This is a genomic window from Rudaea sp. (assembly GCF_057139185.1).
Map to the genome: position 1 here is coordinate 114232 of NZ_DBNHDN010000030.1, position 56451 is coordinate 170682.

The following is a 56451-nucleotide window of genomic DNA, read 5'->3' on the forward strand; positions in this document are numbered from 1 at the left end:
TCGGCGGTACCGTGCCGATGATATTGAAGAAGGACATCTATGCCACGGCGGCAATCGCGGGGATCGTGCTCTACCTCGTCGTGCAGCGGCTCGGGCTGGATCGGCGCTGGGCGATGGGGTTGGGCCTGATCGTCGTGGTTGCGCTGCGCCTGCTCTCGGTGGTGTGGAACTGGCAGTTGCCGACCTACAAGCTTTGATCGCGATCATGCCGCGGCCGAGCGCGGCACGCGCCAGAACACCGCCGACGACAACATCGTGATGATGCCGAGGATGAGCATGGTCGCCTGGAATGCGCCGACGTAAGCTGCACCCTGCGTGGCGCCCGCAGGCAGGAACAGCGCCATCAGCAGCGAGCCGAAGGCGATGCCGAAGCTGATCGACAGGTTCTGCGCCGTACTCGACATGGAAGAGCCCATGCTCGCCTGCGCCGGCGCGAGATCGACGAAGCCGAGCGTATTGACCGCGGTGTACTGGATCGACATGACCATGCCGAATACGAACACCTGGGTGCACAGGCGCCAGACCGGCGTGGCCGCATCGAAGGTCGCGAACGACAGGATCATCAAGCCGGCGAGCGTGGTATTGACGATCAGTACGCGCCGGTAGCCGAAGTGGCGGATGATCGCGGCGACGAAGAACCGCGTCGACAGCATCGCGATCGCCTGCGGCGTCTGCAGCAGACCGGCCACTACCGGCGAATGGCCGAAGCCGACCTGGAACAGCAGGGTGAGCAGGAAGTAGACGCCGCCGACGCCGAGGCGAGTGGTGAAACTGCCGTTGATGCCGATGCGGAAGCTGCGCACGCGCAGCAGGTGCAGGTCGACGATAGGCTGTGCAATGCGCAGGCTGCGCCAGACGTATACGGCCAGCAGAATGGCCGCGGGCAAGCCGATCAGCACGGTCTGCGCGTAGCGCGCTTCGATCACCTGTTCCAGTGCCCACGACAGGCCGCCGACGCCTAGGCCGAACAGGACGAAGCCGGCGAAGTCGAGCGGCACGCTTGCGGACGCGCGGTAGTCGGGCATGTGTCGCCGCGTCATCCACAGGCCGATGAGGCCGAACGGCAGGTTGACGAAGAAGATCATGCGCCACGACAGCCAGGTCGAGAACAGGCCGCCGAGGAACGGCCCTATCGCCGGCCCGATCAGGCCCGGGATGGTCGCGTACGCCATCGCGCCGACGAACTCGGCTTTGGAAAAGCTGCGCAGGATCGCGAGCCGCCCGACCGGCATCATCATCGCGCCGCCGAAGCCCTGCAGCACGCGTGCGGCAACGAGCATCGGCAAGCTTGCCGCCATGCCGCAGGCGAGCGAGCCGGTGGTGAAGATCGCGATCGCCGCCCAGAACACGCGGCGCGTGCCGAAACGGTCGGCCAGCCATGAGCTCAGCGGGATGAACACCGCGAGGCTCAGGGTGTAGCTGATCAGCGCGGTCTTGATTGACAGCGGGGTGACGGCCAGTGCGGTGGAGATGCTCGGCGCCGCCGTATTGACGATCGTCGAGTCCAGCATCTGCATGAAGAACGAGAACGCGATCAGCCAGAGCAGGGTGCGCTTGGCACGGGCGTCCAGGGTCGGGGCGGAGTCCGCCGGGGCGACATCGGGCGCGAGCGGGTTGGGTCGATCCATGGCCGCGCATTGTCGCATGGTGCGATGCGGGACGAATCGTTTCCACCGAATCGGCATGGGCGCGTTCGACCGGCACGGATGCTTCCCGCTGCGGTCTGTCGGCATGAATTTTTCTGCTTGACGAAGCCCGAATAGTTTGTTGCACTGCAAGAGCCGACGTGTACCGCACGTTATGCGCGGGAACGGTACGGCGTTCCCGCGAACGACAAAGGAAACGCATGCCGGTCAGCTACGACGAGATGTTCGATGGGAGTGGTGCGGCACGGCCGCACTACGGCGGTTTCGACGGTTGGCTGCGCATCACGCCGCAGGAGCGGCTCGAGCAGAAGCGGCGCGAGGCGGAGCTGCTGTTCCACCGCGTCGGCATCACGTTCGCCGTCTACGGCGAGAAGGAGGGCGCCGAGCGCCTGATCCCGTTCGACATCGTGCCGCGCATCATCCCGCGCGACGAATGGCGCATGCTCGACGCCGGCTTGCGCCAACGGGTCAAGGCGCTGAACCTGTTCCTGCACGACGTCTACCACAGCCAGGAGATCCTCGCCGCGGGCAAAGTGCCGAGCGACTTGATCCTCAACAACGCCGAGTACAAGCCGGTGATGCGCGGCATGGACGTGCCCGGAGGCATCTACTCGCACATCTCCGGCGTCGACATCGTGCGCGCGGGTGCCGGCGAGTACTACGTGCTCGAGGACAATCTGCGCGTGCCCTCGGGCGTGTCCTACATGATCGAGAACCGGCGCATGATGATGCGCCTGTTCCCCGAACTGTTCGCAGCGCATGCGGTCGCGCCCGTGGAACACTATCCCGACCGCCTGCACGACGTGCTGCGCTCGGTCGCGCCCGAGGGCGTCGACGAGCCGGTCGTGGCCGTGCTGACGCCGGGGTTCCACAACTCGGCGTACTTCGAGCATGCTTTTCTCGCCCAGCAGATGGGTGTCGAACTGGTCGAAGGCCAGGATCTGTTCGTGCGCGACGACACCGTCTACATGCGCACCACGCGGGGCGCGCAGCGCGTGCATGTGATCTACAGACGCATCAACGACGATTTTCTCGATCCGACCGTGTTCAACCCCGACTCGATGCTCGGCGTGCCGGGCATTTTCGCCGCCTACAAGGCCGGCCGGGTGACGCTCGCGAACGCGATCGGCGCCGGCATCGCCGATGACAAGTCGGTATACCCCTACGTGCCCGAGATGATCCGCTTCTATCTCGGCGAGGAACCAATTTTATACAATGTTCAAACGTATAAATTGCGCGATGCGGACGATCTTGCCTATGCGCTCGATCATCTGTCCGAGCTGGTCGTCAAGGAGGTTCACGGTGCCGGCGGCTACGGCATGCTGGTCGGTCCGGCGTCGACGAAGGAGCAGATCGCCGAATTCCGCCAGCGCATCCTCGCCGAGCCGGCCAAGTACATCGCGCAGCCGACGCTGGCGCTGTCCTCGTGCCCGACCTACGTGACCAGCGGGCTGGCGCCGCGGCACGTCGACTTCCGCCCGTATGTGCTCAGCGGCAGGGAGATCCACATCGTGCCCGGCGGGCTGACTCGCGTGGCGCTGGCCGAAGGCTCGCTCGTGGTCAACTCCTCGCAGGGCGGGGGCACCAAGGACACCTGGGTTCTGGAGGGCTGATCGATCATGCTGTGCAGAACCGCAAACGACCTGTACTGGACCTCGCGCCATATCGAGCGCGCCGAGAACACCGCACGCCTGATCGACGTTACCCATCGCATCGCGCTGCTGCCCGAGCGCCTCGACCCGCGGCGCCACGACGCCGGCACCTGGCGGCGCGCGCTCGATGCTCTCGACCTCGTGCAGGAGTACTCGCGCCTCAACGGGCCGATCGTGGCGCAGAAAGTGTTGCGTTACCTGTGCCTGGACGCGACCAATCCGTCGTCGATCTATTCGTGCATCCGCGCCGCGCGCGAGTCTGCGCGCGCGCAGCGTGGCGCGATCACGCTGGAAATGTACGAAGATCTCAACACCTCGTGGCTGGAGATGCGCAAGCTTAGCACCGAACGGTTCGAGGACGAGGGCGTGCCGCGTTTCGTCGAGTGGGTGAAGACGCGTTCGGCCTCGTTTCGCGGCATGACGGTCGGCACGATGGGGCGCGACGCGGCTTACCACTACCTGCAGCTCGGCACCTTCCTCGAGCGCGCCGACTGGGGCGTGCGCCTGATGGACGTGAAGTATTCGGGGCCGTCGACCGAGGAGGCAGGCGATGCGCGTTCGGCGGTCGGTTACTACCAATGGAGCGCACTGCTGCACGCGCTGTCGGCGATGGAAACCTATCGCCGCCACTATCGCGAGACGATAACGCCCGAACGCGTGGCCGAACTTATGATCCTCAATCACGATTCGCCGCGTTCGCTCGCCACCTGTACCGGCGTCGTACACAAGACGCTGATCGCGCTTGCCGGGCCGGGCAACCACGAGGTCGTGCGCCAGGCCGGCGCGCTGATGGCAGAGACGCGCTATGGCTGCATCGACGACCTGCTCGCGCAGGGCATGGAAGTCTGGCTGCAACGCGTGATGACGCGCCTGTTCGCCTTGGCGCAACAGGTCGATCGACATTTCCTGCTCACTCCCGAAGCGGTGATGTAAACTTCGCGCCCGACACAATCTCGCTTGCGGATCGCCGATGACGTACTGCGTTGCGATGAAGCTCGACGCCGGCATGGTGTTCGCGTCCGACACGCGCACCAATGCGGGCGTCGACAACATTTCCCGCGTCGACAAGATGCATGTGTTTTCGAAACCGGGCGAGCGCGTCATCGTCGCGCTCTCGGCGGGCAACCTGTCGATCACGCAGAACGCGATCAACCAGATCGAGCGCACCGCGAAAGAAAACCCCGATGCGCCGAACATCTACACGGTGACTTCGCTCTACGATGCCGCCGAACTCGTCGGCAACACGCTGCGCGAGGTGCGCCAGCGCGAGGGCGAGTACCTGCGCCTACAGAACATCGACTCGTCGGCGAGCTTCATTGTCGGCGGTCAGGTCGTCGGCGAAGCGCCGCGCCTGTTCCTGATCTATGCCGAAGGCAATTTCATCGAATCCTCGAGCGAAGCGCCATTTTTTCAGAACGGCGAGATCAAATACGGCAAGCCGGTGATAGACCGCGTGATCTCGCCCGGCCTCGCGCTTGCCGACGCGATCAAGCTGACCCTGGTTTCGTTCGATTCGACGATGCGCTCGAACATCTCGGTCGGCCTGCCGATCGACCTGCTCGTCTATCCGGTCGACAGCCTCGACGCGCGTGGCCAGCACCGCATCGAGGAAGCCGATCCGTATTTCCGCAAACTCGGCATGCTGTGGAACGAAGGCCTCAAACGCGCGTTCGCGAGTATTCCGGTGCCGGATGGATTCGTGCCTAAGCCCTGAGCGGATCGCGCGCGGTCAGCGCGCCTGCGCTTCCGTTTTTTCCTTGGCGATGCGCTCGTCCAGCATCTTTTCGTAGTCTGCGGCGAAACGACGGCAGGCTTGTGTATCGATCATCGGATTCGGTTCGCGCCGCAGCGCGAGTTTCGCCAGGCGCGCGTCGGAGCCCGAGGCTTCGAGATGCGTGGAGACGAGGATGTCGCAGGGAAGATTCGCAACCGTGTGGATACTCTTGCGGAACGACGCGGTGAGATCGCCGTGGGTCGCGTCGGCGAGAAAGTGGAATCCGTCGGAGGCATAGGCCGAGATGCTGTCGGAATAAACCACATCGAGGCACGTGCCGTTTTCGCAGGATTTCCAGGTCCAGGTCGTGCTGCCCGGCGTGTGCCCCGGCGTGAAATGCGCGGTGATCGCCGTGTCGCCGAGGCGCATGGCTTCGCCGTCGGCGATCTCGCGCACGCGCGCGGCAGCGGGGAAGGTGGCGTCTGCAGTGTCGGAAGCCTGCGGATCGTCGGCGGCGACATGGCCTTCGCGCAGCGCCTTCGCGCCCGACGGGCTAGCGATCGCGGTCGCGCCGCTGTCGCGCACCAACGCGGCGATGCCGCCGGCATGATCGAAATGCGCGTGCGAATTGAGCACGTACTTGATGTCCTTGAGCTTGAAACCGAGCTTGGCGATGTTCGCCTCGACCAGCGGCGCCGACTGCGGCAGCCCGACATCGAGCAGGATCAGCCCGGCGCCCGTGTCGACGAGCAGGGCGCTGATACCCTCGCTGCCGACGTAGTAAGTGTTGCCGTAAATGCGGATCGGCGCGTGGGCGCGGGTCCACTCCGGCTTGCCGGGCATCGGCCGGGTCAGCGGATCGGGCGAATCGGCGGGGGCGGTCGAGAGCGCGAGGGTGCCGAGAAACACGATGGAAAACGCGTTGGGCATGGTCTGGTCCGTTCGGGGCAGGGTCGAAAGCGCGATGGTGAGCGAGGATTGTGGCGACCTGCGGGCGAATTCCGGGCCGCCGCGCATTTTCGCACGGCGTGGCGAAGTGCCGCCGGTTTCATCGGCCATTGCGCCGCGTGATAATGCCGCGGTGCCTACCCGCATTTTCACCAGATTCCGCGCCGGCCCCATGCGCCGCCGCCTGCCCGTGCCGGCGCAAATCCTGGCCGGATGCCAGCTGGTGTTGCTGTGCGCGGCGGCTAGTATTGCGGCTCCTCCGGCCGGGCTGCAGAAGGGGGTCGTGTTCGATCACTATTCGGCATTGGCGGATAACACGGAGTTGATCGATCGCCTCTTCCGCCCGCTGCTCGCGCGGCGGATGCGCGAAAAACTTGCTGCCGCGGGGCTGGGCGCGGACGGGCAGAGCATCGACCTTGCGCGCGAACATTTCGCCTTGTACGTGCCAACCAATGCGCCGGCGTCGGGCAAGTTCGGCCTGCTCGTGTGGATTTCGCCGTTCGATGCCGCGGCAATTCCTTCGGCGTGGCTGCCGGTACTGGACAAACACTCGACGATCGTCGTGACCGCGGCCGGCTCGGGCAATGCCGCGAACGTCTATTCGCGCCGCATTCCGCTGGCCATGCTCGGCTACGCCAACGTGGCGAAGGCCTATTCGATCGATCCCGCGCGCACCTATGTCGGCGGATTGTCCGGCGGTTCGCGCGTGGCCCTGCGTGTCGCGCTGGCCTTTCCCGATGTGTTCCACGGCGCACTGCTCAACGCCGGCAGCGATTCGTTCGGCACCGCGGTATTGTCGCCGCCAGAGGCTGAGCTGTTCCGCCAGTTCGAGGAAGGCACGCGTCTCGTCTACGCCACCGGCAGCCGCGACGAGGAAAATCTGGCCATCGATGCGCACAGCCGCGAATCAGCGCGCGACCTGTGCATCACCGACCTGCACACCGAGGAGATGCGCGGCCGCGGTCACGACTGGATCGATGCTTCCACGCTCGATCGCGCGCTGACGAATTTGTCGGCACCGCGCACGATCGACGCCGGGTTGGCCGCATGTCGCGAACGGCGCGCGCGCGAGATCGATGCGCAATTGCACGACATCGAAATGCTGATCGCCGCAGGCAACAAACGCGAGGCACGAGATCGCCTGCAGCGTCTCGACGAACGCTGCGGTGGCCTCGCCGCACCGCGCAGCGTGGAACTGGAAAACAGGAGCAATCCGTGATGGCAGATATTTCCGTTGTCACTGCGGCGAATGTGCCCGGCGTGCGTCTCGACCTGTGGCTGTGGGCCGCGCGTTTCTTCAAGACGCGCGCTCTGGCGAAGAAGTCGATCGAAGGCGGCAAGGTGGAAGTGAATCAGGCCGCGGGCAAACCATCGAAGCCGGTGCATGTCGGTGACCGACTCCATATCGCGCGTGGTGAAGAACGCTTCGAGATCGAGGTTGTCGCGCTTGCCCACCAACGCGGTTCAGCAGCGCAGGCACAGTTGCTCTACCGTGAAACCGAAGCCAGCCGCAGCGCGCGTTTGGATGCAGCGGAACGCCGCCGTCTCGAACGCAGCGGCTACGCCAGGCCGCCGACCAAGCCGGACAAGCGCGCGCGCCGCCTCATCATCGCGCTGGGGGATATCGATGCGATGTAGGAGCGGTGCCGATGAATATGCAGGTGGGTCGACTGGCCAGACCTGCAGGCTTTGGAAGACTCGAAATTCAAGACTTGACGCTCGGCGCGCGCAGAAGACTTCACTTCGCCACCGGCACCACGGTCACGCGCACGTCCAGCTCATGCGCACCGCCGCCGAGGATGATGCCGCGCAGCGGCGAGACGTCGCCGAAGTCGCGGCCCCAGGCGAGCGTGATGTGGCCGTCGCCGGGGCGCATGTCGTTGGTCGGGTCGAAGTCGATCCAGCCGTGCTTGGGGCAGTGCACGGACGCCCAGGCGTGCGAGGCGTCGGCACCGACGAGGCGCGGCTGCCCCGGCGGCGGCGTGGTCAAGAGGTATCCCGAGACGTAGCGCGCGGCGAGGCCGAGCGAGCGCAGGCAGGCGATCATCAGGTGCGCGAAGTCCTGGCAGACGCCGTGGCGGTTCTCGAGCACTTCGGCAACGGGCGTGGCGATCTGGGTCGCGTTCGCATCGAAGCGGAATTCGCGATGGATGCGTTGCATCAGCCGCGCGCAGGCGCGCAGCAGCGGCGTGCCGGCCGCGAACTGCGCGCGCGCGAAGTGCGCGATGTCGCTGTTCCAGCGCACGTAGGGAGATTCGAATCGGTAGCGGTTCGCGTCGAGCGCGGCCGCGGTCGGCAGGTGGCCGCCGCGGTAGGCGAGAGCGGCGACGGCATCTTCCCAGGATGGCGAGTCGTCGAGATCGAATGCCGCGGTGCGCGCATCGATCTCGATATCCATTTCCGCGGCGACGAGCAGTTCGCGATGCGGCGTGTCGATTTCGAGGCGCGTGAGCGGATTGCCGAAGCCGTCGATTTCCTCGACCCGGTGCGTCGGTGCTGGTTCGATGCGCAGGCGATGGCCGTGGCAGCGCTGGTACGGCAGCGTTGGTGGCATCAGGTGCAGCGCCTGGTGCGAAACCGAAACGACGCTGTCGTAGCGGTATTCGGTTTCGTGGTGGATGACGTAGCGCGCGCTCATGCGGACAAGGTCGCGCGGCTCGCTGCCGCGACGTGGCTGAAATGGTGAAATGCGATCGAGTCCGAGGCGTGGCGCGCGTGCGCGGCGATGTCGGCCAGCATCGTCGCGGTGCCCGCGATCGCATCGCGTTGGCCGGGTTCGCCGAACAGCGCGGGCTCGAGCGTGGACAGGTCGAGGGCGTCGAGCTGTGCACGCATTTGCTCGAATTCAGCGGCGCTAGCGCTGCCGAACGCGGCATCGACGCGGCGCAGATGCTTGCCCAGTTCGTAGATCTGGAAATGCAGCGAATGCGGGTTGGCCGGGTCGCGGACAATCAGGTCGAGCACGGGAATCAACTGTGGAGCCGATAGATACCGCATGCGGTAGGTGATCGTCGAATCGGCGAGTTCGAGCAGCCATTCCAGCGTTGCGCTGTCCGCCGGTGCCTGTTGCAGGGCGCAGGCGAGCACGTCGGCGAGGAACTGCAGGCGTTCGATGCGCCTGCCAATCATGAGGAAGCGCCAGCCGTCGTCGCGGGTCATGTCGTCGAGGGCGAAGCCGGACAGCGCGGAAACTTCCATCAGCAGGCGGTTGAGCAGTTCGAGCGCGTTGCCGAAATCGAGCCGTTCGCGATCGAGCGCCTGCGCCTCGCGCTGCACTTCGAGCAGGCCGCGCCAGTTCTCGCTCGACAGGCGGCCGCGTACTTGACCCGCGGACCAGAGCAGGCGGCTGAGGACGCCGGCAAGGCTGTATGGCGCGGACGTGTCGGTCAGCGCATCGATCAGCGCGGCACGCAGCGGCCTCGTGTCGCCCTCGATCAGGCGCACGCGGCGGCAGGCGGCGAGCGCGGCCTCGAAGGCGGCGGTGTTCGCGGCGCTCGTGTCTATGCAACGCGAGAGGACGACGCGCAGCAGGCGCGTGTAGTTGTCGCCGCGTTCGGAGTAGCGGCCGAGCCAGAACAGGTTTTCGATCAGGCGCGAGGGCAGAAAGTCGTCGCGGCGCACGATGTCGGCGGCGCGCAGCTCGCGCCGGCGCGGCGCGTCGATCATGGCTTCGCCATCGGCGAGTACCCAGGTGTCCTTGCTGCCGCCACCGCGCTGCATCGAAACGATGCGCGCCGCCGCTTTCGCCGCGATGCGCGACAGCGCCCCGGGCATCACCGTGTACTCGCCCTTGCCTGTCGCGATCGCGAATACCCGCATGCTGACCGCGCGTGGCGCGATCTGCGCCTGCGTCGGACCGCGTTGCCAGACCGGCGCCTGCGACAGGTCGACGAGTTCCTGTGCCACCCATGTCGCAGGTTCGGCCTCGATGCGGGCGCGCAGTTCGGCCAGCCGGCTGCGCGGCAGGCTCGGCCCGAACACGGCTTCGACGCGGCGTGACGGCGACGCGGGCTTGAGGACGAGGCGATCGAGTCCGGCCAGCGCTTCCTTGCGCACCGGCGCCTCGCCGCACCACCAGGTGGCGACCGAAGGCAGCGCGAGCGGTTCGCCGCGCAGACGCTCGCAGATCTTCGGGAAGAAACCGAGCAGCCCGGGCGATTCGAGCACGCCGGTGCCGAGCGCGTTGGCGATCAGCACGCGCCCCGCGCGCGCGGCGGCGGCGAGGCCGGGCACGCCGAGCGTGGAATCGCCGCGCAGCTCGAGCGGATCGCACCAGTCGTCGTCGACGCGGCGCAGGATCGCATGCACGCGCTTCAAGCCGCCGAGCGTCTTCATGTACGCCGTGTCGGCGCGCACGGTAAGGTCGTAGCCTTCGACCAGCGGCACGCCGAGTGCGCGCGCGAGGTAGACGTGTTCGAAATAGGTTTCGTTGAAACGTCCGGGTGTCAGCAGCACGACGAGCGGCGTTTCCCCGGCGGCGACGGGTGCGGCCGATTGCAGCGTCGTCTGCAGCGCACGCAACGTAGCGGAAAGCTCGCGCACGCGCATGTCGTGGAACAGGTCGGAGTACGCGCGCGAGATGATCTGCCGGTTTTCGAGCGCGTAGCCCAGGCCCGACGGTGCCTGCGTGCGATCGGCGATGACCCACCAGGTGCCGTCCGGCGCGCGTGCGAGGTCGGCGGCGTAGACGTGCAGATAGGTGCCTCCCGGCGGTGCGCCGCGCTGGCAGGGCCAGAGAAAATTCTCATGGCCGAAGATCAGTTCCGGCGGTAGCAGTCCCTCGGCGAGCAAGGCTTGTGGCCCGTACAGGTCGGCGAGCACCGCGTCGAGCAGCGCGGCGCGCTGGGCGATACCCGCGGCGAGGTGCTGCCATTCGGTGGCACCGATGATCTGCGGCAGCAGGTCCAGTACCCACGGGCGATCGGTGCCCTTGGCGTCGGCGTAGACGTTGTAGGTGACCCCGTTTTCGCGGATTTGGCGTTCGACCAGGTCGGCGCGCGCGCGCATCTGCGCCGGATCGGCGCGCTCGATCGCTGCGAGCATGCGCCGCCACGGCGCGCGCACGCCGCCGTCGGCGTCGAACAACTCGTGATAGTGCTGCGGATCGCGATGGTAGGCGTTGAGCAGGGGCGGCACGGCGTCGTCGATCAGCTCGGTCATGGGGTTCGCTGGGCTCACGAGGCGTGTGCTCGCCAACCCGGGCGTTCGGCGTTCGACGGTTTCAGGCAGAAAGGGGCCTGGGCAGCAATTGCGAGGTTTGTCGAACATGCCCGAACTCGATGTACCGGTACGAGAGCCACGTCAGCGGAATCATGATCGAAAGAAATTCCAGGAAACTCGGCCACGGGTGCTTGGTAAACGCCGCGCTTGGCGCGACATGGATGATCACGACGAAGTTCCATATGTAGATGGAATAGCACATCATGCCGATCAATTCTATCGGTCTGCAGCGGACGTGGTTCAATGCCAGCAGCGCGAGCATCAGCAGAACCGCGGATAGTTGAAACAGCGTATTCACCAGCGCGATCGAGAGCGGCGGCAGCGCACCGCTGAAACAATAGTCGGCGTAGGTAAACGTCGCGGTAAGCGCCGCCAATCCGAGGATCAGCACGCGCCCCGGATGTGCAACGCGATAGCCCCGCGCATGGAGCGCGGCGATGCCCATGCCGATGACGAAATCGTCCATGCGCCCTATTACGGAATCCTTGACCGGATTGAGGATGTCGTAATCGCCGAGCGAGAACGAGCGAGACGCTTCGCCGAGGAGCCGCACGAACAGCGCGGCCAGAAGGATGCCCGGCAAGGCGCGGCGCCAGGAAATGCGCGAAATGCAAATCACGAAGAACGGAAACAACAGGCTGAACCAGATTTCGATGCCGAGGGACCAGAGAGCGGCGTTCAACTCCGGCATGAAGGTCACGTTGGTGAAGTTGAACAGGCAGGTCAGCAGCGCCAAGTACTCCTTGGCGCTGAACCGGCCCGCCACCCCCATCAGCAGGATCACACTGAAGTAGTAGAGCGGCAAAAGCCTGCGCGCACGCTTGCGGTAGAACTCCAGAACGTCGTCTTTTCCGGCGAAAGTCCGTTGTTCGATGGCGAACGGCAGATACAGCACGAATCCGGACAGGATGAAAAACAGGTTGACACCGAGCCAGCCGTTGCACGTCCAGCTTGCCATGAACGCGAAAGGCGAGTTGCTGGTCATCCACCAACCGGTATGGAAGACAGCCTTGAAGAACAGATGGTGCCAAAGCACGCCCAGGATCGCGAATCCGCGCAAAAGGTCGAGCGCCGGCAGGTGGGGCGCGCGGAATCCGCGATCGGCCTTGACCGGCTCGCATGGTGCTGTCGCCACGATCGCCCCCGTCAAACGCTTACGTCTCTCAGGTCCAGTGTAAATGGAAACTCCGCCGTTGGGCCAGCGCGAGCCGGAGCATCGATGGTGCCGGGCGTATGGCCGTAGCGGTCGAAACGCGCGAGGCGGCGGCTTTCGACCTCGAAGGCGTTGACCGGGAAAGCATCGTAGCTGCGTCCGCCCGGATGTGCCACGTGGTAGCGGCAGCCACCGAGAGAGCGCCGCGACCAGGCATCGACCAGGTCGAACACGAGCGGCGCCTGGGCCGGAATCGTCGGATGCAACGACGAGGGCGGTTGCCAGGCCTTGGAGCGCACGCCGGCGACGAACTCGCCAACCGTGCCGGTCGGGCGCAGCGGGATGCCCCGGCCGTTGCAGGTGGCGACGTAGCGGTCCGGAGCGAGGCCGCTGAGCTTCACCTGCAGGCGCTCGACCGAGGAATCGACGTAGCGCACCGTGCCGCCGACCGTGCCTTCCTCGCCCACGACGTGCCGGGGCTCGAGCGCGTGGCGCAGTTCCAGTGCGATACCCCGCGTGGCGTAGTCGCCGACGATGGGGAAGCGGAATTCGAAGTGTGGCGCGAACCAGTCGCGCTCGATCGCGTAGCCAGCGGCGCGCGTCTCGCGGATCACGCCGGCGAAATCCGGTTCGACGAAGTAAGGCAGCATGAAGCGGTCGTGCAGCTCGGTGCCCCAGCGCGCGAGACGCGGCGGCGCATACGGCTCGCGCCAGAAGCGCGCGATCAGGGCGCGCAGCAGCAACTGCTGGGCCAGGCCTATCTGCGCATGCGGCGGCATCTCGAACGCACGCATTTCGCGCAGGCCAAGGCGGCCCGCGGCGCCCTCTGGCGCATAGAGTTTGTCGATGCAGAACTCGGCGCGATGCGTGTTGCCGGTGACGTCGATCAGGAGGTTGCGCAGCAAGTGGTCTAGCAGCCTCGGCGGCGCGAAGCCGCCGATGTCGGGAAACTGCTTGAACGCGACCTCGAGTTCGTACAGCGAGTCGTTGCGTGCTTCGTCCACGCGTGGCGACTGCGACGTCGGGCCGATGAACAGGCCGCTGAACAGGTACGACAGCGAAGGATGGTTGTGCCAGTACGAGAGCAAGCTGCGCAGCAGGTCGGGGCGGTGCAGGAACGGCGAATCGCCCGTGGTCGTGCCGCCGAGAACGAAGTGGTTGCCGCCGCGGGTACCGGTGTGGCGGCCATCGAGCATGAATTTCCCGGCGACGAGTTTTTCCTGGCGCGCAGCTTCGTACAGGTGCGTGGTGCGCTCGACGAGTTGTTCCCAGTTGTCCGACGGATGGATATTGACCTCGATGACGCCGGGGTCGGGCTGACGCGGAACCAGTTCAGGCGCGGGTCGCGCGGCGGCTCGTAGTCTTCGAGCAGCACCGGCGTGCAGAGCGCGGCGGCGGTGTCCTCTATCGCCGCAGTCAGTTCGAGGTAGTCCTCCAGGTGCGCGAGCGGCGGCATGAAAAGGTACAGATTTCCATTTCTTGCCTCGGCGCAGAGCGCGGTGCGCGTGATCCCGCCGGCGGATTCGAAAGGTGCGGGCCGGCGATCGCGTTGCTCGCCATTCCCTTGAAAGCGGGAGTCCGGTTCTTGATCTCGACGAACAGCGAAGGCCGGATCCCGGTCCGCGCCGGAATGACGCGTGGCGATGCCTTCACCGCAATGGCGGACAAGAGCAGTCCCGGCTGTTTCGCCGCCATGCATTGCCGCTGCGCCGCGCAGGCCCGGCATTTGCCTGTGTAGCTGCAGCGCGCGCGGCAGTGGCCTCGGTGCCTGCGAGGGATCGGCCGCGTGCACCCACGGATGGTCGCTTTCGCTCACCCAGGGTTGCGAGTCCAGCGGGAGGCGCCAGCCGAGCGCGGAATCGCCGGGGATCAGGTAGCAGTGCTCGCCGCGCAGGAACCATGGACCGGTCTGCCACCGGCCCGGCGGCTTGGCCAGCGGTAACACACGACCGACGACGTGCGAGAGGCCGGCGCGGAACACGCGCATCAGGCGCTCGCGTTCGAGCGGATCTGCCACGCGTGGATCGAACGGATCGACGTTGCCTGGCAGACGGCGCTCGCGCCACAAGTAGTAGAACAGATCGTCGTAAGCCGGAAAGACACCTCAGTCGACGATAGCAAGAATCTGCTGCGGCGCAACGAAAAAATCCGACCGCCATCGTGTCGCCAATGCGGAAGGCCACGGGATGCAAGCTATTTCTTGCCGAACTCGCCATTGGCTTGCACGATCGTCGAGCCGTCCGCCTGCGGCGTACCGATCTTGCGCAGGGCGGCGGCGATGGCTGGGTCGCCACCGCGCGCGCTGAGCTGCACGGCAGCGTCGTAGCTGGTCTTCGTGGTCTTGAACGTGCCGTTGACCTGGAGTGGGCCGCCGAGGTCGCCGATCACGCCGATGATGCTGCCGTCGGGGTCGGTGCCCAGACTCCACTCCATGTCGCCCAGCGTCGCCTGGCGCACGCCGGAGACGGTGACTCCGTGCCAGACCAGCTTGCCGGCGATCGCGCTCGGCCACAGGCTTTCGCGCAGCGTGAGCCGGGCAAAGTTGCCGTCGACATCGCCGCCGACCTCGATGCCGGGCAGGCGGATCAGCGGCGCGAGCAGTGTGGCCGGGAACTTGAGAGTCGCGTCGGTGAGCTCGAGCGCATGCCCGGCACCGAGCTTCCACTTCGCCGCGAGCTGGGCGTGCCCGCCGTCGTTCTTCAGCGTGCCGGCAATGCCGCCGTCGGCGGCGGTGTCAAACGTCGCGTCGACGTTGCCGAGCAGTTCGTGCGAAACCGCTGCGGTTGCCGCGTCGTTCCAGCGCAGGTTGCCGCGCGCCTCAGCCGGCGCCGTGCCGGTGCGCAACAGGATGTGGACGAGCTTGCCGTCGATCGTGCCGGCGGCATTCGCATTCGGCTGGCCGAGCAGTGCCGTGGCGAGCGATGCGGGCAGCTTGAACGTGAAGTCGTTCAGTTCCAGGTCGCGCGTCGGTTTGAGCTTGAGCGCACCGTCGAACTGCGCGCCGCCGCCGGTGTTCTTGACCTTGCCCGCGATGTTGCCGTCGGCCGCGGCGTCGAACGTCGTTTCCACCGTGCCGAGTTCGGTGTCGGCGAGCTTGGCCTTGATCCAGCGCGCCTTGCCGTCACGCAACTGGGTTGGCCAGCCGTCGAGCACGGTAAGACTGGCCGCACTGCCTTCGATGTCGCCTTCGGCCTTGGCCGTCACCTGCAGCATGTCCGCGGCCGTGTGCGCCGGCAGGCTGAAGCTGAGGTTGTCGAACGTGTTGCCCGTCGGCGACTTCGTCAGCGTGCCCTGGGTCTTGAGTGCGTCCCCGGAGATGGCGAAGTCGGCAACGCGACGACCCTCGAGCAGCGGCTTGAAGCGCAGGTGCCAGTCGAGTTGGCCGAGCGCGCGGTCGCGCACGCTGATGCTGCCCGCGTGGCCATTCCAGATCGTGCCAGAAAGGTCGGACAGCGTCACCGTCTTGGACGGCTTCATCAAATAGCGATAGCCGAAGCTGGCCGGGCAGAACCAGATCGCCGCGGTGGCGGCCACGATCAGGAGCAGGACGACTACGAAAAAACGGCGCATGGGTTGGTTTCCATTGGAATGTGCGAATTCTATTCTTTGCCCGTCATTTCCGCTTTCGCGGGAACGACGCGAAAAGCCGAGCGCGAACGATTCGTGCGATATCGGCAAAAGAGCCGCCCTACAACAATCCCTTGAGCCGATAGAGCAAATCCAGCGCCGCGCGTGGCGTCAGCGCATCGACCTCGACCTCGCGCAACGCGTCTTCGACCGCGCTCGGCTTTGCGAGTTCGAACAGGCCAAGTTGCGGCGACGCCGCCTCGTCGGGGTCGCGGGATGCGGGCGATCGCCGCGCCTTGAGTTCGAGCGCCGCGAGATGTTTGCGCGCGTCCGCGATCACCGCCTTCGGCACGCCGGCGAGCGCGGCGACATGCAGGCCGAAGCTGCGGCTGGCCGGACCTTCCTTGACCGCGTGCATGAACACGAGCTGGTCGTCGTACTCGACCGCATCGAGATGCACGTTGGCGATGCCGGGATACTGCGCTGCGAGTTCGGTCAGTTCGAAGTAATGCGTGGCAAACAGGGTGAAGGCGTGGTTTTTCGTCGCCAGTTGCACGGCGCAGGCCTGGGCGAGGGCGAGGCCGTCGTAGGTCGAAGTGCCGCGCCCGACTTCGTCCATGAGCACGAGACTGTGTCGCGTCGCGTTGTGCAGGATGCTTGCCGTCTCGCTCATTTCGACCATGAACGTCGACTGGCCGCGCGACAGGTCGTCACCCGCACCGATGCGGGTGAATATGCGGTCGATGCTGCCGATCGTCGCGGCGTCCGCGGGCACGAAGCTGCCGATGTGTGCAAGCAGTACGATCAGTGCGTTCTGGCGCATGTATGTGGACTTGCCGCCCATGTTCGGGCCGGTGATGACGAGCGTGCGCCGCGTGTCGTCGAGCACGAGGTCGTTCGGTTCGAACGGATCGCTGCGCACCTGCTCGACGACCGGATGGCGGCCACGCACGATGCGGATGCCGGCGGCGTCGACGAGCTGCGGCGCGCGCCAGTTCAACGCGTCGGCGCGATCGGCGAGCGCGGCGAGCACGTCGAGTTCGGCAATTGCCGCGGCGGCCTGCTTCAGTGCCCCCAGGCGTTCGACAAGGAAGTCGAGCAGCGCTTCGTACAGCGCGCGCTCGCGCATCAATGTGCGCTCGCGCGCCGACAACACCTTGTCCTCGAACGATTTCAGTTCTTCGGTGATGTAGCGTTCGGCGCCCTTGAGAGTTTGCCGGCGCGTGTAGTGGGTCGGCGCCTTGTCGGCCTGTGCCTTGCTGATCTCGATGTAGTAGCCGTGCACGCTGTTGTAGCCGACCTTGAGCGTCGGAATGCCGCTCGCCGCCTTCTCGCGTTCCTCGAGATCGATCAGGAACTGGTTGGCGTTGGTCGACAACATGCGCAGTTCGTCGAGTTCCGCATCGTAACCCGTGCGGATCACGCCACCGTCGCGCAGCAGCACGGGCGGCTGTTCGAGCACGGCGCGCGCGAGATGTTGCGCGGTGTCGGCGTGTTCGCCGAGTTGGTCGAGCAGGGAGTGCAGCAGCGGCGAATCGATCAATTGTGAAGTGCGGCCGTGGACGGACGCTTTTTGATCTTCGTGGTCACGAAGGAGGACACGAAACAAACCCGGTGCGGCGAGCAGGCCATCGCGCAACGTGGACAGATCGCGCGGGCGCGCCGAGCGCAGTGCGACGCGCGCAAGGATGCGTTCGAGATCGCCGATACCGCGCAGCACCTCGCGCACGCCGTCGCAACGACGCAATGTGATCAGGCTGTCGATCGCTTGCTGACGCCGGCGCAGGACATCGCGGTCGCGCAGCGGCCGGTGCAGCCATCGGCGCAGTGCGCGCGCGCCCATCGGCGTGATCGTAGTATCCAGCACGCCGAGCAGGGTGTGCTCGTGACGACCGCCCGGGTGCGTGTCGAGTTCGAGATTGCGCCGCGTCGTCGCGTCGAGTGCGATTGTTTCATCAGGGCTCTCGGCGGCGAGTCCCGGCAGGTGCGGCAGCGCGGATTTCTGCGTTTCGCTCACGTAGCCGAGCAGCGCGCCCGCCGCGGCGATCGCCAGTGGCATCGCTTCGATGCCGAAGCCGGACAGGTCGCGCGTGCCGAAAAACTTGTTGAGCTGGCGCTGTGCCGTCTCGGTGTCGAAATGCCACGGCGCGCGCTTGCGCAGGCCGGGCAGCGCGACGACGAAACCCGGCCAGGCAATGTCTTCGGCGACCAGCGTTTCCGCGGGCGCGAGACGCGCGAGTTCGGAGGCGAGTTGTTCCGCATCCAACGCTTCGCTGAGCAGGAATCGCCCGCCGGCGAGATCGACCCAGGCGAGACCGTAGCGGTTCTTGCCGGTGGCGATCGCGAGCAGCAGATTGTCGCGTCGTTCTTCGAGCAAGGCTTCGTCGGTCACGGTGCCCGGCGTGACCACGCGCACGACCTTGCGTTCGACCAGGCCTTTGGTTGCCGCGGGGTCGCCGATCTGTTCGCAAATCGCCACCGATTCACCGAGTTTGATCAGCCGGGCGAGATAATTTTCGGCCGCGTGATACGGCACGCCGGCCATCGGAATCGGCGCGCCAGCCGAGGCGCCGCGCTGGGTCAGCGTGATGTCGAGCAGGCGCGCGGCCTTGCGCGCATCGTCGTAGAACAACTCGTAGAAATCGCCCATGCGGAAAAACACCAGTGTGTCTGGATACTCGGCCTTGGCGGCGAAGTACTGGCGCATGAGCGGGGTGTGCTGGGTGAGGTCGGGCGTCGTCATCCGGCCAAACGCTGGGAGGGGGCGGGGCAGTGTACCGTGACCGGGCGTCTGGCTGTCCGCCTTTCGCCGCGGAAGTCCGCAGTGAAGCGAATCGATCCGTGCAAGGGCGGCACGATTGTCCCGGCGACAGGTATTTCAGTCGCGGGGCGTCACCGGCGTTTGCGGCCGGGCCGTCCGGTCGGCGGCGATGCGGTGAGGACGTCCTCGGCGCGCGGCGGGCAATAGATGCCATGCAGCGTCTGGATCACGCGTTCGGCAGGTCCGCTCGCCAGGCGGTAGTGGATCGTCTGTGCTTCACGTCGCGTGATGACGAGTCCGTCTTCGCGCAATCGTGCCAGGTGTTGGGAAAGTGCAGACTGACTGAGGTCGAGTTGCTCATGTAGCGCGCCGACGCTGCTTTCGCCAGTGACCAGCAGGCACAGAATGCGCAGACGCTGGGCATTGGCCAGGGATTTGAGCAGGCGCGAGGCGCTGTCGGCGTGCGTCGCCATCGCGGCCGCATCCTGATTTTTCTGGCGTGACTGGATTCGGGGCATGCGTCGGTATTTCTCGATAGTGGTCCGTATGCTGCATCATCGCATGAAACTTGCTTGAATTCTAAATTAGAATGCACTAATATAGAAACCTGAGGATCATTTTCCAACCGGGAGAGTAGCAATGAACATCGATCGTTTCGTCATGCGTTTTGCCGGCAGCATGGTGGTCGCCAGCGTGCTGTTGGCACACTACGTCTCGCCGATGTGGCTTTGGCTGACGTTGTTTGTCGGCCTGAACTTGCTGCAGGCCTCGTTCACTGGGTTCTGTCCGCTGGCAAAACTGCTGCGCAAGGTTGGCGTCAAGCCGGGCAGTGCCTTTCCATTGTGAGCGGAGAATGGACGGGCATTCCATGACGGGATCGGTGCGCCGCTTGCTTGCGGGCGCAACGCAACGAGGTCGCGGCGGCGACGCACGCGATCGATGCCGCGGCTCGATGCAGGGGCCGTGGATATGGACAGCGTGGCGAACCGTCGCGTTGCTGGCCGTCGCGTCGCTCGCTGCGTGCGGCCGCGAATCGGCGCCGCCCAGGCCGGCGGCAGCGCCTCCATTGGAGACATTCGTCGTCGCCAGGACCGATGCGCCGCACGAGCGGCTTTGGGACGGTGTCGTCGCGGCAATCAACGAAACGACATTGGCGGCGCAAACCAATGCTCGCGTGCGGGAGCTTGCGGTCGATGCCGGCGATCGCGTCGCCAAGGGCGACGTACTGCTGCGGTTGACCGATGTCGAGCAGAATTCGGGGCGACGCAGTGCCGAGGCAGCCGTGACCGCGACGCGTGCCGAGGCAGTGCAGGCCGAGGCCAACTGGAGGCGGATCGATGAAATCCATGCACGCAAGCTCGTCGCGCGCGCCGATCTCGATGCGGCGACGGCGCGACGCGATGCGGCTCGCGCCGCATTGGCTTCAGCCGAAGCGCAATCGCGCAGCGCCGCGCAACAAGCCGACTACACCATCGTGCGTGCGCCATTCGATGGTGTGGTGACGCAGCGCTTCGTCGAGCTCGGTCAAGCCGTGCAATCCGGCCCGCCTCAGCCACAGGCGCTGCTGGCGCTGGCGGCACTGGATGCGCTTCGCGTCGATGTGCCGGTGGCGCAGGGAACGGTCGATGCGATTCGCGCGCAGGCCAAGGCATCGATCGTTCTCGACGGCGGCTCGCGGCGCGTGCCGGCGGCGAGCGTCGTCGTGTTGCCGACCGCGGATCCGGCGACGCATACGTTTCGTGTACGCGTCGGCGTGCCTGTCGGCACGGCAGGACTGTGGCCCGGCATGGCCGTCAAAGTCGCGTTCGTGGCCGACGTCGCGCCGCGGCTGTTGGTGCCGGCCGGTGCGCTCGTGCGGCGCGGCGAAATCGATGGAGTTTACGTGGTCGATGCGGATCATGGCGTCGGGTTGCGCCTGCTGCGGCTCGGCCATCGGTCCGGCGATGAATTGGAAGTGCTGTCCGGCCTCGCTGCCGGCGAGCGTGTCGCGAGCGATCCGCAGGCCGCCGCGCGCTGGCTGGCTGCGCGGCATGCCGGGAAGGTCGGGCCGTGAGTGAGTCGTTGGGATTCTCCGGGCGCGTCGCGCGCGCCTTCCAGCAGCATCCGCTGACGCCAATCCTGGCTTTGACAGCGCTGTTGCTCGGACTGGCGGCGATGTGGATCACGCCGCGAGAAGAGGAGCCGCAGATCGACGTGACCATGGCCAATGTCATCGTGCCGTTTCCCGGCGCGGAAGTGCGCGATGTCGAAAACCTCGTCGCATCGCCGCTAGAGCAGGTGCTGGCGGGCATCGACGGGCTCAAGCATGTGTATTCGGTCAGTCGCCCCGGCATGGCCTTGTTCACGGTCGAATTCCAGGTGGGAGTGCCACGCCAAACCGCACTGGTGCGTCTCTACAACCAGGTATTCCAGCATCGCGACCTGTGGCCGGAAGGCCTTGGCGTCGGTCAACCGCTGATTCGTGCGATGGGCATCGACGATGTGCCGGTGATGGCGCTGACCTTGTGGAGCGACGAGGCGGATATCGGCGCCATCCAGCTGGCCGAAGTTGCGCACACGCTGGAAACGGACATCAAGCACATCTCCGGGACACGCGATGTCTACACCCTGGGTGCGCCGGATCGCGCCGTCGTCGTCGAACCCGACGCGACGAAGCTGGCGACGTATGGTTTGGCGTTCGACGATCTGGATCGATCGCTGAAGTCGGCGAATACGGTGGCGCAGGCGGGAAAACGTGTCACCGGTGATCGCGACGTGCCGTTGACCGCCGGCACTTTCCTCGGCGATGCCGACGACGTAGCCCAGCTCGTGGTCGGGCTCCACGATGGCCAGCCCGTGTTCCTGGCCGACGTCGCTCAGCTGCGGCGTGGTGCCGATCTTCCGTCCCGTTACGTGTGGTTTGGCACGCCGCCGGGTAAGGCGGGGCCGGCAGCCGGCATGGCGCCGGCGGTGACGATCGCGATTACCAAGAAGTCCGGTGCCAACGCTGCCGACATCACGCGGGCGATCACTGCGCGCGTGGCGGCGCTGCGCGACATATCGATTCCGGTCGGCGTTCATGTCGATGTCACGCGCGACTACGGGCGCACTTCGACCGACAAGGCCGAACTCCTCATCCACAAGCTGCTGTTTGCCACGCTGTCGGTCGTGTTGCTGGTGCTCGCGACGCTCGGCTGGCGCGAGGCGTTCGTGGTCGGTGCGGCGGTGGTCATCACGTTGATGTTGACGCTGTTCGCCTCGTGGGCGATGGGCTTCACCGTCAATCGCGTTTCGCTGTTTGCGTTGATCTTCTCGATCGGCATTCTCGTCGACGATGCAATCGTGGTGGTCGAGAACATCCATCGTCGCCTGGCGCTGGGCGGGCGCACGTTGCATGAAGTGATTCCCGAGGCCGTTGCCGAAGTCGGTGGGCCAACGATCCTCGCGACGTTCACCGTCATTGCCGCGCTTTTGCCGATGGCGTTCGTGTCGGGCCTGATGGGACCGTACATGCGACCGATTCCGATCAATGCCTCAGCTGGCATGCTGTTGTCGCTCGCGGTCGCGCTGGTGGTGACGCCGTGGTTGTCGCTGAAGCTGATCGGGCATCACCGCGCCTCCGCGTCCGTGGCGGAGGCGGGTGGTGGACGTCTGCCGAAGGTGTTCCGACGCCTGATGACGCCGTTTCTCGACGAGGGCCGCGGTCGCCGCCGGCGGCGCTGGCTGTTCGTGGCGATGGCGGTGATGGTGTTGCTTGCGGCAAGCCTCGTGGTATTCCGCGTGGTGGTCCTGAAGATGCTGCCGTTCGACAACAAATCCGAATTCCAGGTCGTCGTCGACATGCCCGAGGGCAGTACGCTGGAGACGACCAACCGGTTGCTGACGGAGCTCGCCCATGCGCTCGACGGGCTGTCGGAGGTCCTGAACTATCAAGGGTATGCCGGCACCGCCGCACCGATCAACTTCAACGGCCTCGTGCGCCAGTACTACCTGCGCGACGACGCTATCGACGGTGATCTGCAGGTGAATCTCGTCGACAAGCACGAGCGTCGGCGCCAGAGTCACGAGATAGCCCTGGCCGTGCGACCGACGCTGGCGAAGATCGGTGCGCGCCATGGCGCGTCGGTAAAGGTAGTCGAGGTGCCGCCCGGTCCACCGGTGCTGGCGCCGATCGTGGCCGAGATCTACGGACCGGACTACATGACGCTGCGCAAGCTGGCGGAGGGCATTGAAAAGGAGTTCCACTCCGATGCCGATATCGTCGACATCGACAGCAGCGTCGAGGCGGAAGCGCCGCGCGACGTCGTCGTCGTCGACCGCGACCGTGCGGCCCGCCTCGGCGTGAGTCAGTCCGACATTGCGCGCACGCTCTCGGCCGCCTTGTCCGGCGGCGATGCCACATATCTGCTCGATGGCCGCTCGCGCTACGCGGTGCCGATGCGCTTGCGCCTGTCCGCGGGCGATCAGGCGTCGCTTGATGCCGTGCTCGGCTTGCGCGTGCGCGCGCGCAGCAGCGCATTGGTGCCACTGTCCGCGATCACCCAGATGCGCAAGGCCGACTGGGAAAAGGCGATCCATCACAAGGATCTGCTGCCTTACGCCTACGTCGTGGGCGACGACGCCGGGCACGCGGACAGTCCTCTGTACGGCATGTTCACGATGGTCGGCAAGCTCGGACGCGAAGCGATGGCCGGGCAGGCGCTCGCGCAGAATTTCATTGCCCAACCCGACGACGTCGCCGGCTATGCGATCAAGTGGGACGGCGAGTGGCAGATCACCTATGAGACCTTTCGTGACATGGGTCTGGCGTATTCCGTAGGGTTGGCGCTGATCTATCTTCTCGTGGTCGGCCAGTTCCGGAGCTATGTCGTGCCGTTGATCATCATGGCGCCGATCCCGCTGACCGTGATCGGTGTAATGCCCGGGCACGCCTTGCTAGGTGCCCAGTTCACGGCAACTTCGATGATCGGCATGATCGCGCTCGCCGGAATCATCGTGCGCAATTCCATCCTGCTGATCGATTTCATCGATCAGGCGCTCGCGGCCGGACAGCCGTTGCGTGATGCCGTGATCGAGGCTGCGGCGGTCCGCGCCAAGCCGATCGCCTTGACTGCACTGGCGGCGATGATCGGAGGCTTTTTCATTCTTGACGATCCGATCTTCCAGGGCCTCGCGGTGTCGTTGATTTTCGGTATTCTGGTGTCGACCGTGTTGACGCTGCTGGTGATTCCGTTGTCGTACTACAGCTATTTTGCGGCGCGCGGGAAAATCCGGTAGAAGGAGATTTCACGAAGGAGTGCCCCATGTCCACGACCGCGACCGTCGACGACGCCACATTGAACTCCCTTGCGCGCGACATTGCGGTCGAATATTCCCGGCGCGGCGCCACACTCGTCACCGCAGAGTCGTGCTCGGGAGGGTGGATCGCGAAAACGTTGACCGACATCGCCGGATCGTCGGCGTGGTTCGAATGCGGGGTCGTGGTATACAGCTACGAAGCGAAGGAATCCTTGCTCGGCGTGCGGCCGGAAACCCTCGAAGAACACGGCGCGGTGAGTCGCGAAACCGTCATCGAGATGGTGGCGGGAGCGCTGGCCCGCTTCGGAGCGACGGTGGCCGTGGCCGTCACCGGCATCGCCGGGCCTTCCGGCGGCACCGCCGACAAACCGGTGGGCACGGTCTGGATCGGCTGGAAGCGGCGTGGCGGTTACGCGCACGCGGAACAGTTCCATTTCGACGGCGACCGCGAAGCCGTGCGTCGACAGACCGTTGCTGCGGCGCTGCGCGGCGTGCTGAAAATTCTTACAAGCTGACGCGCGATTCCGCGCATGCTTCGATGTGGCCGGGTGTGGGATAATTCGCGGCGTCGCAATCCGTGAGATCGGCGCAGCGCACGATCCCAGCCCACAGAAATCCCACTCGAGGTATCCGCAATGGACGACAACAAGCGCAAGGCGCTCTCCGCCGCACTCGGCCAGATCGAAAAGCAGTTCGGCAAGGGCGCCGTCATGCGCATGGGCGACCGCACGGTCGATGCGGTCGAGGCGATCCCGACCGGCTCGCTGATGCTCGACATGGCGCTCGGCATCGGCGGCCTGCCGCGCGGCCGCGTCGTCGAGATCTACGGACCGGAGTCCTCGGGCAAGACCACGCTGACGCTGCAGGTCATCGCGCAGGCGCAGAAGCTCGGCGGTACCTGCGCCTTCATCGACGCGGAGCACGCACTCGATCCGGTCTACGCCGAGAAACTCGGCGTCAAGGTCGAAGACCTGCTGCTGTCGCAGCCCGACACGGGCGAGCAGGCGCTGGAAATCGCCGACATGCTGGTGCGTTCGAGCGCGGTCGACGTGATCGTGGTCGACTCGGTCGCCGCGCTGACCCCGCGCGCGGAAATCGAAGGCGAAATGGGCGACCAGTTGCCCGGCCTGCAGGCGCGCCTGATGTCGCAGGCGCTGCGCAAGCTGACCGGCAACATCAAGCGCTCGAACACGATGGTCATCTTCATCAATCAATTACGCATGAAGATCGGCGTGATGATGCCGGGGCAGAGCCCGGAGACGACGACCGGCGGCAACGCGCTCAAGTTCTATGCCTCCGTGCGCCTCGACATCCGCCGCATCGGCGCGGTCAAGAAGGGCGACGAGATCGTCGGCAACCAGACCAAGATCAAGGTGGTCAAGAACAAACTCGCGCCGCCGTTCAAGCAGATCGTTACCGAGATCCTCTACGGTGAGGGCATCAGCCGCGAAGGCGAGTTGATCGACATGGGTTCCGACAACAAGATCGTCGAGAAATCCGGCGCCTGGTACAGCTACGGCGGCGAGCGCATCGGCCAGGGCAAGGACAATGCGCGCCAGTACCTCAAGGAAAACCCGAGCGCGGCCAAGGAAATCGAGGACAAACTGCGAGCCGCGCTCGCGCCTAAGGCGAACGCGCCAGCGGCGTTGACCGAGGAAGTCGAAGAAGCCTGAGTGGCTCCGCGCGCCTGGCGTCGACGCGACAGCACGCTGAACAGACGGAAACGCGAAGCGGAGGATCCGCTCCGGTTTCGCGTCCTTGTCTTTATTTTCGGCGCGGGCAAAGTACGCGATTGCATCTGCGGTCCATGTCCGCACGATTGGCTTTGCGACCGCCCGGGAAAGGGGCGTCGCACTCCCGCCCCTGGCTTGCAAACCCGGCGATCGTCCACACTTGACGGGATGGAGATCTCGCGTCACCCTCGCTGCGTCCGCGTTCCGGGCCGGCGAAACGGTGATGCGGGCGAGAAAAACATCAGGAAACCCAATGTCCACTCCCGTTTCGAATCAGCCTGTCCAGCCGCACCTGTCTCACATCAACGAACTGCCGGTGTTGCCGCTGCGCGATGTCGTCGTCTATCCGCACATGGTGATTCCGTTGTTCGTCGGGCGCGAGAAATCGGTGCGTGCGCTGGACATGGCGATGGAAGGCGACAAGCGCATCCTGCTTGTCGCCCAACGCAGCCCGGACATCGACGATCCGCAGGCGGGCGATCTGTATTCGATCGGCACGGTCGCAACCGTGCTGCAACTGCTCAAGCTGCCCGACGGCACGATCAAGGTGCTGGTCGAAGGGCTGATGCGCGCGGAGGTGTCGAGCTTCTCCGAGCGCGACGGCATCATGACCGGCTACGCGCGGGCACTCGAGTCGATGTACACGCGTGAGCCGCGCGAGGTCGAGGTCGTCTCGCGCTCGCTCGTGTCGATGTTCGAGCAGTTCGTCAAGCTCAATCGCAAGATTCCGCCGGAATTGCTGGCGACGTTGTCCGGCATCGACGACACCAGCCGCCTCGCCGACACCATCGCCGGGCACTTGTCGATTCGCCTGCAGGACAAGCAGCGCGTACTGGAGACGGCCGATGTGGCCGATCGCCTCGAAATGCTCATGGGTTTCGTCGACGGCGAAATCGACGTGCAGCAGATCGAGAAGCGCATCCGCGGCCGGGTCAAGTCGCAGATGGAGAAGAGCCAGCGCGAGTACTACCTCAACGAGCAGATGAAGGCGATCCAGAAAGAGCTGGGCGAGGGCGAGGATGCGCCGAACGAGGTCGAGGAGCTGACCAAGAAGATCGACAAGGCCGGCATGCCGCCGCCGGTCGAAAAGAAGGCGCGCGCGGAACTGAACAAGTTGAAGCAGATGCCGCCGATGTCGGCCGAAGCGACCGTCGTGCGCAACTACATCGACTGGCTGGTCGGCGCGCCGTGGAAGAAGCGCAGCAAGGTGCGCAAGGACCTGGGGGCGGCCGAGGAAGTGCTCGATGCCGATCATTTTGGCCTGGAAAAGGTCAAGGAGCGCATCGTCGAGTATCTCGCCGTGCAATCGCGCGTGAAGAAGATGAAGGGCCCGATCCTCTGCCTCGTCGGGCCGCCGGGCGTTGGCAAAACCTCGCTGGGTCAGTCGATCGCCAAGGCGACCGGGCGCAAGTTCGTGCGCATGTCGCTCGGTGGTGTGCGCGACGAGGCGGAGATTCGCGGCCACCGACGCACTTACATCGGCTCGATGCCTGGGCGGTTGATCCAGAACCTCAACAAGGTCGGCACGAAGAACCCGTTGTTCGTGCTCGACGAAATCGACAAGATGTCGATGGATTTTCGCGGCGATCCGTCGTCGGCGCTGCTCGAGGTGCTCGATCCGGAGCAGAACCACGCGTTCAACGACCACTACCTCGAGGTCGATTTCGATCTGTCCGAGGTGATGTTCATCGCCACGGCGAACTCGCTCAACATTCCCGGCCCGTTGCTCGATCGCATGGAAGTGATCCGCATTCCCGGCTATACCGAAGAAGAGAAGATCAATATCGCCGAGCGCTACCTGCTGCCGAAACAGATCAAGGCGAATGGCCTCAGGCCGGAGGAAATCGCGGTCAAGACCGAGGCCGTGCGCGACATGATCCGCTACTACACGCGCGAGTCGGGTGTGCGCAATCTCGAGCGCGAACTGGCCAAGATCTGCCGCAAGGTCGTGACCGAACTGACCTTGGCTGCGGACAAGGCCAGGAAGTCGGGCAAGGGCGAGAAGAAGCGCGGCAAGATTACCGTCGACGGCAAGAACCTCGATCGCTACCTGGGCGTGCGCAAGTTCCAGTTCGGGCGCAGGGAACTGCAGAACGAGGTCGGCCTGGTCACGGGTTTGGCCTGGACTTCGGTCGGCGGCGAATTGCTCAGCATCGAGGCCTCGATCGTGTCCGGCAAGGGCAGGCTCGTGAATACCGGCCAGCTCGGCGACGTGATGAAGGAGTCGATCCAGGCTGCGCTGTCGGTCGTTCGCGCGCGCACCGATCGGCTCGGCATCGAGGCGGACTTCCACCAGAAATACGACATCCACATCCATGTACCCGAAGGCGCGACGCCGAAGGACGGTCCGTCCGCGGGTATCGGCATGTGCACGGCACTCGTTTCGGCTCTGACCAAGGTGCCGGTGCGCTCCGAGGTGGCGATGACCGGCGAGATCACGCTGCGCGGCCGCGTGCTGCCGATCGGCGGACTCAAGGAGAAGCTGCTCGCGGCGCACCGCGGTGGCATCGAGACCGTGATCATTCCCGAGGAGAACGAGAAGGATCTGGCGGAGATTCCGAAGAACGTGACCGAGTCGCTCAAGATCCGGCCGGTGCGCTGGATCGACGAGGTGCTCGACATCGCGCTCGAACGACCGCTCTCGCCGTTGCCGGAAAAGGTGGAAAATGCGCAAAATGTCGCGGCGGAGCCGGCCGTCGAGGACGGCGCCGGGTCGACCGCGGTGCGCCCCCACTGAAGCCTCCCCGCATGTCGACGTGCTGCGTCGACATGCAAATTTCTGACCAGCGTGTCAAGCGCGAATGCACAAAACCCGGTGCGGCGACGGCATGGCGAAAATCGCTGCAAGGCGCATCGGAATTGGTGTTGCGCGCCATGGGGCAGGCTGGTATAAAGTTCGCGCCGCGCTTCATGAAGGCGCCCGTACGGGCAAGATTCTGAAATTGTGGCATGACGAGGCAAGCAAGCACGGAAACATCGACGCCTGCGGCTGCTTCTTGATGATTTCGATTACCTAACGGCGAGCGCTCGCCAAATTCCTTCCGGGAGAAACAAGTCATGAATAAATCTGATTTCATTACCGCGGTGGCCGACTCGGCCGAGCTGAGCAAGGCCGACGCGGGCCGCGCGATCGAAGGCGTGATTGAAGTAATCACGAAGGCGTTGAAGAAGGGCGACAGCGTCGCGCTCGTCGGCTTCGGCACCTTCCTCGCGCGCAAGCGCGCCGCGCGCACGGGCCGCAATCCGCGCACGGGCCAGACGATCAAGATCAAGGCTTCGAAAAATCCGTCGTTCAAGGCTGGCAAAGCACTCAAGGATGCTCTAAACTAGGCGGCTCGCCTGCCAAGGGTGCTTAGCTCAGCGGTAGAGCGTCGCCCTTACAAGGCGAGGGTCGGGGGTTCGAAACCCTCAGCACCCACCAAACTCGATGCGGGTTACCACTCGTAGCGGTAAGGCAAAAAGATGGAATCCGGTATTCGATTTGCTCCGGGTTTCGACAGACAGTGCGGAGTGGTAGTTCAGCTGGTTAGAATACCGGCCTGTCACGCCGGGGGTCGCGGGTTCGAGTCCCGTCCACTCCGCCACAAATCAAACAAAGGCGCCGCGAGGCGCCTTTGTTTTATCAGCAGTCATTCATGCGTTCGTCGGTGAACGCGAAAGTCAAAAAAGCGGCCAGCCATGGCCGTGCTTCCCACAAAGAGCAATTGTCCATGCTGCAGTCATTGCACGACAGGTTTTCCGGTATCGCGGCGAAGATCCTCCTCGGCGTCGTCGTGATCGTATTCGGCGGGTTCTTCGGCATCGAGCAGTACATGAATCCGAAGAGCGATACCTTCGTTGCGAAAGTGAACGGCAAGGAGATTGGCCAGGATCAGTTTCGCGAAGCGTACAACCGCTTTCGCTCGCAGGCGCAGCAGGCCTACGGTGCGCAATTCGACGCAGCCGCATTCGACACGCCTGAGCGCAAGCGTCAGGTACTCGACCAGCTGATCAACGAGCAGTTGCTCAATCAGGCGAACGAGAAGTTGGGCGTCATGGTACCTGTCGCACAGGTGCGCGATGCAATCCAGAACATTCCGGCGTTCCAGACCGACGGCAAGTTCGACCGCAAGCTCTACAATTTGCGCGTACAGGCCGCGGGCATGACGGAAAGGTCGTTCGAGGACGGCGTGATCAAGGATCTGGCAACGCGCCAGCTGCCGGCCGGCCTCAGCCAGATCTCGATCGTGACGAGCGCCGAGGTTGAAGCCTTCCTCAAGCTGCGCGACCAGACCCGCGACTTCGGCTACGTCAAGCTCGAAAAACCCGCTGCCGACGCGATCAAGGTCGCCGACGCGGACATCGAGAAGTACTACAAGGATCACGCCGCCGAGTTCATGACGCCGGAGAAGATTTCGCTGGCCTACGTCGAACTCGACGCGGAGAAGATGAAGTCCGAAGTCACCCCGGACGAGGCGACGCTGAAGCGGCGCTACGAGGAACAGAAGGCGAAATTCACCGCGCCTGAGCAGCGCCAGGCCTCGCACATCCTGGTCAAGGTCGACAGGAATGCGAACGCCGAGGCACAGAAGGCCGCGCTTGAAAAGGCGAAGGCGATCGAGGCGGAAATCAAGGCGGGCAAGGATTTCGCCGTGCTGGCGAAGGAAAAGTCCGACGATCTCGGTTCCAGGGCGCAGGGCGGCGATCTCGGCTGGCTCGAGAAAGGCCTGACCGATCCGGCATTCGAAACCGCGTTGTGGGCAATGAAGAAGGGCGATGTTTCCGCGCCGGTGCTCTCGCCCGAAGGCTACCATGTGATCGAGCTGCGGGACGTACGTGAAGGCAAGGTCAAGCCATTCGAGGAGGTCAAGGCCGAGTTGGCCAAGCAGTACATGGAAACCGAGAACGAGCGCCGTTACAGCGATCTGGCCGGCAAGCTCGTCGACGCCCTCGGCAACGACCCTTCGCTCGCCAACGCAGCCAAGCAGTTCAACCTGCCGCTACAGAAGACCGCGCTGTTCACGCGCGCAGGTGGTGAAGGCATCGCCGCCAACCCGGCGGTGATCAAGGCCGCGTTCGCGCCGGGCGTGCTCGTCGAAGGCAACACCTCGGACGCGATCACGCTCGCGCCGAATCATGTCGTGTTCGTGCACCTTGATCAACACGAGATGCCGGCGCAGAAGCCGCTCGAGCAGGTGCGCGAGGAGATCCGCGGCAGGCTGGTCAGCGAGCGGCTTGCCCGACAGGCGAAGGAGCAGGCCGACACGTTGTATGCGCGCTTGCAGAAGGGCGAGGCGCTGGAGCAGATCGCTGCCGTCGCGAAGGCGAAGGTCGAGCAGGAGAAGGACATTGGCCGCAACGCCGCCAATCTCGACGGCCGGCTGGTTGCGGAAGTATTCAAGCTCGCACGCCCGGCCTCTGCGGACAAGCCGACGACGGCGGAAGTCGCGTTGGCAAACGACGCGTACGCGCTCGTGGCCCTGACTGCGGTCAAGGATGCCGATCCGTCCAAGCTCGATGCGAAGTCGAAGGAGGCCGCGCGCAACCAACTCGCCCAAGGTTACTCCAGCGAAGCCGTGCGCGGTTTCCTCGAGACGTTGCGCAAATCGGCGGACGTCAAGGTCGCCGAAGAGCGGCTGCTGCAGTAGCGCGCATCATGAAAGGCGCTTGACGCGGATCAGGGTGGATGGAGCATTCAAGGAACCAGTTCCTTGCTCGTACCCCGTCCGTGCCGGTGAGTTTTGAATCCGTACAAACCCGCGTTCAGCCTGTCGCTCCGTTCAAATCCCGGTCATGCCGAGCGTGTTGTAGCCCGCGTCGACGTAGGTCACTTCGCCGGTGATTCCCGAGGCGAGATCCGAACACAGGAATGCGGCAGTGTTGCCGACTTCGTCGATCGTCACGCTGCGGCGCAACGGTGCGTTCTGCTCGACGTGATCGAGCATCTTGCGGAAGTTGGCGATGCCCGCTGCCGCGAGGGTCTTGATCGGGCCGGCGGAGATCGCGTTGACGCGCGTGCCTTCGGGGCCGAGGTTGTAGGCGAGATAACGCACCGATGCTTCGAGGCTGGCCTTGGCCAGGCCCATGACGTTGTAGTTCGCCAGTGCGCGCTCGGCGCCGAGGTAGGTCAGCGTGAGCACGGCGCCGTTGCGCCCCTTCATCAGCGGGCGCGCGCCCTTGGCCAGCGCCGGCAGGCTGTAGGCAGAAATGTCGTGCGCGATGGCGAAGTTCTCGCGCGTCAGGCCGTCGAGGAATTCGCCGGTCAGTGCCTCGCCCGGAGCGAATCCGATCGAGTGGATCAGGATGTCGAAGCCGTCCCAGCGCTGGCCGAGGCTGGCGAACAACGCGGCGATCTGCGCATCGCTGGTGACGTCGCAGGGCAGGACGATGTCCGAACCGAACGTCTTCGCCGCCTCTTCGACGCGCGGCTTGAGCTTGTCGTTGACGTAGGTGAAGGCCAGTTCGGCACCTTCGCGGCGCATCGCATTCGCGATGCCCCAGGCGATCGAACGATTGCTGATGATGCCGGTGATCAACGCGCGCTTGCCCTGCAGAAATCCCATGTGCACTCCAACGATCGTTGTTTCGGGTGCGCAATTCTAGCGCAAGCGCACGGGATGGAGGCGCAGCGCGCCGACGAAGCGGGCGGTTGAATTAGGGCATGTACGAGGGCGAGGAGACCCGCCAACTGGCTTTGAACCTGGGTCAGGTTCCCGTCGCGCCACCCAAAGCTGACTGCATCTCGCGGTGGGAATACGATCGCGAAATGTACAAGCGGCGAAACGCGGTCGGGCGCTTGTTTCGCAGACCCAAAGGGTTTCGGCGCGTATTCTCTCGTTTCGACAAGCTGGGCGTCGCGTTCTCGCCTTCTTCCACATCGCGCTTATTGTGGATGGGTTACGCTAGTGTTAACGCGCCCTAGTTTGCCGCTTCGCGTCCGTGGAGCACGAGCTTCTGGCCAAGGCGGAGGGTGGCGTTCCGCGACAGGCGATTCCAGTGCAACAGGTCCTCCATGCGTACGCCATAACGGTTGGCGATGTGCCAGAGCGTGTCGCCGGAGCGGACGGTGCAGGTACCTTCGCTGGCCGATGCGGTCGAAGACGCGGACTTGTCCGCCTGGATCGGGTTTGCTTCAGGTGCCGTTGCCGCGACCACGGGGGCCTCGCTGTCGCGTCCCGGCAGCATCAGGCGGGTGCCGGCAGGCAGGGTGGCCCCGGTCGCACCGACGCGGTTGATCTGCGCCAGCGCAGTGGCGTCGACATCGTAGGCCAGCGCCAATGTATCGAGGCTTTGCGGTTGCTGCAGCTTCATCTCGCGCCAGCTCAGCCAGGCGTACTTCGGCAGCATGGCCAACGTCTGCTCGATTGCGCCACGCCGCTGCGCGGGAACGAGCAGGTGGAAAGGGCCGCGTTCCGGCATGCGGGCCTTGACGTAGGCGGGGTTGAGATGCCGCAATTCGGCGAAGTCCATGCCGGCAAGCTTTGCCGCAAGGCGCAGGTCGAGCGGAGCAGGCAACTCGAGCAGACTCAACGCATCGCCGGCGTCGGGCTCGGGCAACTCGACGTGGTAGCGCTCGGGTGCGGAAACGATGCACGACACGGCAAGCAGCTTGATCAAATGCTCGTAGTTCACCTGATTGAGGCGCAGCTTGGCGATTTCGGCCGGAGTGATGCTGCGGCGCTTGCCGAGCGCGGCGCGGACGCTGTTCTCGCCGGCGTTGAAGGCCATGTTGGCCAGGCGCCAGTCGCCGAAGCTTTCCTTGTACTGCTTGATCAGCGCAAGCGCGGTGCGGCTGGACGCAGTAATGTCGAGGCGGCCGTCGTATTCGCCATCGACGCGCAGCCCGTTCTCTCGCGCGGTGAACGGCATCAGCTGCCACATGCCGGCGACGCCATCGCCCCGGGCGGGGATCATGGTGTAGCTGGACTCGACCCAGGGCAGGAACGCGAATTCACCGGGCATGTCGTATTTTTCGATCTGCTCGGTGACGAGCAGGAGCAGCGGCATCGCCTCCTTGAACGCGGCAGACAGGTGAGCCGGACTCGATGCCATCTGCGCGGCGAACTGGCGCACCGTGGGGCTGTAGTCGCAGCCGGGCAGCGCATAGCGCGCGCGCAGGCGTGGCCAAGGCGAAGCCGGCGTCGTCGAAGCCAGCTTCGGCGCTTTCGGTTCGAGCGCGAGATCCGATACGGGGCCCGGTTGCGGCGGTGGCGGCACCACGGCCGCATGACGCACCACGGGCGCACTGCATGCGGCAAGCAGGACGAAGGCGCAGCCCAAGGTCGCGCAGCACGCGCTGAGCGTGAGCAGCCGCCGCTCGCGCCGGTTGGCGCAGGCGTTGCTGTCAGCCTCGGGTGACATGGCCAGAAATCATGCTGCAGGGGGTTCCGCAAATTCGACCGGCGGACTATAGCAATGAGTCAGAAATGCGCCATTAAAAAGTCATAAAGAGTAAACGAATAATTAACAATTCGTTTAGCCGGATTTCAGCATCGTAAATCTGTTCTAATTCGACTCCTTCTGCACTGCACAGCCTGCGGCTCCATGCCGGCCGAGATCAACGATTTCTATCAACATCCTGCGGTTCGCAGCCAGTTGCAGCATGAACTCGCCGCGCTGGCGCCTATTCTCGCCGGCGTCTACGGCACGACCGGCCTGTTCCTGCGCGCGCACGAAGCAGCGCCGGACAACTTGCCGGCGAATCTGTTGGCCAACGTGGTCGGGCTGGCGCTCGATGAGGCGCAAATCCTGCGCGGAGGCCTCGCCTGCGATCCGGGAGAGCTGCCGCTGGCCGGCGAGAGCTGCAAGCTGGTCGTCGTCCAGCATCTGCTCGAGCGCCTCGACGAGCCGGCGGCCTGCATGACCGAGATCGCGCGCGTACTCGCGCCCGAGGGCGTGCTGCTCGTGCTCGGGTTCAACCCGCTGAGCCTGTGGCGGCCTTGGCTGGCCGGCGCAATGCGGCGTGCGCGCCTGCCGCTGCGGATTCGATCGGCGCAAAGCTGGGCCGCGACGATCGACGCCCAAGGCATCGAGGTGTTGCAGACACGATATTCCGGCGCTTGGTCGCCGTGGTCGGCAGCGTCCGCCGAACAAACCGGCGCGGCCGGCGTCGCGGCGGTGGCGCTGGCTCGTCTGCGCGGTGGCTGGCTGCTGCTGGCGCGCAAGCAGCGCAGCGTGTTGACGCCGCTGCGCCTGCGTCGTGACACGCGCGAACTCGCGCGTAATCCGCGCCTGGTGCCGGGCGCGCATCGCGAGCATGCCCGCGTGATTGCGTCGATCGAGGAGGAGTGCGCGTGAGCGCCACGACGATCGTCGAGGTCTTCACCGATGGCGCGTGTCTCGGCAATCCGGGACCGGGTGGTTGGGCGGCGCTGCTGCGCTACAAGAAGGTCGAAAAGTGGGTCAGCGGCAATGTGCGCGAAACGACGAACAATCGCATGGAGCTGATGGGCGCCATCGGCGCGCTGGAGGCTCTCAAGCGGCCGTCGACTGTGCGCCTGACCACCGACTCGCAATACGTCAAGCAGGGCATCGAGTCCTGGGTGCCGCGCTGGCGCGCGAACGGCTGGCGCACGGCCGACAGGAAACCGGTGAAGAACCAGGACCTGTGGGAGCGGCTCGTCGCGGCAGCGGCCCCGCATGCGGTGGAATGGCACTGGACGCGCGGGCACTCGGGTCACGAGGAGAACGAGCGCGTCGACCAACGCGCGCGCAGCGAGGCGCTGAGCGCGCAGGAGATCATGCTGTGAGACAAGTGGTGCTCGATACCGAAACGACGGGCCTGGAAGTGAACAAGGGCCATCGCATCGTCGAAATCGGCTGCGTGGAATTGCTCGAACGCCGGCCGACCGGGCGCGAATTCCATCGCTACATCAATCCGCAGCGCGCGATGGACGCGGGCGCCACCGCGGTCAGTGGCATCACCGACGACTTTCTCGTCGACAAGCCGCTCTTCGCCGACGTCGCCGACGAGCTGCTGGCGTTCATCGATGGCGCCGAGCTGATCGCGCACAACGCGAGCTTCGACATGGGCTTCCTCGACGCCGAGTTCGCGCGCCTGGCGCAACCGGCCAGCGTCAGCGGGCGCGTGCGCGTGCTCGACACCCTGCTGCTCGCGCGCGAGAAATTTCCGGGGCAGCGGAACAATCTCGATGCGTTGTGCAAGCGACTTGGCGTCGACAACAGCCATCGTGACTTGCACGGCGCGCTGCTCGACGCGCAGTTGCTCGCCGACGTCTATCTCGCGATGACCGCGGGGCAGGGAGACCTCGGCTTGGGCGCGCACAACGAGCCGGCCAAGGCCCGGGTGCGCGCGGCGGCATCGGCGATCGTCGATGCGATGGTCCACGTGCGCCGTGCCGAGGCCGTGGAACTGGCTGCGCACGAGGCGCGTCTGGCTGCGATCCAGAAGTCGAGCAAAGACAACTGCCGCTGGTTGCGCGACTGAACGCCGCGCACCACCAGTTCAGCGATTGCGCACGAGAACGGCAGTTACGTTATCCGATCCGCCGCCATCGAGTGCAGCCAGGATCAGGTGGTCGACGCACTCCTGCGCCGAGAGATCTTCGCGCGCGAGAATTGCGGAAATCTGCCTGTCGTCCACTTCCTCGGTCAGCCCGTCCGAGCAAAGCAGTACCTGCATGCCGGGTGTGAACTTGCCGCGCAGCGTCTCCACGCGCAGGCTCTGCGGGTCGGTGACGCCGAGTGCCTGGGTGACGACGTTGCGGTGCGGATGCGTGCGTGCCTGTTCCTGGGTGATCGCGCCCTGCTTGATCAACTCCTGCACATAGGAATGATCCTGCGAAATCTGCTTGAGCCCGCCGTCCCAGAGATAGATGCGGCTGTCACCGACCCAGCAGGCCTCGTACTCGGCGCCGCTGACGTGCAGGGCGACGATGGTCGTGCCCATCGGCAGAGCCTCGGAGCGGCGACCGGACAACTGCAGGATGTCGGCATCCGCGCTCTGTACGGCGTGCGCGAGCGTACCGCCTGAACCGACTTCGCGTACGACCGCATCACGTGCGAGCGCGCTGGCGACTTCGCCGTGCGCGTGGCCGCCCATGCCGTCGGCGACGAGCCAAAGACCGATGTCCGCGTCGGCATAGTACGTGTCCTCGTTGTGCTCGCGGCGCAGGCCGATATGGGTGCCGTGTCCGAATTCGATCATGTCCTGTTCTTGTTTCGACCCGGTTCCGCGGATGCGTGTGCGCTCCTATTCGCGGCTGTCGCACTCCCACCCCGCCCCGATGCCGGTAGGCATAGCATGAAGCCGCGGGGTAAGGGGCGCAAGCGAAATGCGATGATCCCGCTCATGTGCAAGTCGTGAGACGCGTCACGTAAATGTTTGGGTCTGTTGGGATGCGATACGGAAAAAATGGGGTACAGGCGGAACCTGTCGGCTGCGCGCAAGTGTGCCATGTCGGGACAGGGAATCCGGCGTCCGCGGCGTCGCCGGCAATTCATCGGGCAAGTGGCATCGCCAAAAAGAGCGATTGGCCCGTCGATCGCGATCAGCACGCGGTTGCCGGGATGCGGATGGGTCGCGGCGCAAACCGGCCATGACGGCTCCCGGTGGCGCAATGGATGTTCGCAGACGCGTAACTCGGAACACACCGCCACGCGCGGTCAGCGGCGGCATGGGTCTCCAGGCCCGCTTGCGCTCACGGCGTGATCGTCAATCGATACGCAGATTACGCCGCTGGAATACGCTGCCGCCGGCATCGACCGCGGACAGGCGATAGCTGCCGGGTGCGAGGAACAGCACAACCTGGCCGAGGTCGCGGTCGACCAGCACGCGATCGGCCGGAACCGCCTCGTCGCTCTCGCCGGCGTGGCGCGCCTCGATCAGGCAGGGCAGGTGAACCGCGCTCAGCTCGACGTCGATCGCGACCGGCGTGCGCGCGCCCGCCAACGCGAGCCAGTCGGGTCGGCCGACGATGAACTTCGCCGGCGGTGGCAGCACGACGCTGATGTCGTAGTAGCCCGGTTCAAGGCTCCACCCGGTGCCGTCGCGATCGCTGACAAGAATGCTCGACGTGGTGATCGCGAAGCGCCGCACCAGCTCCCGGTAGCTCACGTATTCGCGCGCGGCGTCGATCGGGCGCAGCAAGGTCTGGTCGACGGTAAGCGGGTCGAATCCGGTCTTGCGTTTGAGACGCAGCGCCATCGGCTCGGCGTCGAGGTAGCCGGCGCGCTCGTGCGCGTGTGCATAGCCCGCATGCACGAGCAGCCGCGCATTGGGCGCGGCGCGGAACACGCGTTCGACGATGTGTTGTGCCTGGTCTTCCTCGCGTGTTTCCGCGTCGGCCCCGGCTTGCGCGGATTCGTAGGGTACGACGACGTAGCCCAACTTGAGGGCATGGCGCACGATCTCGCCGTACAGCGGTTCGCGCAGGTAGGTTCCGCTGGCCTGGATCGGGTAGCCACGTACGCCGAGCTCGTGATCGCGTTCGTCGAGACCCTCGACGGCGAGATGGGTGTAGCCGAGTTTGCGCAGCTTCGGCAGCAGTTGCAGGGTGAGCGCGCGCGTCTGCGCGACATGATGCGCTTCGTTGATCACGACGATGCGGCGTTCGTGCGCCAGCGCGGCGATGCCATCGGCGGCATCTATCGCGCGATGGGTTTCGCGATCGGGCAATGCCGCCGGCGTGCCACGCAGACCGGGCGCGCCGAACGGGAAGCGGCGCACCGCGGTGTCGTAGTCGCCAAGTTCGGAATCGTTTGCGGCGAGCACCTGGGCGATCAGGTTGCGCAGGCCACCCTCGCTTGCGTCGTAGCGCCTGCGGTAGAACTCATGTACGGCAAGCGGCGAGCCCAGCGTGTTCGCTTCGCGCTGCAATGCATTGAGCTGGGCGAACGTGCCGGGGCCGACATGTTCTGTTGCCGACTCGCTTCTGCTCGCGTCCGCGGAGACTTGCGGCTTCGAAACCTGAGTGCAGCCGGCGAGCAATACCGCAGCGAGGATGAATCCATTGGCCGCGAGGCCAGCGCGCATCACAGCGACAGCGTGCGTCCGCCATCGACCGGGACGTTGACGCCGTTGACGTAACCCGCGGCAGGCGAGGCAAGGAACGCGATCACGGCGGCGACTTCCGAGGCCTCGGCGAAACGGCCCAGCGGCACGCTGGCGAGCATGGCTTTGGAAATGTCGTCCGTGCTCTTGCCGGTCGTGCGTGTTCGCTCATCGAGGATCTGGTCGAGGCGCTGGGTTTTCGTGTAGCCCGGCAGCACGTTGTTGACGGTGATGCCATGGGGGCCGAGTTCTGTGGCCAGCGTCTTCGCCCAACTCGCCACCGCGCCACGGATCGTGTTGGAGACGCCGAGATTGCGGATCGGCTCCTTCACCGAGGTCGAGATCACGTTGACGATGCGCCCGTAGCCCGATGCGCGCATGCCGGGCAATACCGTCTGCAGCAGCACCTGGTTGGCGAGCAGGTGCTGCTCGAACGCGGAGACGTACGCTTCCACTGTTGCATCCCGGGCGGCCCCCCCCGGCGGTCCGCCGGTGTTGTTGACCAGGATCTGCACAGGATCGGGTGCGGCGATCGCCGCCTCAATCCTGGCACGCAGTGCGGCGTGGTCGCGCATGTCGACGGCGATGCTCGCATGCTGCTGGTTCGCATGCACGACGGGCAGCGCGGCGAGCGCGGCGTCGAGCGCCTCGCGCGAGCGCGCGAGCAGGGTGATATCGGCGCCGAGACGCGCAAGCTCGATCGCCGCGGCGCGGCCGATGCCTTGCGAGCCGCCGCAGACCAGCGCATGTTTACCGGAAAGATCGAGATCCATGAGGTTCCGTTTTGTACGCCATCCCGCGGGGAGCGCCGGGATGATCTTCTCAATGCCGCATCGACATCTTCTCGGTCATCAGCGGCAGCAGCTCTTCGTCGCTTTCGCCATCCGGTGGCTCGATCGAATCGAGTTCGAAACCCATCGTCGTCGCGTCGTCGTCATCGAGGCCGTCGAACGCGCGGAACTCGGCGTCGAGCAGGGCCATGTGCGCGGCATCCTCGTCGTCGTAGCGCAGCGTCTCGCCTTCGGCGTTGAACACCTCGGCTACACCCGAGTCGAGCACGCGCAGGCGCGCCCAGACCAGTGCATCGCCGAGTGAAGCGATCCACCATTGTTCTTCGTAGTTGTCTTCGTCGCTCATCGTGGTTGCCGGTTGCGGATGGGCGTGACCAGTGTACACGCGCGGAGCGCCGTGGGCGCAACGCAGCTGCCGTCAATGCGCAACCGCCGATTCAACCGCGGGGGCGCTCGCGCGGACGAACATCGCGGCGAGTGCCGCGGCCAGCAAGGCGAATATTGCGCCGACGAAGAACGCCGCATGGTAGCCGCTGTTGATCGCGACGAGTTTGTCCGCATTCGCGGCGAGCGCGTGGCCGGTCTGTGCCGCGGCGAGGCTGGCAAGCACGGCGAGGCCGAGTGCGCCGCCCATCATGAAGCTTGTGTTGACCAGCCCTGAGGCGACGCCCGATTCGCTCGGGCTCACATCGCTCATCGCCGCGAGCAGCACCGGGTTGAACGCCATGCCGGCGCCGAGGCCGAGCAACAACATGCCGGGCAGGATGTCGAGCGCGAATCCGCCGCCGACCGGCGCGCGCGCGAATAGCGCGAGCCCGAGTGCGGCGAGCGCGAGTCCGGCCGCGATCGGCCAGCGGATGCCGAAACGCAACACGACCTTCGCTGACAGGCCGAGCGAGAACGCGGCCATGATCAGGTTGGCCGGCAGGAAGGCGAGGCCGACCTGCAACGGGTCGTAGCCGAGCACCTGCTGCATGTACAGCGCGGAGAGGAAGAACCAGGCGAACATCGACGCGGCCCAGAGCACGCCGACCGCGTTCGCGGTCGAGACGTTGCGCAGGCGGAACATGGCGAGCGGCATCAGCGGGTGGGCGACGCGCGCCTCGATCGCGAGGAAGATCGCGAGCAGCGCGGTCGCGGCGCCGAGCAGGCCCAGCGTCTGCACCGAGGCCCAGCCCGCGCTGTTACCGTTGATCACCGCGTAGACGGCGAGCAGCATGCCCGCGGTGACGGCGATCGCGCCGGAAACGTCGAGACGCGGATCGGCCTTCTCGTTGTGCGTGTCGGGCAGCAGCTTGAGCGAGAACGCGATAACCGCCGCGCCGACCGGCAGGTTGACGAGGAAGATCCAGTGCCAGTTCAGCGTGTGTGTCAGCAATCCGCCGAGCATCGTGCCGATGCTGCCGCCGGCCGAGCAGACGAAACCGTACACGCCCATGGCCTTGGCCCGTTCGACGGGTTCGGGGAACATGTCCATGACCAGCGACAGCGCCACTGCGGCGATCACGGCACCGGTGACGCCCTGCGCCGCGCGCGCGACGATCAGCATCTCCTGCGACTGCGCCAGTCCACAGGCGAGCGAGGTCAAGGCGAAGCCGGCGATGCCGAGCAGGAACCACTTGCGGTGCCCGTACAGGTCGCCGAGGCGGCCGCCGAGCAGGAGGAACCCACCGAAGGTCAGCATGTAGGCGTTGATCACCCAGGCCAGCGAAGTGTCGTCGAAATGCAGGTCGTTCTTGATCGAGGGCAGGGCGACGGTGACGATGGTCGTGTCGAGCACATCCATGAGCACGCCGAAGCAGAGCACGGTCAGCGCGAGCCATTTGCGCTTGTCGGCGTGGGACGTAGAGGTGGAATTCGGTCCGATCATCGTTGGCATTCTCGTGGATTGTTGCTTGTGCGACGAATGGGTCGGGCAGAAATCGACATATGTCCCTGCGCGCGATTGTCGCCGTGTCGAGGACCGGAACAATATGGAAAAAATTGCAGATGTGAAAAATTTTACCGCTGCGCAACGGCCGCGTGCGATAGTGGTCGAAGCGTCTGTTGATTTTGCCCGCAGCCGGATCGTCTTAGCCGTGCAATCCGGCAATCCACCCACGAGGAATTCCATGTACGCGCGCGCCATGCTTTCGTTCACGCTGCTCGGTCTCGCCTGCGTCGCGAATGCGGCACCGGTGACTTACGAAATCGATCCGGCACACACCTATCCGAGCTTCGAGGCCGACCACATGAACGGGCTGTCGGTCTGGCGCGGCAAGTTCGACAGGACTTCGGGCAGGATCGTGCTGGACAAGGCGGCCGGGACTGGCACCGTCGACATCGCGGTCGATGCGGCCAGCGTCGACTTCGGTCACGACCGGATGAACGAAAAGGCAAAGAGCGAAATATTCGATGTCGCCAGATATCCGCAAGCGACCTACAAGGGCAAACTCGCGCGCTTTCGGAGCGGCGCACCGACCGAAGTCATCGGCGAACTCACCCTGCATGGCGCCACCAAACCGCTGACGCTGAAGATTGCCTCGTTCAAGTGCATCCCCGACCCGATGCACAATACGCGCGAACGCTGCGGCGCCGACGCCTACGCGATGTTCAACCGGGCGGACTTCGGTGTCGATCGAGGCAAGAAGAATGGCTTCAGGATGGAAGTGAACCTGCGCATCCAGGTCGAGGCGGTGCAGGTCGAGTAGCTGCGCTGAATTTTCCCACCGGTCACGCCGGCGGCATGGGCTGCGAAGGCGAGCGACGAAGCGAACATTCGCGCGGTGAATCGGCTGCGCCCGTTGACAAAAGTCTATGTCGCCCCGACGTCTTCGTTCCCCACTGTGCAGGAAAATCCCATGCCTCAGGCCAACGGCTATGCCGCTCACGACGCCCATTCCGCGCTCGTGCCGTTCACGTTCGAGCGCCGCGCGCCCGGTGCGCGCGACGTGCAGATCGAGATTCTCTACAGCGGCATCTGCCATTCCGACTTGCACCAGGCGCGCAATGATTGGAGCAATTCGCTCTACCCTATGGTTCCGGGGCATGAGATCGTCGGCCGCGTCACAGCGGTCGGTGCGCAGGTGATGAAGTTCAAGGTCGGCGAACTTGCCGGCGTCGGCTGCATGGTCGATTCCTGTCGCGCTTGTTCCGCGTGCGCGGACGGGCTGGAACAATATTGCGAGAACGTGCCGACCTGGACCTACAACTCCAGGTTGCGCGGCAGCGAGGAGCTCGCATTCGGCGGCTACTCCGACCAGATCGTCGTCGACGAGCACTTCGTCGTGAAAGTGTCGCCGAAACTCGACCTGAAATCCGTGGCGCCGCTGCTCTGCGCGGGCATCACGACATGGTCGCCGCTGCGTCATTGGAAGGTCGGAAAAGGCCAGAAGGTGGGCGTGATCGGTCTTGGCGGGCTCGGCCACATGGGCATCAAGTTCGCCAAGGCGCTCGGTGCGCACGTGGTCATGATCACGACCTCGCCGGAGAAAGCCAGGGACGCGATGCGTCTCGGTGCGGACGAAGTGCTGCTGTCGACCGACGGGGTGCAGATGAAGCGGCACGCGCGCAGTTTCCATTTTCTGCTCGACACGATCCCGAACGGTCATGACCTCAATCCGTACGTGGCGCTGCTGCAGCGCGACGGTCACCTCGTCCTCGTCGGCGCGCTGATGGAACTGACCCCGCCGCTGTTCGGCGGCAGCCTCGTCGGCGGTCGCAAGAGCATTGCCGGTTCGGCAATCGGCGGCATCGCCGAAACCCAGGAGATGCTCGATTTCTGTGCCGAGCACGGCATCGTCGCGGATGTCGAAATGATCGATATCCAGAACGTCAACGATGCTTACGAGCGGCTGCTGAAGAACGACGTGAAGTACCGCTTCGTCATCGATATGGCCTCGCTCGGGAGCGCGGGCAACGGTTGATCGGCATGCGGCGGCACCGACGCCGGGCCCTTCAGGACTGTCGCGCGGGATGCGAAGCCGATACAGTGCGGCGTCGCCTTTCTGCGGAGCCTGCATGTCGATAGTCGTCGAAACTCCACGCCTCGTTCTACGCCGCCTCGAAGAGCGCGACGCGGCCTTCGTACTGAACCTGGTCAATGATGCGGACTGGCTGAAGTTCATCGGCGACAAGGGCGTGCGCACGCTGGATGACGCGCGCGACTATCTGCGCAATGGTCCGATGGCCATGTACGCGCAGCACGGCCATGGCCTGTATTGCGTGCAGTCGAAAGCGAGCGGTGAGCCCATCGGCATGTGCGGCCTGATCAAGCGCGACACACTGCCCGACGTCGACCTGGGCTATGCCTTTCTGCCGCAGGCGCGTGGCGGCGGCCATGCGTACGAGGCTGCGTCGGCGACCATGACCTACGCGCGCGAGACGCTCGACCTGCAACGCATCCTCGCGATCGTTTCGCCCGGCAACGCGCGCTCGATCGCGCTGCTCGAAAAACTCGGCTTCCACTTCGACAAGTCCTTGCGTCTGCCGCCCAAGGAAGATCAGGAGACGTTGCTCTACGTCGCGCAAGGCTGACCGCGCCGGCGCAGCAAACTCTCGCTCAGCCGCACCACTGGTGTTCGCACGGCACGCCGTCCTGGTCTCCATCCATCTGCGTATTCGGGCAGTTCTTCAGGAAGAACTGGGCCTCTTCGCACGATGTCATCTGCGAGCAGCGAGTGCGCCCGTCGCAGGAAAATAACTGGGCGGGCGCCAGCAGCGGGACCGCAGGCATCACCGTGTCGACAGGTGCTTGCCGCGTGGCCGGATTTCCGGGTGAAAGAAACGCATAGATGGCCAGCGATCCGAGCGCCATGAGTCCCAGAGCCGTCACCAGCGACGACCTTGTCCGGGCCGAATCTTGTGGCAAGGGCTGTCGCGATCGAACGGCCGGGCGCATGATCCGTATCGCACGTTTCCTTCCATCGGTCCGGTTCTCGGTTTCGAACGAGATCAGTTCGCCGATGTGCGGACGTACGCCGTCGCGCGGGAAAGCGGAGACGTGCACGAATATTTCATCGTTGCCGGAGGCCGGGGCGATGAACCCGAATCCCCGTTCGTCGTTCCATTTGACCAGCGTGCCATGGATTCGCACCAGGGTAGTTTAAGGCCGGCGACGGCTGCATTTCCACAGAAGCTTCTGCGTCTGCCGCGCAGGAAGCTCGGGAAATGCCGCCTTGCGTGGCAAGGCCTTCGGGCGCCGGGCGGGTCGCGGAGCGGAAAGAAGCGGGCTCAACCATCCAGGCGCTTCATGTAGATGATGCGCGCATATCCCTTGGGCTCGCCTTGAATGACGGCCTGCTTTTCGTAGCCCAGTCGTTCGTAGAAGGCGGGCGCCTGGAAGCTGTGGGTCGACAAAACCACCTGCTCGCAACCCCGGCGTGACGCTTCATCCTCGGCGGTCTGCAGCAGCGTTCTGCCAATGCCGCGACCACGCCGTGAATCATGTACCCAAAGGTGCGCGATCACGCAGCAACCTCCCCAAGTGTGGCCGTTGAACGCCGCGATGATTTCGCCATTGTCGTCGCATAGCCGGCCGGCGATGAGCTTTCCATCGAAGTAGCCCGTCGATTGTGCATTGAATTCATACACGCGCTCGACGAGGAACGCTTCGAGCCGCAGGCATTCGTCTTCTTCTTCGCAGAGTTTCACCAAAGGCATGGCGCGTCGGGCATTGGACATAGCCGGCCAGACCGGACAACCGTCTGCTTGCTTTCGCGGCCGGGCTCAGTGCGCCGCTGCGCCACCGCCCTTGGCCGTGAACGGCGGCCGCGCGAACCAGATCACGACGATCAGCGAGAGGAAGATGTAGCCGAGCATGTGGAAGATCTCGTTGAACGAGATCTGGTAGGACTGCGAATCGATCATGCGTTCGAGCACGCGATAGGCCAGCGGATCGTTGCCCTGGCCAATCGTCGCGACTGCCTGTTGCGTAGCTGGATCGAAGGGAGTCAGGTGCTCGCTGAGCTGCGCGTGGTGGACGATCGCGCGGTGCTGCCACATGAAGTTGGTGATCGAGGCTGCGAAGCTGCCGCCGAGATTGCGCACGAAGGTGGCGAGGCCGGTGCCCGAGGCGATTTCGTTCGGCTGCAGGTCGGAGAGCATGATCTGCATCAGCGGCATCAAGAAGAAGGTCACGCCGAGGCCCTGGACGAATTGGGCCATCGCGACGTGGTGGAAGTCCACGTCGAGATAGAACCCGGAACGGATGAAGCTGGTCAGTCCCATCACGCAGAACGCCGCAGAAGCGGAGAAACGCAGGTCGACGCGATTGATGTACCGACCGACGAACGGTGTCAGCAGGATCGGCAGGAATCCGATCGGCGAGGCGGCCAACCCCGCCCAGGTCGCGGTGTAGCCGACGTAGCGCTGCAACCACTGCGGTATGAGCACGTTGATTGCGAAGAACGCGCCGTAGGCCATGGTCATCGCGATCGTACCGAAGGCGAAATTGTTGTGGCGGAACAGTTTCAGGTCGACGATCGGTTCCTTGTCGGTCAGTTCCCAGATCAGGAAGACTGCGAGCGCGACGGCCGAGACGATCGCAGTGACGATGATGAAGTTCGACTGGAACCAGTCCTCGTCGTTGCCCTTGTCGAGCACGATCTGCAGCGCGCCGACGCCGATCACGAGCGTGGCCAGGCCGACGTAGTCCATCTTCGGGCGGACAACCTGCTCGGACCGTCCGCGCATCTGCGTGTAGACGACGAGCGCGGCGAGTACGCCGACCGGCACGTTGACGAAGAAGATCCATGGCCAGGAATAGCTGTCGGTGATCCAGCCGCCGAGGATCGGGCCGGCGATCGGCGCGACAATGGTGACCATGACCAGCAACGCCAGCGCCTGACTGCGCTTTTCGGGCGGATAGATCGACAGCAGCAGGCTTTGCGTGACCGGATACATCGGGCCGGCAACCGCACCTTGGAAGGCGCGGAACGCAATCAGCATCGTCATGCTCTGGGCAATGCCGCAGAGGAAAGAGGCGAACACGAACAGCAGCGTCGTCGCAACGAACAGCCTCACTTCGCCGAAGCGCCTGGCGAGGAAGCCGGTCAGCGGCAGCGCGATCGCGTTGCTGACCGCGAACGAGGTGATGACCCAGGTCGCCTGATCGGCACTGGCGCCGAGATTGCCGGCGATGGTCGGCAGCGACACGTTGGCGATCGTCGTGTCGAGCACCTGCATGAACACGGCGAGCGACAGGCCGACCGTGGTCAGACCCGGATTGGCGGGGCGGAACGGTATTGGATTGGGTGTGGCCATGTTCTTGAAGACGGTGAGCGGTCAGCAGTGGGCGGTTGGAGCGGCCGCACTTGAGCTTGTTGCGCTCATCTCCGGACCGCTGACGTTCAACGCGCCAATTCGCTCATTTCTGCGACACGGTTTCGGACAGGCGCGCGGCGTTGTCATGGATGATGCGGTCGATGTCCGCTTGCGCGCCCTGCATCTGGCCCTGGTAGATGTCGGTCGTAAACACCGGCTCCTTCGGCGACTGCTGGGCGAGCGCCGGGCCGCTCTGGTCGTGCAGGTTCACCTCGACTGCCATCGACAGGCCGATGCGCAGCGGGTTCTTGTCGAGTTCTTTCGGATCGAGTTCGATGCGCACGGGAACGCGCTGCACGATCTTGATCCAGTTGCCGGTTGCGTTCTGCGCGGGCAACAGCGAGAACGCACTGCCCGTGCCGACGCCGAGGCTCTGCACTTTGCCCTTGAACTCGACCTTGGAACCGTACAGGTCGGATTTCAGCGTCACCAGCTGACCGATGCGCATCTGCGCGAGCTGCGTCTCCTTGAAGTTCGCGTCGATCCAGACCTGATGCAACGGCACCACCGCCATCAGCGGCGTGCCCGGCTGGAGGCGCTGGCCGACCTGCACGCTGCGCTTGGCGACGTAGCCGTCGACCGGCGCGTAGATCTTCGCGCGCGCATCGTTGAGATACGCCGTGCGCAACGCCGCGGCGGCGGCGAGCACGTCGGGGTGTTTGGCGATCACGGTCTCGTCGACGAGCGCCTTGGTCGTGCTCAACTGCTGCTGGGTCGAAGCGAGCTGGCTTTCCGCGGCGGCGAGCGCGTCGCGGGCGTGCGCGAGCTCCTCGGCCGAGATCGCGCCCGTGGCGACGAGACCCTGACGACGCGCGTAGTCGGCGCGCGCGCGGTCGAGCGAAACCTTCTGCGCGGCGACGACGGCCTGGCCGCTTTCGACGTTGCTGTACAGGCCGCGCACCTGGCGCACGGCGCGCGCGAGCTGCGCTTCGGACTGCTGCAGGGCGATGCGCGCATCGCTGCCGTCGATCTCGACGAGCACGTCGCCCTTGTGTACGAGGTTGCCGTCGTCCGCGTTGATCTTGACCACGGTGCCGACGACCTGCGGCGTGATCTGCACGACGTTGCCGTTGACGTAGGCGTCGTCCGTGCCTTCGTACCAGCGTCCGATCGTGTAGTACCAGATGCCGAAGGCGATGGCGGCGAGGACGACGATCAGGAGGACGAGGCGCAACAGGAACTTGCGCTTGCCGTTGGTCGGTGCGGCCGCTTGGCCGGCGGTGGGGTTCGGGGTGCTCATGGAGGGAATCTCGGAAAAACCAGGAAAGTGGTTACGGTGCGGCGACGGCAACGGGCGCTGTCTGGCCGCTCGCATCGAAGCCGCCGCCGAGCGCCTGTACCAGGCGCACCGAGGTGTCGACCTGCTGCGCGGCGAGCGCGGCTGCGCGTTGTTCCGCGGCAAGCAACTGCTGCTGCACGCTCAGCGTGTCGAGGTAGCTGCCGATGCCGGCCCGGTAGCGTTGTCGGGAGAGATCGAACGCCTGACGCGCAGCATCGACGGCGCGCTGCTGGGCACCGATCTGGGTTTGCAGCGAAGCCAGATTGGCGAGCTTGTCGGCGACGTCGTTGACCGCGCCGACCAGGGTGGCGTTGTAATGGGCGACGGCGAGGTCGTAGCTCGCGTCGGCACGGTCGAGATCGGCGCGGCGGCGGCCGCCGTCGAAGATCGGCAGACTGACCGCCGGCTGCACCATTAAGAAGCGCGCGGGCAGCGAGAACAGATTGTCCGCCGACGAGGAGGTGAGGCCGGCGAAGGCGGAGAGGCTGAGGTTCGGCAGGAATTCCGTCTTCACCGCGGCGATGTTCTTCGTCGCCGCTTCGACCCTCCAGCGCGCGGCGACGAGATCGGCGCGGCGGCCGATCAGGTCGGCGGTCAGGTTCGGCGGCAGCGCCAGCGCGGCGGGCTGCAACACTTTTGGACGCGCGATATCGAGGCCGCGGTCCGGGCCCTTGCCGAGCAGGACGGCGAGCGCGATGCGCCCCGAATCGATGCCCTCGTTCGCGACCGCGACCTGTTGCTCGGCGCTGGCGACCGTGGCTTCGGACTGCTTCACCTGCATCTGGTTGTCGATGCCCGCGGCGACGCGTTGCTTGACCAGCGCGTGCGAGGCGTTCGCACGCTTCAATTGCGCGTCGGCGACGTCCTTCTCGGCGAACGCGTAGCCGAGCTGCACGTAGGCGCGCGCGACGTTGACCGACAGCGAGAGGCGCGCGGCGTGCACGTCGACCTCGGCGGCGCGGGCCTGGCCGAGCGCGGCCTCCCAGGCGGCGCGCTTGCCGCCCCAGATGTCGAGCCCCCAGTTGAAGCTCGCGTAGACCGCCGGATAGGTGGCGAACGAGCCGCCGATCGGCTTCGGGAATGCGGTCGTCGGCAGGCGCACGCCGGCGACGCTCGCATCCGCGTTCACGGTCGGCAGACGCTTCGCGTTCTGCGCGTCGACCTGGCTTTGCGCCTGCTTGGCGCGCGCGTCGGCGCTGGCGAGGTCGGGGTTGTCCTTGAGCGCTTCGGCGATCAGCGCATCGAGCTGCGCATCGCCGAGCCGGGTCCACCAGTCCGACGCGGGCCATGCGGCCTGCGTCGTCTTGATTTTGGCGAAGCTGCGCTCGCTGTGCAGCGTCGCCGCGTCGATCGCGGTGCCGTTGGTATGGAGGCCGCCGCTGTTGGCGCAGCCGGCGACAACCGTGGCGAGCAGCAGGGGAGCGAGTCGGATCGCGCGCATGGTCGCGTGGTGCCCGTTCGGGTTCATGGGGTTTCGTCCAGCGTGTCGCGCACGCTTTTGAGCAGGTCGAACAGTCTGGTGCGGTCGGCGGCATTCAGGTCGCGCAGGGCCAGGTCCTGCGCGCGTTCGATGAACTGGCTCATCCTGCGCCACAGCTCATCGCCGGCCGGAGTCAGTTCGATCGTCAGTGCGCGGCGGTCTTGCGCGTGCGGCTTGCGTCGCACATAGCCCTTGTCCTCGAGCTGATCGATCAGGCGCGTCATGGCGCCGGCGTTGTGATCGAGGAAACGCGCCAGGTCGCCTGGCATCTGCGGGCCGTGCTTGGCGATGATCTTGACCACGAGATGCTGGCTGTAGTTGATCGCGATGCCGCTCGCCACGAGCTGGTGCTCGATTTCACGCAGCAAACCATCGCGGATCTGACGGATCAGCATCGGGAAGCTGGAGTCGTCGCGGAGGTCGCAGAGGGGGAGTGCTTTTTTCACGCAGCAATAATATTGCCGGGACAATGATTGTCAAGGCAATTACATACTATTAAGTATATTTAATACGACGGTGGTGCGGAGGATGGACTCACCGGCTGTCCGGCCGCAAAACGAACAACCCCCGGACAAGGCCGGGGGTTGTTCGTTACTGGGTTTGGTGCGGGTGCGGCTTACTTCTTCTTCGCCACTTTTTTCGCGGCCTTCTTCACGGCCTTTTTCGCCGCAGCCTTTGATGCCGGCTTGGCCGTCGGTGCCACGGCGTCGGCGAGGCGTGCGACCTGGCGCTGCACGGTCTGCTTCGCCGCGAGCTGGGCGTCCTCGATGTCCTTGACCAGGTCGCCGAAGTCGTCGCGCGCGCGCTTGACCTTCTTGGTCAGCGCTTCGGCCAGCCCGGCCTTCTTCGCCGCCGGGTTGAGCTTGACGACGTGGCTGTTCAACTCGTCGACGCGCTTGAGCAGTTCGTCGAGGTCCTTGCGCCCCGGCACGCCGAGTTTGCCGAGCGCGCGCGACACGCGCGTCTCGAACACCTGCTCCAGCCGGTCCCAGGTTTCCTGGGTGCGCTCGCGTACCTGGCTGACGCCGGACTCGACCGCGCCGCGCACTTCGTCGACCTTGCCCGTGGCGATCTTGCGCGTGGCGGCTTCGAGGTTCAGCCCCTCCTTGACCAGGTTCTCGAACAATTTGGTGCCGTCTTCGCGCGCCTTGGTCAGCGCGCCGAGGCCGGCCAGCCAGATCTGCTGTGCGGACTCCATGATCGACTTGTTCGCCGCCGCGTGGTCACCCGCCGCCGCTTTGCTCCTGGATTTCAGTTTCGGTTTGCCAGCCATTGTGTTCCTCCCGGTTCGATTCGAGGACGCGGATGCGTCGTCATGGGTCCAATCTAGGCATGCAGCCTAGAATATTCACACTATCGGATCTGCGAAAACATCCACTTCTCGTCAGGCGAGCCCCTTGTCGAGATGGGTCTGGATCTCCTTCTCTATCATCGGTTTCAGCGCGCCGAGCAGGAAGCCGAGTTCGGCGGTGACGCGTACCTCCTTGTCGGTCACGTGGATTCTGCCGTGTGCGCCGGGACGCTCGAAATGCAGGGTGTCGCCGTCCCATTCACTTTCGATGCCGAACTTATTGCCTATCGCGGTCGCGGTCTTCTTCACTGCGGCCTTCGCCTCCTTCAGCGAATGGTGGTGCTTGCGACGGATATCGATGCTGGGCATGGTGGCTTGGTCCTCGTTCGTTCAGGGCGGTAACGCGGAGTCGTATGCTACATTGTGGACAAACGAGCGGGACACAATCGAGCATGCGTATTTCCTTCCCGGGCAAGGAGCAGGACGACATCTTGGTCGGCGCCGGCGAGACCCGAATCGGCGCGGCGGCCGACAATAACATCGTTGTCGGCGGCAGTGGCGTCGCCGCGCATCATCTGCGCCTCAGAGCCGGCGAGCGCGGCATAGAACTGGTCGTGCCCGACGCGCAGGCGCGCACCCATGTGAACACGCGGCCGGTGCGCGAGAAGGCGATCCTGCGGCTCGGCGACGTGGTCAGCCTCGGCAGCGTCTCGTTCGTGCTCAAGCCCGACCATGACGCCGACATCGGCAGCGACATTCCGCCACCGGCACCAGCATCGGCATCCGCGCCGGCGGGCGGCCTGCCGCCACGTGTACTGTTGCGCGGCCTGTCGGGCATGCGCTTCGGCAAGATCGTGCCGGTGCGCGGCCGCCTCGTCGTCGGCAAGGGCGCGCAGGCCGATCTCGATCTGGATGAGGCCGGCATCGCCGCGCGGCATGCGGCGGTCGAGTTTGCCGACGAAACGATCGTGCTGCGCGGCCTCGGTGCGGGTGCCACCGCCCAGGTCAATGGCATAGTGGTGCGCGACGCGGTTCTGCGTGCCGGCGACCAGATCTGCTTCGGTCGCGACCGCTTTCTCATCGAGGCGCCGGGCCTGCCGCAGCGCACCGTGCAGGGCACCGCGCCGGTGTGGCAAGCCAGCACCGACCCGGCCATCACCCGGACGATGCGGGCGATTGCGCGGGCGGACGAGGCGGCGCCCGCGAATTCCGCCGCGGGCGGTCGCGATGCCGACGCCGGCAAGAACGACATCTGGTGGCTGATCGCCGCGGCTGCCGTGATCGCCGCGGGTCTCGTCCTGTTGTTCCTCGGGGTCATCTGACCTGACCGGGCCCGCGCAGCGCATGCCGAACGATGACGTCCCATCCCGCCCTCGTCGTCTGCGAATACTGTGATTCGGTCTGGCGGCGCAGCGCATTGGCCGATGACGAGATCGCGCGCTGCGGATGCTGTGGCGCCGTGCTCTACCGCGCCAGCCGGCTCGATCTCGACCAACTGCTTGCGCTGACCCTGGCCGCCGCGATCGTCTTCGCCATCGCCAACGTCTCGCCGGTGATCCGCATCGCGGTGAGCGGGCTGCACAACGAGGCAAACCTGCTGCAGTCAGTCGCCGCGCTGTCGCACGGCTCGGGCTTCATTGTCGGCCTGGTTGCGGCGGCGACGTTGTTCGTCGTGCCGCTGCTGCAGATCGTCCTGCTCGGCTGGGTGTTGCTGTTCGCGCGCGCGCACCGGCGTGCGCCGGGCTTCGCCTTCGCCATGCGCTGGCTGCAACGGATCCGGCCGTGGAGCATGACCGAAGTATTCCTGCTCGGCGTGCTGGTCGCGATCGTGAAGCTGTCCGCCATGCTCAGCGTGATCGCCGGCCCGGGCACCTACGCAACCGTGGTCCTCACCGGCTTGATCACGCTGATCGCCAAGCGTGATATCCGCACGTTGTGGGACAAGCTGCCCGCCGGCGAGGCTGTGGAGTTCGCCGAATGACCGCCGCGCCGCGTGCCACGGAGTTGGGCCTGGTCGGCTGCCATACCTGCGGCCTGACCTGCGCGATCGGCCAGACGCGATGTCCGCGCTGTGCTTCGCATCTGCATCCACGCAAGCCCGACTCGCTCGCGCGCAGCTGGGCCTTGCTCATCGCCGCGCTGGTTCTATATGTCCCATCGAACATGCTGCCGGTGATGTACACGAGCATGCTCGGGCGCGGCGAGGCAAGCACCATCCTGCACGGCGTGGTCGAATTCTGGAAAGCGGGTTCGTGGGACATCGCGCTGCTGATCTTCATCGCCAGCGTGGCGGTGCCATCGACAAAATTTCTCGTGCTCGGCATGCTGCTCGTGAGCGCGCGGCGCAAGAGTCCCTGGGCGCGGCCGCAGCGTGCGCGCTTGTACCGTTTGGTCGAACTGATAGGCTACTGGTCGATGCTCGACGTGGTCGTTGTTGCGCTGGTCTGTGCGCTGGTCCAATTCCACCTGCTCGGCACGGCCGAGCCGCGCGCCGGCATCGTGTTTTTCGGCCTCGTCGTCGTGCTGACGATGTTCGCGGCGATGAGTTTCGATCCGCGCCTGATCTGGGACGCAGACGATGACGCATGACGGGGGAGAGCAAATTTTTTGATTTTTAACCACATTCCCAAAGTACATTGAATCAGACATGACCGAATCCGGAACCGCGGCCGCGCCGCCGGCGCCGACGGCGAAGCGCCGGCGCTGGAGTGCGGGCCTTATCTGGCTCGTGCCTGTCGTCGCCGCGTTGATCGGCATCGGCATGGTGATCCAGAACTGGGCCTCCGAAGGGCCGGTCATCGAAATGTCGTTCATCACCGCCGAAGGCCTCGAGGCGGGCAAGACGCAGGTCAAATACAAGGACGTCGTCATCGGTCTGGTCGAGTCGATCCGCCTTGCCGGGGACAACACGCACGTCATCGCGCGCGTGAACCTGGGCAAGGACGCCTCCGGTTTCGCCACGGCCGATGCGCGCTTCTGGGTCGTGCGCCCGCGCTTCGGCACCAGTGGCGTGTCCGGTATCGGCACCTTGCTCTCCGGCGCCTACATCGGCGCCGACATCGGCGAGTCGCACGAGGTGAAGAAAATCTTCGTCGGTCTCGAACGCCCGCCCGCGGTGATCCACGGTTCGCCCGGCAAGCGCTTTACCTTGGTCGCGAACGACATCGGTTCCCTCGACGTCGGCTCGCCGGTGTACTACCGGCGCATCCAGGTGGGCCGTCTGGTGTCCTACGAACTCGACAAAGAAGGCAGGCAGATGCATGTCGACATCTTTGTCGATGCGCCGTACGACCGCTTCGTCAACGTGTCCTCGCGTTTCTGGAATGCGAGCGGCGTCGACCTCAACCTCGATGCGGGCGGGTTGAAATTGAACACGCAATCGCTCGCCACCGTGGTCGCCGGCGGCCTCGCCTTCGCGACGCCGCCCGGGCCGCGTGACACGACACCGGCCTCGGACGGTGCACAGTTCCAGCTGTTCGATGACATGCAGGCCGCGTTCGCGCCGCCCGACGGCGAGCCGGACTATCTGCAGATGCGCTTCGAGCAGTCGCTGCGCGGCCTGAGCGTCGGCTCGCAGGTGGATTTCCGCGGCATCGTCGTCGGCAAGGTGGTGTCCATTCGCCTCGATTACGATGTGGACAAGCACAGTTTCCCGCTGATCGTCGGCGTAGTGATCTATCCGCAGCGCTTCGGCGCCGCCGGCGAGAAGATCGCGCAACTTGCGCCGCGGGACGGCAACGACCAGAACAAGCGGCTGGCGTACCTGATCGAGCCGATGGTCGCGCGCGGCCTGCGCGCGCAAGCGCGCACGGGCAATTTGCTGACCGGGCAGTTGTACATCGCGCTCGATTTCATTCCCGGCGCGGTGAAGGTCGCATTCGACCCTGCAACGCGACCGGTCGAACTGCCTACGACGCCGGGCAGTTTCGATCGCCTGCAGGAACAGCTGACCGGCATCGTCGACAAGCTCGACAGGATTCCGCTCGAAGCCATCGGCAAGCACCTCGACAGCACGATTGCCCGGCTCGACCGGACCTTGCGCCAGGTCGACGAGGCGACGCTGCCGCAGTTCAACGCCACGCTCGCCGGCGCACAAGGCACGCTCGGCACTGCGCAACAGGCGATCGCGACCGACGCCCCGCTGCAGCAGAACCTCGCGCAGACACTTGCCGAAATGCAGCGTGCGGCGCGTTCGCTGCGTGCGTTGACCGACTATCTCGGTGTTCATCCCGAATCGCTGCTGCGTGGCAAACCAGTCGATCCGGCGCTGCGCGAGGCGCCGGAAAACGACGGCAAAGGAAACAAGCCATGACGTCGAGCTTCACTATTTGCCTGCGCCTGCTCACGGTATCCAGCGCGTTGCTGCTCGCTGCCTGCGCCGGCACCTTGCCCACCCGCTACCACAGCCTGCTCGACGCCCCGGCCGATAAAAAAGTTGCGACAGGTTCGCCGGCGCCGTTTCTGATCGACCTGCGACCGGTCGGTATACCGGCACAGGTCGACCGGCCGCAACTCGTCGTTCGCGACGGCGGCGGTGTGCTGCCGCTCGAACAGGAACGCTGGATCGCGCCGCTCGCGGACGAGGCGCGCGCCGCGTTGTCCGCCGATTTGTCGCGCGAACTGGCGACGACCGACGTTGCTGGTCAGCCGCGGCCTGCGGGCGTGCGCGTGCTGAACATCAAGATCGACCTGCGCCGTTTCGATTCGGTGCCGGGCGCCTACGCAGCGGTGGATGCGGTCTGGAGCCTGGCCGTGGACGCTGCGGCAGCGTCGCCACTGGTCTGCGCCAGTGCCGCGCGGGCAAGCGCGGGTGCGGGTTACGACGAGCTCGTGCGTGCGCAGCGGCGGGCGCTGGCGGACATCGCTAGTCGGATTGCGTCTGCGCTGCGGACGTATGCCGCGGCGGGGAAGGGCGCTTGCCCGGCCGGTTGATCCGCACCTGCGGCAGGCGCCACAACATCAGCGCGGCGAACACCGCGAAATAGAACAGCGGCTCGCGCTTGTCGGCTTTTACCAGCCACAGGAAATGGAGCAGTCCGAGCAGGGCCGTTGCATAGACGAACTTGTGCAGCTGGCCCCAACGTCTGCCGAGGCGACGCATCATCTTCTGCGTCGAGGTGACGGCGAGCGGAATCAGCAGCAGCCACGCGGTGAAGCCGACGGTGATGTACGGCTTCTTCGCGATCTGCGCGAAGACGTCCGCCCAGTAGCCGCCGAGATCGACGAACAGATAGATGAGCAGGTGCAGGCTCGCATAAAAAAAAGCAAACAGGCCGAGCATGCGCCGGTAGCGCATGGCCTTGTGCCAGCCGCTGACGCGGCGCAGCGGGGTGATCGCGAGCGTGGCGAGCAGCAGGCGCAGCGCCCACAGTCCGCTGCGGTGCTCGAGTTGAGCGACCGGGTCGGTGCCGAGGTCGTTGCGCAGTGTGTCCCAGACCAACATGGCCAGCGGCGCGAGGCAGAGCAGAAAGAACGCGGGTTTGCTCGCGGCGATGCGATCCTTGAACATGGTTGTCCCGTGTGCCACCCGACGCGGCCTAGAAATACTTGCGCAGGTCCATGCCGGCGTACAGGCCGGCGACCTGGTCGGCGTAGCCGTTGAACGGCCTGGTTCCGATGCGGTTGCCGAACAGGTTGAGGCCGTCG

General features: G+C 65.2%; 50 protein-coding genes, 2 tRNA genes and 3 pseudogenes (2 of these 55 cut by a window edge). 29 read left to right on the forward strand and 26 right to left on the reverse strand.

From position 1 onward, the window contains the following. Positions 1 to 197, forward strand: partial view of a trimeric intracellular cation channel family protein gene (locus AC16HO_RS10335; protein WP_395643546.1) — the end only. It extends 436 nt beyond the left edge of the window; the window shows 197 of its 633 coding nt (coding positions 437-633); its start codon lies off the left edge, out of view; the stop codon is at positions 195 to 197. A gap of 6 nt (positions 198 to 203) precedes the next feature. On the opposite strand, the gene AC16HO_RS10340 is transcribed toward AC16HO_RS10335, so the two are convergent. Then, a complete protein-coding gene (locus AC16HO_RS10340) occupies positions 204 to 1628 on the reverse strand; it encodes an MFS transporter (protein ID WP_395643547.1) in 1425 nt (474 codons plus the stop codon). Positions 1629 to 1846: 218 nt separating this feature from the next. On the opposite strand from AC16HO_RS10340, the gene AC16HO_RS10345 reads away from it, so the two are divergent. The 3 genes from AC16HO_RS10345 to AC16HO_RS10355 are packed head-to-tail and all read left to right on the forward strand — an operon-like array spanning position 1847 to position 5012. Further along, complete coding sequence (locus AC16HO_RS10345; protein WP_395643548.1) at positions 1847 to 3259, forward strand: circularly permuted type 2 ATP-grasp protein; 1413 nt, start codon at positions 1847 to 1849, stop codon at positions 3257 to 3259. Between the two features lie 6 nt (positions 3260 to 3265). Then, the gene (locus AC16HO_RS10350) at positions 3266 to 4231 is read left to right on the forward strand and encodes an alpha-E domain-containing protein (RefSeq protein WP_395643549.1); all 966 of its coding nucleotides are present in this window, start codon (positions 3266 to 3268) and stop codon (positions 4229 to 4231) included. 37 nt (positions 4232 to 4268) lie between these two features. Continuing rightward, the gene (locus tag AC16HO_RS10355) at positions 4269 to 5012 is read left to right on the forward strand and encodes a proteasome-type protease (protein ID WP_395643550.1); all 744 of its coding nucleotides are present in this window, start codon (positions 4269 to 4271) and stop codon (positions 5010 to 5012) included. Positions 5013 to 5027: 15 nt separating this feature from the next. Here AC16HO_RS10355 and bla read toward each other — a convergent pair whose 3' ends face one another. Further along, the gene (gene bla, locus AC16HO_RS10360; RefSeq protein ID WP_395643551.1) at positions 5028 to 5942 is read right to left on the reverse strand and encodes a subclass B3 metallo-beta-lactamase; all 915 of its coding nucleotides are present in this window, start codon (positions 5940 to 5942) and stop codon (positions 5028 to 5030) included. Between the two features lie 151 nt (positions 5943 to 6093). Between bla and AC16HO_RS10365 the strand changes: the two genes are divergently transcribed. Both AC16HO_RS10365 and AC16HO_RS10370 read left to right on the forward strand, forming a co-directional pair. Next, complete coding sequence (locus AC16HO_RS10365) at positions 6094 to 7179, forward strand: hypothetical protein (protein ID WP_395643552.1); 1086 nt, start codon at positions 6094 to 6096, stop codon at positions 7177 to 7179. Continuing rightward, positions 7179 to 7598: an RNA-binding S4 domain-containing protein gene (locus tag AC16HO_RS10370; protein ID WP_395643553.1), complete on the forward strand. Its 420-nt coding sequence runs from the start codon at positions 7179 to 7181 to the stop codon at positions 7596 to 7598. Before AC16HO_RS10365 ends, AC16HO_RS10370 begins: the two co-directional genes overlap by 1 nt. 100 nt (positions 7599 to 7698) lie before the next feature. Here AC16HO_RS10370 and AC16HO_RS10375 read toward each other — a convergent pair whose 3' ends face one another. The 7 genes and pseudogenes from AC16HO_RS10375 to AC16HO_RS10405 form a co-directional block, all read right to left on the reverse strand. After that, complete coding sequence (locus AC16HO_RS10375) at positions 7699 to 8598, reverse strand: transglutaminase family protein (RefSeq protein ID WP_395643554.1); 900 nt, start codon at positions 8596 to 8598, stop codon at positions 7699 to 7701. Next, the gene (locus AC16HO_RS10380; RefSeq protein ID WP_395643555.1) at positions 8595 to 11120 is read right to left on the reverse strand and encodes a circularly permuted type 2 ATP-grasp protein; all 2526 of its coding nucleotides are present in this window, start codon (positions 11118 to 11120) and stop codon (positions 8595 to 8597) included. The genes AC16HO_RS10375 and AC16HO_RS10380 overlap by 4 nt, the downstream gene beginning before the upstream one ends. Positions 11121 to 11181: 61 nt before the next feature. Further along, positions 11182 to 12330, reverse strand: a complete 1149-nt coding sequence (locus tag AC16HO_RS10385; RefSeq protein WP_395643556.1) for an acyltransferase family protein — start codon at positions 12328 to 12330, stop codon at positions 11182 to 11184. Then, positions 12327 to 14401 (reverse strand): annotated as a pseudogene (locus AC16HO_RS10390) (transglutaminase family protein). The gene AC16HO_RS10385 and the pseudogene AC16HO_RS10390 overlap by 4 nt, the downstream one beginning before the upstream one ends. Positions 14402 to 14526: 125 nt before the next feature. Then, positions 14527 to 15903: a type II secretion system protein N gene (gene gspN, locus AC16HO_RS10395; protein WP_395643557.1), complete on the reverse strand. Its 1377-nt coding sequence runs from the start codon at positions 15901 to 15903 to the stop codon at positions 14527 to 14529. A gap of 118 nt (positions 15904 to 16021) precedes the next feature. After that, a complete protein-coding gene (gene mutS / locus AC16HO_RS10400; RefSeq protein ID WP_395643558.1) occupies positions 16022 to 18643 on the reverse strand; it encodes a DNA mismatch repair protein MutS in 2622 nt (873 codons plus the stop codon). Positions 18644 to 18792: 149 nt separating this feature from the next. Continuing rightward, positions 18793 to 19134 (reverse strand): ArsR/SmtB family transcription factor, encoded by a 342-nt coding sequence (locus tag AC16HO_RS10405; protein WP_395643559.1) that lies wholly within the window; start codon positions 19132 to 19134, stop codon positions 18793 to 18795. A 166-nt stretch (positions 19135 to 19300) separates the two neighbouring features. Here AC16HO_RS10405 and AC16HO_RS10410 point away from each other — a divergent pair, with 166 nt between their 5' ends. The 11 genes and pseudogenes from AC16HO_RS10410 (at position 19301) to AC16HO_RS10460 (ending at position 31298) form a co-directional block, all read left to right on the forward strand. Next, positions 19301 to 19507 (forward strand): YgaP family membrane protein, encoded by a 207-nt coding sequence (locus AC16HO_RS10410; protein WP_395643560.1) that lies wholly within the window; start codon positions 19301 to 19303, stop codon positions 19505 to 19507. A 22-nt stretch (positions 19508 to 19529) separates the two neighbouring features. Continuing rightward, the gene (locus AC16HO_RS10415) at positions 19530 to 20714 is read left to right on the forward strand and encodes an efflux RND transporter periplasmic adaptor subunit (protein ID WP_484335426.1); all 1185 of its coding nucleotides are present in this window, start codon (positions 19530 to 19532) and stop codon (positions 20712 to 20714) included. Continuing rightward, positions 20711 to 23917: an efflux RND transporter permease subunit gene (locus AC16HO_RS10420; RefSeq protein WP_395643562.1), complete on the forward strand. Its 3207-nt coding sequence runs from the start codon at positions 20711 to 20713 to the stop codon at positions 23915 to 23917. The genes AC16HO_RS10415 and AC16HO_RS10420 overlap by 4 nt, the downstream gene beginning before the upstream one ends. 26 nt (positions 23918 to 23943) lie before the next feature. Next, complete coding sequence (locus tag AC16HO_RS10425; protein ID WP_395643563.1) at positions 23944 to 24453, forward strand: CinA family protein; 510 nt, start codon at positions 23944 to 23946, stop codon at positions 24451 to 24453. Between the two features lie 120 nt (positions 24454 to 24573). Next, the gene (gene recA, locus AC16HO_RS10430) at positions 24574 to 25611 is read left to right on the forward strand and encodes a recombinase RecA (protein WP_395643564.1); all 1038 of its coding nucleotides are present in this window, start codon (positions 24574 to 24576) and stop codon (positions 25609 to 25611) included. Between the two features lie 313 nt (positions 25612 to 25924). Further along, a complete protein-coding gene (gene lon / locus AC16HO_RS10435; RefSeq protein WP_395643565.1) occupies positions 25925 to 28408 on the forward strand; it encodes an endopeptidase La in 2484 nt (827 codons plus the stop codon). A 91-nt stretch (positions 28409 to 28499) separates the two neighbouring features. Beyond that, positions 28500 to 28688 carry a hypothetical protein gene (locus AC16HO_RS10440; protein WP_395643566.1) on the forward strand — a complete coding sequence of 63 codons (189 nt, stop codon included), beginning with the start codon at positions 28500 to 28502 and terminating at the stop codon, positions 28686 to 28688. Between the two features lie 37 nt (positions 28689 to 28725). After that, positions 28726 to 29001, forward strand: a pseudogene (locus AC16HO_RS10445) (HU family DNA-binding protein); the annotation flags it as partial. A 16-nt stretch (positions 29002 to 29017) separates the two neighbouring features. Next, a tRNA-Val gene (locus tag AC16HO_RS10450) sits at positions 29018 to 29092 on the forward strand. A gap of 86 nt (positions 29093 to 29178) precedes the next feature. Beyond that, positions 29179 to 29255 (forward strand) — tRNA-Asp (locus AC16HO_RS10455). 126 nt (positions 29256 to 29381) lie between these two features. Further along, complete coding sequence (locus AC16HO_RS10460) at positions 29382 to 31298, forward strand: SurA N-terminal domain-containing protein (protein ID WP_395643568.1); 1917 nt, start codon at positions 29382 to 29384, stop codon at positions 31296 to 31298. 132 nt (positions 31299 to 31430) lie between these two features. Here the strand turns inward: AC16HO_RS10460 and AC16HO_RS10465 are convergent, their stop codons facing one another. Then, positions 31431 to 32213, reverse strand: coding sequence for an enoyl-ACP reductase FabI (locus AC16HO_RS10465; protein ID WP_395643569.1), 783 nt, complete (start codon positions 32211 to 32213; stop codon positions 31431 to 31433). A 101-nt stretch (positions 32214 to 32314) separates the two neighbouring features. On the opposite strand from AC16HO_RS10465, the pseudogene AC16HO_RS10470 reads away from it, so the two are divergent. Then, positions 32315 to 32556: pseudogene (locus tag AC16HO_RS10470) on the forward strand (IS5-like element ISCARN85 family transposase); the annotation flags it as partial. A 12-nt stretch (positions 32557 to 32568) separates the two neighbouring features. Here the strand turns inward: AC16HO_RS10470 and AC16HO_RS10475 are convergent. Then, on the reverse strand, positions 32569 to 34011 hold the full coding sequence (locus AC16HO_RS10475; protein WP_395643570.1) for a LysM peptidoglycan-binding domain-containing protein: 1443 nt from the start codon (positions 34009 to 34011) through the stop codon (positions 32569 to 32571). Between the two features lie 183 nt (positions 34012 to 34194). Between AC16HO_RS10475 and AC16HO_RS10480 the strand changes: the two genes are divergently transcribed. From AC16HO_RS10480 to dnaQ, 3 genes are read left to right on the forward strand one after another with little or no spacing between them, the layout of a single operon-like run. After that, positions 34195 to 34947, forward strand: coding sequence for a methyltransferase domain-containing protein (locus AC16HO_RS10480; RefSeq protein WP_395643571.1), 753 nt, complete (start codon positions 34195 to 34197; stop codon positions 34945 to 34947). After that, entirely contained in the window at positions 34938 to 35399 is a 462-nt protein-coding gene (gene rnhA / locus AC16HO_RS10485; RefSeq protein WP_395643572.1) for a ribonuclease HI, read from the forward strand. The genes AC16HO_RS10480 and rnhA overlap by 10 nt, the downstream gene beginning before the upstream one ends. After that, the gene (gene dnaQ, locus AC16HO_RS10490) at positions 35396 to 36097 is read left to right on the forward strand and encodes a DNA polymerase III subunit epsilon (protein WP_395643573.1); all 702 of its coding nucleotides are present in this window, start codon (positions 35396 to 35398) and stop codon (positions 36095 to 36097) included. The genes rnhA and dnaQ overlap by 4 nt, the downstream gene beginning before the upstream one ends. 18 nt (positions 36098 to 36115) lie before the next feature. Here dnaQ and AC16HO_RS10495 read toward each other — a convergent pair whose 3' ends face one another. From AC16HO_RS10495 to AC16HO_RS10515, 5 genes are all read right to left on the reverse strand, one after another. Beyond that, positions 36116 to 36817 (reverse strand): PP2C family protein-serine/threonine phosphatase, encoded by a 702-nt coding sequence (locus AC16HO_RS10495; RefSeq protein ID WP_395643574.1) that lies wholly within the window; start codon positions 36815 to 36817, stop codon positions 36116 to 36118. Positions 36818 to 37324: 507 nt separating this feature from the next. Next, a complete protein-coding gene (locus tag AC16HO_RS10500) occupies positions 37325 to 38644 on the reverse strand; it encodes a hypothetical protein (protein WP_395643575.1) in 1320 nt (439 codons plus the stop codon). Next, positions 38644 to 39435, reverse strand: coding sequence for an SDR family oxidoreductase (locus AC16HO_RS10505; RefSeq protein ID WP_395643576.1), 792 nt, complete (start codon positions 39433 to 39435; stop codon positions 38644 to 38646). The genes AC16HO_RS10500 and AC16HO_RS10505 overlap by 1 nt, the downstream gene beginning before the upstream one ends. Before the next feature lie 49 nt (positions 39436 to 39484). Continuing rightward, positions 39485 to 39799 (reverse strand): hypothetical protein, encoded by a 315-nt coding sequence (locus AC16HO_RS10510; RefSeq protein ID WP_395643577.1) that lies wholly within the window; start codon positions 39797 to 39799, stop codon positions 39485 to 39487. A gap of 72 nt (positions 39800 to 39871) precedes the next feature. Then, entirely contained in the window at positions 39872 to 41323 is a 1452-nt protein-coding gene (locus tag AC16HO_RS10515) for a DHA2 family efflux MFS transporter permease subunit (protein WP_395643578.1), read from the reverse strand. A 241-nt stretch (positions 41324 to 41564) separates the two neighbouring features. Here AC16HO_RS10515 and AC16HO_RS10520 point away from each other — a divergent pair, with 241 nt between their 5' ends. The 3 genes from AC16HO_RS10520 (at position 41565) to AC16HO_RS10530 (ending at position 43968) form a co-directional block, all read left to right on the forward strand. Then, positions 41565 to 42143, forward strand: a complete 579-nt coding sequence (locus AC16HO_RS10520; RefSeq protein WP_395643579.1) for a YceI family protein — start codon at positions 41565 to 41567, stop codon at positions 42141 to 42143. Positions 42144 to 42293: 150 nt separating this feature from the next. Next, positions 42294 to 43358, forward strand: coding sequence for an NAD(P)-dependent alcohol dehydrogenase (locus AC16HO_RS10525; protein WP_395643580.1), 1065 nt, complete (start codon positions 42294 to 42296; stop codon positions 43356 to 43358). A 94-nt stretch (positions 43359 to 43452) separates the two neighbouring features. Then, positions 43453 to 43968 (forward strand): GNAT family N-acetyltransferase, encoded by a 516-nt coding sequence (locus AC16HO_RS10530; protein WP_395643581.1) that lies wholly within the window; start codon positions 43453 to 43455, stop codon positions 43966 to 43968. A gap of 25 nt (positions 43969 to 43993) precedes the next feature. Here the strand turns inward: AC16HO_RS10530 and AC16HO_RS10535 are convergent, their stop codons facing one another. The 8 genes from AC16HO_RS10535 to AC16HO_RS10570 form a co-directional block, all read right to left on the reverse strand. After that, positions 43994 to 44527 carry a cold shock domain-containing protein gene (locus AC16HO_RS10535; RefSeq protein WP_395643582.1) on the reverse strand — a complete coding sequence of 178 codons (534 nt, stop codon included), beginning with the start codon at positions 44525 to 44527 and terminating at the stop codon, positions 43994 to 43996. Positions 44528 to 44664: 137 nt separating this feature from the next. Beyond that, the gene (locus AC16HO_RS10540) at positions 44665 to 45093 is read right to left on the reverse strand and encodes a GNAT family N-acetyltransferase (protein WP_395643583.1); all 429 of its coding nucleotides are present in this window, start codon (positions 45091 to 45093) and stop codon (positions 44665 to 44667) included. 66 nt (positions 45094 to 45159) lie between these two features. After that, positions 45160 to 46695, reverse strand: a complete 1536-nt coding sequence (locus AC16HO_RS10545; RefSeq protein WP_395643584.1) for a DHA2 family efflux MFS transporter permease subunit — start codon at positions 46693 to 46695, stop codon at positions 45160 to 45162. 103 nt (positions 46696 to 46798) lie between these two features. Next, on the reverse strand, positions 46799 to 47995 hold the full coding sequence (locus tag AC16HO_RS10550) for an efflux RND transporter periplasmic adaptor subunit (protein WP_395643585.1): 1197 nt from the start codon (positions 47993 to 47995) through the stop codon (positions 46799 to 46801). A gap of 31 nt (positions 47996 to 48026) precedes the next feature. Then, positions 48027 to 49502, reverse strand: coding sequence for an efflux transporter outer membrane subunit (locus AC16HO_RS10555; protein ID WP_395643586.1), 1476 nt, complete (start codon positions 49500 to 49502; stop codon positions 48027 to 48029). Then, a complete protein-coding gene (locus tag AC16HO_RS10560) occupies positions 49499 to 49909 on the reverse strand; it encodes a MarR family winged helix-turn-helix transcriptional regulator (protein WP_395643587.1) in 411 nt (136 codons plus the stop codon). The genes AC16HO_RS10555 and AC16HO_RS10560 overlap by 4 nt, the downstream gene beginning before the upstream one ends. Positions 49910 to 50130: 221 nt before the next feature. Further along, on the reverse strand, positions 50131 to 50787 hold the full coding sequence (locus AC16HO_RS10565; protein ID WP_395643588.1) for a phasin family protein: 657 nt from the start codon (positions 50785 to 50787) through the stop codon (positions 50131 to 50133). A gap of 111 nt (positions 50788 to 50898) precedes the next feature. Next, a complete protein-coding gene (locus AC16HO_RS10570; protein ID WP_395643589.1) occupies positions 50899 to 51174 on the reverse strand; it encodes a polyhydroxyalkanoic acid system family protein in 276 nt (91 codons plus the stop codon). A gap of 83 nt (positions 51175 to 51257) precedes the next feature. Here AC16HO_RS10570 and AC16HO_RS10575 point away from each other — a divergent pair, with 83 nt between their 5' ends. The 5 genes from AC16HO_RS10575 to AC16HO_RS10595 are packed head-to-tail and all read left to right on the forward strand — an operon-like array spanning position 51258 to position 55737. Further along, positions 51258 to 52127: an FHA domain-containing protein gene (locus tag AC16HO_RS10575; protein WP_395643590.1), complete on the forward strand. Its 870-nt coding sequence runs from the start codon at positions 51258 to 51260 to the stop codon at positions 52125 to 52127. 32 nt (positions 52128 to 52159) lie between these two features. After that, a complete protein-coding gene (locus AC16HO_RS10580) occupies positions 52160 to 52786 on the forward strand; it encodes a paraquat-inducible protein A (RefSeq protein WP_395643591.1) in 627 nt (208 codons plus the stop codon). After that, complete coding sequence (locus AC16HO_RS10585; protein ID WP_395643592.1) at positions 52783 to 53394, forward strand: paraquat-inducible protein A; 612 nt, start codon at positions 52783 to 52785, stop codon at positions 53392 to 53394. The genes AC16HO_RS10580 and AC16HO_RS10585 overlap by 4 nt, the downstream gene beginning before the upstream one ends. Before the next feature lie 58 nt (positions 53395 to 53452). After that, positions 53453 to 55117: a PqiB family protein gene (locus AC16HO_RS10590; protein ID WP_395643593.1), complete on the forward strand. Its 1665-nt coding sequence runs from the start codon at positions 53453 to 53455 to the stop codon at positions 55115 to 55117. Then, positions 55114 to 55737: a PqiC family protein gene (locus AC16HO_RS10595; protein ID WP_395643594.1), complete on the forward strand. Its 624-nt coding sequence runs from the start codon at positions 55114 to 55116 to the stop codon at positions 55735 to 55737. The genes AC16HO_RS10590 and AC16HO_RS10595 overlap by 4 nt, the downstream gene beginning before the upstream one ends. Here the strand turns inward: AC16HO_RS10595 and AC16HO_RS10600 are convergent. Next, positions 55670 to 56314: a protein-methionine-sulfoxide reductase heme-binding subunit MsrQ gene (locus AC16HO_RS10600; protein ID WP_395643595.1), complete on the reverse strand. Its 645-nt coding sequence runs from the start codon at positions 56312 to 56314 to the stop codon at positions 55670 to 55672. The two genes, AC16HO_RS10595 and AC16HO_RS10600, sit on opposite strands and share 68 nt — an antisense overlap. 28 nt (positions 56315 to 56342) lie before the next feature. Continuing rightward, positions 56343 to 56451 carry the 3' end of a protein-methionine-sulfoxide reductase catalytic subunit MsrP gene (msrP, locus tag AC16HO_RS10605; RefSeq protein WP_395643596.1) on the reverse strand. 878 nt of this gene lie beyond the right edge of the window, so 109 of the gene's 987 nt are visible here — the last part of the coding sequence; its start codon lies off the right edge, out of view; it ends in the stop codon at positions 56343 to 56345.

Coding starts and splice junctions, on each gene's coding strand:
- AC16HO_RS10590 (WP_395643593.1), top strand. CDS start 53,453: ATGACCGAATCCGGAACCGCGGCCGCGCCGCCGGCGCCGACGGCGAAG.
- AC16HO_RS10350 (WP_395643549.1), top strand. CDS start 3,266: ATGCTGTGCAGAACCGCAAACGACCTGTACTGGACCTCGCGCCATATC.
- gspN (WP_395643557.1), bottom strand. CDS start 15,903: ATGCGCCGTTTTTTCGTAGTCGTCCTGCTCCTGATCGTGGCCGCCACC.
- AC16HO_RS10595 (WP_395643594.1), top strand. CDS start 55,114: ATGACGTCGAGCTTCACTATTTGCCTGCGCCTGCTCACGGTATCCAGC.
- AC16HO_RS10410 (WP_395643560.1), top strand. CDS start 19,301: ATGAACATCGATCGTTTCGTCATGCGTTTTGCCGGCAGCATGGTGGTC.
- AC16HO_RS10380 (WP_395643555.1), bottom strand. CDS start 11,120: ATGACCGAGCTGATCGACGACGCCGTGCCGCCCCTGCTCAACGCCTAC.
- AC16HO_RS10600 (WP_395643595.1), bottom strand. CDS start 56,314: ATGTTCAAGGATCGCATCGCCGCGAGCAAACCCGCGTTCTTTCTGCTC.
- AC16HO_RS10505 (WP_395643576.1), bottom strand. CDS start 39,435: ATGGATCTCGATCTTTCCGGTAAACATGCGCTGGTCTGCGGCGGCTCG.
- AC16HO_RS10555 (WP_395643586.1), bottom strand. CDS start 49,502: ATGAACCCGAACGGGCACCACGCGACCATGCGCGCGATCCGACTCGCT.
- AC16HO_RS10475 (WP_395643570.1), bottom strand. CDS start 34,011: ATGTCACCCGAGGCTGACAGCAACGCCTGCGCCAACCGGCGCGAGCGG.
- AC16HO_RS10585 (WP_395643592.1), top strand. CDS start 52,783: ATGACCGCCGCGCCGCGTGCCACGGAGTTGGGCCTGGTCGGCTGCCAT.
- AC16HO_RS10560 (WP_395643587.1), bottom strand. CDS start 49,909: ATGCTGATCCGTCAGATCCGCGATGGTTTGCTGCGTGAAATCGAGCAC.
- AC16HO_RS10425 (WP_395643563.1), top strand. CDS start 23,944: ATGTCCACGACCGCGACCGTCGACGACGCCACATTGAACTCCCTTGCG.
- AC16HO_RS10415 (WP_484335426.1), top strand. CDS start 19,530: ATGACGGGATCGGTGCGCCGCTTGCTTGCGGGCGCAACGCAACGAGGT.
- AC16HO_RS10530 (WP_395643581.1), top strand. CDS start 43,453: ATGTCGATAGTCGTCGAAACTCCACGCCTCGTTCTACGCCGCCTCGAA.
- AC16HO_RS10465 (WP_395643569.1), bottom strand. CDS start 32,213: ATGGGATTTCTGCAGGGCAAGCGCGCGTTGATCACCGGCATCATCAGC.
- AC16HO_RS10340 (WP_395643547.1), bottom strand. CDS start 1,628: ATGGATCGACCCAACCCGCTCGCGCCCGATGTCGCCCCGGCGGACTCC.
- AC16HO_RS10565 (WP_395643588.1), bottom strand. CDS start 50,787: ATGGCTGGCAAACCGAAACTGAAATCCAGGAGCAAAGCGGCGGCGGGT.
- AC16HO_RS10440 (WP_395643566.1), top strand. CDS start 28,500: ATGGCGAAAATCGCTGCAAGGCGCATCGGAATTGGTGTTGCGCGCCAT.
- AC16HO_RS10520 (WP_395643579.1), top strand. CDS start 41,565: ATGTACGCGCGCGCCATGCTTTCGTTCACGCTGCTCGGTCTCGCCTGC.
- AC16HO_RS10375 (WP_395643554.1), bottom strand. CDS start 8,598: ATGAGCGCGCGCTACGTCATCCACCACGAAACCGAATACCGCTACGAC.
- AC16HO_RS10580 (WP_395643591.1), top strand. CDS start 52,160: ATGACGTCCCATCCCGCCCTCGTCGTCTGCGAATACTGTGATTCGGTC.
- AC16HO_RS10570 (WP_395643589.1), bottom strand. CDS start 51,174: ATGCCCAGCATCGATATCCGTCGCAAGCACCACCATTCGCTGAAGGAG.
- AC16HO_RS10370 (WP_395643553.1), top strand. CDS start 7,179: ATGGCAGATATTTCCGTTGTCACTGCGGCGAATGTGCCCGGCGTGCGT.
- bla (WP_395643551.1), bottom strand. CDS start 5,942: ATGCCCAACGCGTTTTCCATCGTGTTTCTCGGCACCCTCGCGCTCTCG.
- AC16HO_RS10510 (WP_395643577.1), bottom strand. CDS start 39,799: ATGAGCGACGAAGACAACTACGAAGAACAATGGTGGATCGCTTCACTC.
- recA (WP_395643564.1), top strand. CDS start 24,574: ATGGACGACAACAAGCGCAAGGCGCTCTCCGCCGCACTCGGCCAGATC.
- AC16HO_RS10525 (WP_395643580.1), top strand. CDS start 42,294: ATGCCTCAGGCCAACGGCTATGCCGCTCACGACGCCCATTCCGCGCTC.
- AC16HO_RS10460 (WP_395643568.1), top strand. CDS start 29,382: ATGCTGCAGTCATTGCACGACAGGTTTTCCGGTATCGCGGCGAAGATC.
- AC16HO_RS10405 (WP_395643559.1), bottom strand. CDS start 19,134: ATGGCGACGCACGCCGACAGCGCCTCGCGCCTGCTCAAATCCCTGGCC.
- AC16HO_RS10540 (WP_395643583.1), bottom strand. CDS start 45,093: ATGCCTTTGGTGAAACTCTGCGAAGAAGAAGACGAATGCCTGCGGCTC.
- AC16HO_RS10500 (WP_395643575.1), bottom strand. CDS start 38,644: ATGCGCGCTGGCCTCGCGGCCAATGGATTCATCCTCGCTGCGGTATTG.
- AC16HO_RS10550 (WP_395643585.1), bottom strand. CDS start 47,995: ATGAGCACCCCGAACCCCACCGCCGGCCAAGCGGCCGCACCGACCAAC.
- AC16HO_RS10495 (WP_395643574.1), bottom strand. CDS start 36,817: ATGATCGAATTCGGACACGGCACCCATATCGGCCTGCGCCGCGAGCAC.
- mutS (WP_395643558.1), bottom strand. CDS start 18,643: ATGACGACGCCCGACCTCACCCAGCACACCCCGCTCATGCGCCAGTAC.
- AC16HO_RS10575 (WP_395643590.1), top strand. CDS start 51,258: ATGCGTATTTCCTTCCCGGGCAAGGAGCAGGACGACATCTTGGTCGGC.
- AC16HO_RS10545 (WP_395643584.1), bottom strand. CDS start 46,695: ATGGCCACACCCAATCCAATACCGTTCCGCCCCGCCAATCCGGGTCTG.
- AC16HO_RS10345 (WP_395643548.1), top strand. CDS start 1,847: ATGCCGGTCAGCTACGACGAGATGTTCGATGGGAGTGGTGCGGCACGG.
- AC16HO_RS10480 (WP_395643571.1), top strand. CDS start 34,195: ATGCCGGCCGAGATCAACGATTTCTATCAACATCCTGCGGTTCGCAGC.
- AC16HO_RS10515 (WP_395643578.1), bottom strand. CDS start 41,323: ATGATCGGACCGAATTCCACCTCTACGTCCCACGCCGACAAGCGCAAA.
- AC16HO_RS10355 (WP_395643550.1), top strand. CDS start 4,269: ATGACGTACTGCGTTGCGATGAAGCTCGACGCCGGCATGGTGTTCGCG.
- lon (WP_395643565.1), top strand. CDS start 25,925: ATGTCCACTCCCGTTTCGAATCAGCCTGTCCAGCCGCACCTGTCTCAC.